At 60.3% G+C, this 56,489-nt stretch carries 56 protein-coding genes and 1 tRNA gene (2 of these 57 cut by a window edge); 25 read left to right on the forward strand and 32 right to left on the reverse strand.

Going from position 1 to position 56,489, the window contains the following annotated elements:
• From arcA to QLG12_RS00865, 11 genes are all read left to right on the forward strand, one after another.
• A protein-coding gene (arcA, locus tag QLG12_RS00815; protein ID WP_197870405.1) for an arginine deiminase crosses the window boundary here: on the forward strand, positions 1-788 show its 3' portion. 469 nt of this gene lie to the left of the window's left edge; only the last 788 of its 1,257 coding nucleotides appear in the window; its start codon lies beyond the left edge, outside the window; its stop codon occupies positions 786-788.
• Positions 789-857: 69 nt separating this feature from the next.
• Entirely contained in the window at positions 858-1,868 is a 1,011-nt protein-coding gene (locus tag QLG12_RS00820) for an ornithine carbamoyltransferase (RefSeq protein ID WP_282473726.1), read from the forward strand.
• A 73-nt stretch (positions 1,869-1,941) separates the two neighbouring features.
• A complete protein-coding gene (gene arcC / locus QLG12_RS00825; protein ID WP_007951187.1) occupies positions 1,942-2,871 on the forward strand; it encodes a carbamate kinase in 930 nt (309 codons plus the stop codon).
• A gap of 62 nt (positions 2,872-2,933) precedes the next feature.
• Positions 2,934-3,296 (forward strand): DUF5064 family protein, encoded by a 363-nt coding sequence (locus tag QLG12_RS00830; protein WP_197870403.1) that lies wholly within the window; start codon positions 2,934-2,936, stop codon positions 3,294-3,296.
• A 273-nt stretch (positions 3,297-3,569) separates the two neighbouring features.
• Entirely contained in the window at positions 3,570-5,078 is a 1,509-nt protein-coding gene (locus QLG12_RS00835) for a sigma-54-dependent transcriptional regulator (protein WP_236196527.1), read from the forward strand.
• Between the two features lie 340 nt (positions 5,079-5,418).
• Positions 5,419-5,802, forward strand: a complete 384-nt coding sequence (gene gcvH, locus QLG12_RS00840; protein WP_011335630.1) for a glycine cleavage system protein GcvH — start codon at positions 5,419-5,421, stop codon at positions 5,800-5,802.
• A 10-nt stretch (positions 5,803-5,812) separates the two neighbouring features.
• Entirely contained in the window at positions 5,813-8,665 is a 2,853-nt protein-coding gene (gcvP, locus tag QLG12_RS00845; protein WP_282473727.1) for an aminomethyl-transferring glycine dehydrogenase, read from the forward strand.
• A gap of 120 nt (positions 8,666-8,785) precedes the next feature.
• Entirely contained in the window at positions 8,786-10,162 is a 1,377-nt protein-coding gene (locus QLG12_RS00850) for an L-serine ammonia-lyase (protein ID WP_282473728.1), read from the forward strand.
• Positions 10,163-10,255: 93 nt separating this feature from the next.
• Positions 10,256-11,380: a glycine cleavage system aminomethyltransferase GcvT gene (gcvT, locus tag QLG12_RS00855; protein WP_282473729.1), complete on the forward strand. Its 1,125-nt coding sequence runs from the start codon at positions 10,256-10,258 to the stop codon at positions 11,378-11,380.
• Between the two features lie 404 nt (positions 11,381-11,784).
• Positions 11,785-11,997, forward strand: coding sequence for a cold-shock protein (locus QLG12_RS00860; protein WP_011335634.1), 213 nt, complete (start codon positions 11,785-11,787; stop codon positions 11,995-11,997).
• A 97-nt stretch (positions 11,998-12,094) separates the two neighbouring features.
• The gene (locus tag QLG12_RS00865) at positions 12,095-12,583 is read left to right on the forward strand and encodes an RDD family protein (protein ID WP_007951195.1); all 489 of its coding nucleotides are present in this window, start codon (positions 12,095-12,097) and stop codon (positions 12,581-12,583) included.
• A 58-nt stretch (positions 12,584-12,641) separates the two neighbouring features.
• Here the strand turns inward: QLG12_RS00865 and nadA are convergent, their stop codons facing one another.
• The 19 genes from nadA to QLG12_RS00960 all read right to left on the reverse strand — a co-directional run bounded on the left by nadA (position 12,642) and on the right by QLG12_RS00960 (position 27,754).
• On the reverse strand, positions 12,642-13,700 hold the full coding sequence (nadA, locus tag QLG12_RS00870; protein WP_282473730.1) for a quinolinate synthase NadA: 1,059 nt from the start codon (positions 13,698-13,700) through the stop codon (positions 12,642-12,644).
• Between the two features lie 271 nt (positions 13,701-13,971).
• Positions 13,972-14,047: transfer RNA gene (locus tag QLG12_RS00875), tRNA-Lys, on the reverse strand.
• A gap of 63 nt (positions 14,048-14,110) precedes the next feature.
• The gene (gene queC, locus QLG12_RS00880) at positions 14,111-14,803 is read right to left on the reverse strand and encodes a 7-cyano-7-deazaguanine synthase QueC (protein ID WP_007951197.1); all 693 of its coding nucleotides are present in this window, start codon (positions 14,801-14,803) and stop codon (positions 14,111-14,113) included.
• Between the two features lies 1 nt (position 14,804).
• Entirely contained in the window at positions 14,805-15,452 is a 648-nt protein-coding gene (gene queE / locus QLG12_RS00885) for a 7-carboxy-7-deazaguanine synthase QueE (RefSeq protein WP_007951198.1), read from the reverse strand.
• A 165-nt stretch (positions 15,453-15,617) separates the two neighbouring features.
• The gene (gene ybgF, locus QLG12_RS00890) at positions 15,618-16,457 is read right to left on the reverse strand and encodes a tol-pal system protein YbgF (RefSeq protein ID WP_197870395.1); all 840 of its coding nucleotides are present in this window, start codon (positions 16,455-16,457) and stop codon (positions 15,618-15,620) included.
• A 6-nt stretch (positions 16,458-16,463) separates the two neighbouring features.
• The gene (pal, locus tag QLG12_RS00895; protein ID WP_003178634.1) at positions 16,464-16,961 is read right to left on the reverse strand and encodes a peptidoglycan-associated lipoprotein Pal; all 498 of its coding nucleotides are present in this window, start codon (positions 16,959-16,961) and stop codon (positions 16,464-16,466) included.
• Positions 16,962-17,013: 52 nt separating this feature from the next.
• Positions 17,014-18,294 (reverse strand): Tol-Pal system beta propeller repeat protein TolB, encoded by a 1,281-nt coding sequence (gene tolB / locus QLG12_RS00900; RefSeq protein ID WP_166742344.1) that lies wholly within the window; start codon positions 18,292-18,294, stop codon positions 17,014-17,016.
• 17 nt (positions 18,295-18,311) lie between these two features.
• Positions 18,312-19,391, reverse strand: coding sequence for a cell envelope integrity protein TolA (gene tolA, locus QLG12_RS00905; protein ID WP_064383749.1), 1,080 nt, complete (start codon positions 19,389-19,391; stop codon positions 18,312-18,314).
• On the reverse strand, positions 19,391-19,843 hold the full coding sequence (gene tolR, locus QLG12_RS00910) for a protein TolR (protein ID WP_162130475.1): 453 nt from the start codon (positions 19,841-19,843) through the stop codon (positions 19,391-19,393). Before tolR ends, tolA begins: the two co-directional genes overlap by 1 nt.
• A gap of 23 nt (positions 19,844-19,866) precedes the next feature.
• Entirely contained in the window at positions 19,867-20,562 is a 696-nt protein-coding gene (gene tolQ / locus QLG12_RS00915) for a protein TolQ (protein WP_039766018.1), read from the reverse strand.
• Entirely contained in the window at positions 20,552-21,019 is a 468-nt protein-coding gene (gene ybgC / locus QLG12_RS00920; RefSeq protein WP_007951203.1) for a tol-pal system-associated acyl-CoA thioesterase, read from the reverse strand. Before ybgC ends, tolQ begins: the two co-directional genes overlap by 11 nt.
• 127 nt (positions 21,020-21,146) lie before the next feature.
• On the reverse strand, positions 21,147-22,208 hold the full coding sequence (gene ruvB, locus QLG12_RS00925; protein WP_011335643.1) for a Holliday junction branch migration DNA helicase RuvB: 1,062 nt from the start codon (positions 22,206-22,208) through the stop codon (positions 21,147-21,149).
• Complete coding sequence (ruvA, locus tag QLG12_RS00930) at positions 22,209-22,817, reverse strand: Holliday junction branch migration protein RuvA (protein ID WP_007951205.1); 609 nt, start codon at positions 22,815-22,817, stop codon at positions 22,209-22,211. It abuts the gene before it with no gap.
• 114 nt (positions 22,818-22,931) lie between these two features.
• The gene (gene ruvC, locus QLG12_RS00935; RefSeq protein ID WP_007951206.1) at positions 22,932-23,459 is read right to left on the reverse strand and encodes a crossover junction endodeoxyribonuclease RuvC; all 528 of its coding nucleotides are present in this window, start codon (positions 23,457-23,459) and stop codon (positions 22,932-22,934) included.
• Positions 23,460-23,599: 140 nt separating this feature from the next.
• Positions 23,600-24,346, reverse strand: a complete 747-nt coding sequence (locus tag QLG12_RS00940; RefSeq protein ID WP_003227527.1) for a YebC/PmpR family DNA-binding transcriptional regulator — start codon at positions 24,344-24,346, stop codon at positions 23,600-23,602.
• A gap of 125 nt (positions 24,347-24,471) precedes the next feature.
• The gene (aspS, locus tag QLG12_RS00945; protein ID WP_064383752.1) at positions 24,472-26,247 is read right to left on the reverse strand and encodes an aspartate--tRNA ligase; all 1,776 of its coding nucleotides are present in this window, start codon (positions 26,245-26,247) and stop codon (positions 24,472-24,474) included.
• Between the two features lie 108 nt (positions 26,248-26,355).
• Positions 26,356-26,577, reverse strand: a complete 222-nt coding sequence (locus QLG12_RS00950; RefSeq protein WP_007951210.1) for a zinc ribbon domain-containing protein — start codon at positions 26,575-26,577, stop codon at positions 26,356-26,358.
• 113 nt (positions 26,578-26,690) lie between these two features.
• Positions 26,691-27,038 (reverse strand): ribbon-helix-helix domain-containing protein, encoded by a 348-nt coding sequence (locus QLG12_RS00955; RefSeq protein ID WP_064383753.1) that lies wholly within the window; start codon positions 27,036-27,038, stop codon positions 26,691-26,693.
• 245 nt (positions 27,039-27,283) lie between these two features.
• A complete protein-coding gene (locus QLG12_RS00960) occupies positions 27,284-27,754 on the reverse strand; it encodes a Dps family protein (protein WP_064383754.1) in 471 nt (156 codons plus the stop codon).
• Between the two features lie 308 nt (positions 27,755-28,062).
• Between QLG12_RS00960 and QLG12_RS00965 the strand changes: the two genes are divergently transcribed.
• Positions 28,063-28,665, forward strand: a complete 603-nt coding sequence (locus QLG12_RS00965; protein WP_197870391.1) for a cold-shock protein — start codon at positions 28,063-28,065, stop codon at positions 28,663-28,665.
• 84 nt (positions 28,666-28,749) lie between these two features.
• On the opposite strand, the gene QLG12_RS00970 is transcribed toward QLG12_RS00965, so the two are convergent.
• From QLG12_RS00970 to QLG12_RS00980, 3 genes are all read right to left on the reverse strand, one after another.
• A complete protein-coding gene (locus QLG12_RS00970; RefSeq protein ID WP_039766003.1) occupies positions 28,750-28,956 on the reverse strand; it encodes a SlyX family protein in 207 nt (68 codons plus the stop codon).
• Between the two features lie 3 nt (positions 28,957-28,959).
• Entirely contained in the window at positions 28,960-29,385 is a 426-nt protein-coding gene (locus QLG12_RS00975; protein ID WP_041475414.1) for an HIT domain-containing protein, read from the reverse strand.
• Between the two features lie 468 nt (positions 29,386-29,853).
• Positions 29,854-30,207: a hypothetical protein gene (locus QLG12_RS00980; RefSeq protein WP_282473731.1), complete on the reverse strand. Its 354-nt coding sequence runs from the start codon at positions 30,205-30,207 to the stop codon at positions 29,854-29,856.
• 75 nt (positions 30,208-30,282) lie between these two features.
• Between QLG12_RS00980 and QLG12_RS00985 the strand changes: the two genes are divergently transcribed.
• Positions 30,283-31,638, forward strand: coding sequence for an OprD family porin (locus tag QLG12_RS00985; protein ID WP_197870387.1), 1,356 nt, complete (start codon positions 30,283-30,285; stop codon positions 31,636-31,638).
• A 120-nt stretch (positions 31,639-31,758) separates the two neighbouring features.
• Here QLG12_RS00985 and QLG12_RS00990 read toward each other — a convergent pair whose 3' ends face one another.
• Together QLG12_RS00990 and QLG12_RS00995 are read right to left on the reverse strand one after the other, a co-directional pair.
• Complete coding sequence (locus QLG12_RS00990; RefSeq protein WP_007951217.1) at positions 31,759-32,598, reverse strand: mechanosensitive ion channel domain-containing protein; 840 nt, start codon at positions 32,596-32,598, stop codon at positions 31,759-31,761.
• Between the two features lie 138 nt (positions 32,599-32,736).
• Positions 32,737-33,222: a YajQ family cyclic di-GMP-binding protein gene (locus QLG12_RS00995; RefSeq protein WP_011335651.1), complete on the reverse strand. Its 486-nt coding sequence runs from the start codon at positions 33,220-33,222 to the stop codon at positions 32,737-32,739.
• Between the two features lie 140 nt (positions 33,223-33,362).
• Between QLG12_RS00995 and QLG12_RS01000 the strand changes: the two genes are divergently transcribed.
• The 3 genes from QLG12_RS01000 to QLG12_RS01010 are packed head-to-tail and all read left to right on the forward strand — an operon-like array spanning position 33,363 to position 36,950.
• A complete protein-coding gene (locus QLG12_RS01000) occupies positions 33,363-34,280 on the forward strand; it encodes a putative 2-dehydropantoate 2-reductase (protein ID WP_197870383.1) in 918 nt (305 codons plus the stop codon).
• A gap of 45 nt (positions 34,281-34,325) precedes the next feature.
• Positions 34,326-36,362, forward strand: coding sequence for a HAMP domain-containing sensor histidine kinase (locus QLG12_RS01005; protein ID WP_064383758.1), 2,037 nt, complete (start codon positions 34,326-34,328; stop codon positions 36,360-36,362).
• Between the two features lie 3 nt (positions 36,363-36,365).
• On the forward strand, positions 36,366-36,950 hold the full coding sequence (locus tag QLG12_RS01010; protein ID WP_282473732.1) for a cob(I)yrinic acid a,c-diamide adenosyltransferase: 585 nt from the start codon (positions 36,366-36,368) through the stop codon (positions 36,948-36,950).
• A gap of 128 nt (positions 36,951-37,078) precedes the next feature.
• On the opposite strand, the gene QLG12_RS01015 is transcribed toward QLG12_RS01010, so the two are convergent.
• From QLG12_RS01015 to secA, 4 genes are all read right to left on the reverse strand, one after another.
• Positions 37,079-38,023 (reverse strand): Nudix family hydrolase, encoded by a 945-nt coding sequence (locus tag QLG12_RS01015; protein WP_197870379.1) that lies wholly within the window; start codon positions 38,021-38,023, stop codon positions 37,079-37,081.
• The gene (locus QLG12_RS01020) at positions 38,020-38,652 is read right to left on the reverse strand and encodes a glutathione S-transferase family protein (RefSeq protein ID WP_282473733.1); all 633 of its coding nucleotides are present in this window, start codon (positions 38,650-38,652) and stop codon (positions 38,020-38,022) included. Before QLG12_RS01020 ends, QLG12_RS01015 begins: the two co-directional genes overlap by 4 nt.
• A gap of 62 nt (positions 38,653-38,714) precedes the next feature.
• Positions 38,715-39,932 carry a bifunctional glutamate N-acetyltransferase/amino-acid acetyltransferase ArgJ gene (gene argJ, locus QLG12_RS01025; RefSeq protein ID WP_179693960.1) on the reverse strand — a complete coding sequence of 406 codons (1,218 nt, stop codon included), beginning with the start codon at positions 39,930-39,932 and terminating at the stop codon, positions 38,715-38,717.
• A 122-nt stretch (positions 39,933-40,054) separates the two neighbouring features.
• Positions 40,055-42,793: a preprotein translocase subunit SecA gene (secA, locus tag QLG12_RS01030; RefSeq protein ID WP_197870375.1), complete on the reverse strand. Its 2,739-nt coding sequence runs from the start codon at positions 42,791-42,793 to the stop codon at positions 40,055-40,057.
• A 307-nt stretch (positions 42,794-43,100) separates the two neighbouring features.
• Here secA and QLG12_RS01035 point away from each other — a divergent pair, with 307 nt between their 5' ends.
• Positions 43,101-43,556 carry a DciA family protein gene (locus tag QLG12_RS01035; RefSeq protein WP_197870373.1) on the forward strand — a complete coding sequence of 152 codons (456 nt, stop codon included), beginning with the start codon at positions 43,101-43,103 and terminating at the stop codon, positions 43,554-43,556.
• 10 nt (positions 43,557-43,566) lie between these two features.
• On the opposite strand, the gene QLG12_RS01040 is transcribed toward QLG12_RS01035, so the two are convergent.
• Entirely contained in the window at positions 43,567-45,054 is a 1,488-nt protein-coding gene (locus QLG12_RS01040; RefSeq protein ID WP_282473734.1) for a helicase HerA-like domain-containing protein, read from the reverse strand.
• A 187-nt stretch (positions 45,055-45,241) separates the two neighbouring features.
• Here QLG12_RS01040 and QLG12_RS01045 point away from each other — a divergent pair, with 187 nt between their 5' ends.
• The 4 genes from QLG12_RS01045 (at position 45,242) to QLG12_RS01060 (ending at position 50,165) form a co-directional block, all read left to right on the forward strand.
• On the forward strand, positions 45,242-47,131 hold the full coding sequence (locus QLG12_RS01045) for a methyl-accepting chemotaxis protein (protein ID WP_282473735.1): 1,890 nt from the start codon (positions 45,242-45,244) through the stop codon (positions 47,129-47,131).
• A gap of 157 nt (positions 47,132-47,288) precedes the next feature.
• Positions 47,289-48,401, forward strand: coding sequence for a glycosyltransferase family 1 protein (locus QLG12_RS01050; RefSeq protein ID WP_282473736.1), 1,113 nt, complete (start codon positions 47,289-47,291; stop codon positions 48,399-48,401).
• Positions 48,394-49,170 (forward strand): polysaccharide deacetylase family protein, encoded by a 777-nt coding sequence (locus tag QLG12_RS01055; protein WP_197870365.1) that lies wholly within the window; start codon positions 48,394-48,396, stop codon positions 49,168-49,170. The genes QLG12_RS01050 and QLG12_RS01055 overlap by 8 nt, the downstream gene beginning before the upstream one ends.
• Positions 49,167-50,165, forward strand: coding sequence for a lysylphosphatidylglycerol synthase transmembrane domain-containing protein (locus QLG12_RS01060; RefSeq protein ID WP_282473737.1), 999 nt, complete (start codon positions 49,167-49,169; stop codon positions 50,163-50,165). The genes QLG12_RS01055 and QLG12_RS01060 overlap by 4 nt, the downstream gene beginning before the upstream one ends.
• Here QLG12_RS01060 and QLG12_RS01065 read toward each other — a convergent pair.
• Both QLG12_RS01065 and purU read right to left on the reverse strand, forming a co-directional pair.
• A complete protein-coding gene (locus tag QLG12_RS01065) occupies positions 50,149-50,325 on the reverse strand; it encodes a hypothetical protein (protein WP_007951232.1) in 177 nt (58 codons plus the stop codon). The genes QLG12_RS01060 and QLG12_RS01065 overlap by 17 nt on opposite strands.
• A 93-nt stretch (positions 50,326-50,418) precedes the next feature.
• Positions 50,419-51,267, reverse strand: coding sequence for a formyltetrahydrofolate deformylase (purU, locus tag QLG12_RS01070; RefSeq protein WP_011335666.1), 849 nt, complete (start codon positions 51,265-51,267; stop codon positions 50,419-50,421).
• 339 nt (positions 51,268-51,606) lie between these two features.
• Between purU and mvaT the strand changes: the two genes are divergently transcribed.
• Positions 51,607-51,984, forward strand: a complete 378-nt coding sequence (mvaT, locus tag QLG12_RS01075; RefSeq protein WP_007951234.1) for a histone-like nucleoid-structuring protein MvaT — start codon at positions 51,607-51,609, stop codon at positions 51,982-51,984.
• Positions 51,985-52,084: 100 nt separating this feature from the next.
• On the opposite strand, the gene sbcB is transcribed toward mvaT, so the two are convergent.
• Positions 52,085-53,515 (reverse strand): exodeoxyribonuclease I, encoded by a 1,431-nt coding sequence (gene sbcB, locus QLG12_RS01080; RefSeq protein ID WP_236193625.1) that lies wholly within the window; start codon positions 53,513-53,515, stop codon positions 52,085-52,087.
• Positions 53,516-53,695: 180 nt separating this feature from the next.
• Between sbcB and QLG12_RS01085 the strand changes: the two genes are divergently transcribed.
• The 3 genes in view from QLG12_RS01085 to QLG12_RS01095 are tightly spaced (each overlapping or abutting the next) and all read left to right on the forward strand, a layout consistent with a single transcriptional unit that may run on beyond the window.
• Positions 53,696-54,421: an RDD family protein gene (locus tag QLG12_RS01085; protein WP_282473738.1), complete on the forward strand. Its 726-nt coding sequence runs from the start codon at positions 53,696-53,698 to the stop codon at positions 54,419-54,421.
• Positions 54,418-55,395: a stage II sporulation protein M gene (locus QLG12_RS01090; protein WP_282473739.1), complete on the forward strand. Its 978-nt coding sequence runs from the start codon at positions 54,418-54,420 to the stop codon at positions 55,393-55,395. Before QLG12_RS01085 ends, QLG12_RS01090 begins: the two co-directional genes overlap by 4 nt.
• A protein-coding gene (locus QLG12_RS01095; RefSeq protein ID WP_282473740.1) for a DUF4129 domain-containing protein crosses the window boundary here: on the forward strand, positions 55,382-56,489 show its 5' portion. The gene runs 437 nt beyond the window's last position; only the first 1,108 of its 1,545 coding nucleotides appear in the window; its start codon is at positions 55,382-55,384; its stop codon lies off the right edge, out of view. The genes QLG12_RS01090 and QLG12_RS01095 overlap by 14 nt, the downstream gene beginning before the upstream one ends.

The following is a 56,489-nucleotide window of genomic DNA, read 5'->3' on the forward strand; positions in this document are numbered from 1 at the left end:
CGCTGCCCAACACCCAGTTCACCCGCGATACCACTTGCTGGATTTACGGCGGCGTAACCCTCAATCCGATGTATTGGCCGGCCCGTCGTCAGGAAACCCTGCTGACCACCGCCATCTACAAATTTCACCCGGACTTCACCAACGCCGACTTCGAAGTCTGGTACGGCGACCCGGACAAGGATCACGGCCAGGCTACCCTCGAGGGCGGTGACGTCATGCCGATCGGCAACGGTGTGGTGCTGATCGGTATGGGCGAGCGCACTTCGCGTCAGGCCATCGGCCAACTGGCGCAATCGCTGTTCGCCAAAGGCGCAGTGGAAAAGGTCGTGGTCGCCGGCCTGCCGAAATCCCGCGCGGCAATGCACCTGGACACCGTGTTCAGCTTCTGCGACCGCGACCTGGTCACGGTCTTCCCGGAAGTGGTCAAGGAAATCGTGCCGTTCATCATTCGTCCTGACGAAAGCAAACCTTACGGTCTGGACGTACGACGGGAGAACAAAACGTTCCTTGAAGTCGTGGCCAACTCGCTAAACCTGCCGAACCTGCGCGTCGTCGAAACCGGCGGCAACAGCTTCGCCGCCGAACGCGAGCAATGGGATGACGGCAACAACGTGGTGGCCGTGGAGCCGGGCGTGGTCATCGGCTACGACCGCAACACCTACACCAACACCCTGCTGCGCAAGGCCGGGGTCGAGGTCATCACCATCAGCGCCGGCGAACTCGGTCGCGGCCGTGGCGGCGGCCACTGCATGACCTGCCCGATCATCCGCGACCCTATCGATTACTAAACGACCATCTCCCCGGCCGCACCTATCCCGTAGCGGCCGGGCCGATTACCGAATCCAAGGAGAATCATCATGGCGTTCAACATCCATAACCGTAACCTGCTCAGCCTGGAACACCACACCCCACGTGAGCTGCGCTACCTGCTCGACCTGTCCCGCGACCTCAAGCGCGCCAAGTACACCGGCACCGAGCAGCAACACCTGAAGGGCAACAACATCGCCCTGATCTTCGAAAAAACCTCGACCCGCACCCGTTGCGCGTTCGAAGTCGCCGCCTATGACCAGGGCGCCAACGTTACCTACATCGACCCGAATTCCTCGCAGATCGGCCACAAGGAAAGCATGAAGGACACCGCCCGCGTTCTGGGGCGCATGTACGACGCCATCGAGTACCGTGGCTTCAAGCAGGAAATCGTCGAAGAGCTGGCCAAGTTCGCCGGCGTGCCGGTGTTCAACGGCCTGACCGATGAATATCACCCGACCCAGATGATCGCCGACGTGCTGACCATGCGTGAGCACGCCGACAAGCCGATCCACGAGATCAGCTACGCCTACCTGGGCGACGCCCGCAACAACATGGGCAACTCGCTGCTGCTGGTCGGCGCCAAACTCGGCATGGACGTACGCATCTGCGCGCCGAAAGCCCTGTGGCCGAACGACGATCTGGTCGATCGCTGCAAGAAATACGCAGAGGAAAGCGGTGCTCGCATCACCCTGACCGAAGACCCGAAAGCCGCGGTCAAGGGCGTGGATTTCATCCACACCGACGTCTGGGTATCGATGGGCGAGCCGGTGGAAGCCTGGGCCGAGCGTATTCAGCAACTGCTGCCGTATCAGGTCAACGCCGAGCTGATGAAAGCCACCGGCAACCCGCGCACCAAGTTCATGCACTGCCTGCCGGCGTTCCACAACAGCGATACCAAGGTCGGCAAACAGATCGCCGAACAGTATCCGCACCTGAAAAACGGCATCGAAGTGACCGACGACGTGTTCGAGTCCCCGGCCTGCATCGCCTTCGAGCAAGCGGAAAACCGCATGCACACCATCAAGGCGATTCTGGTGTCGACCCTGGCTGATCTGTAAGCGTTGACCCTGACCTGCGGGCGTCGCCGAAGGCTGCCCCCGCAGGCTCACCGAATTCTGAAAGGACTGCATTATGCGTATCGTCGTAGCTCTGGGCGGTAACGCCCTGCTCCGCCGTGGTGAGCCGATGACCGCTGACAACCAGCGCGCCAACATCCGCATCGCCACCGAGCAAATCGCCAAGATCCACCCCGGCAATCAACTGGTCATCGCCCACGGCAATGGCCCGCAAGTCGGCCTGCTGTCGTTGCAGGCAGCCGCCTACACCTCCGTCACCCCTTACCCGCTGGACGTACTCGGTGCCGAAACCGAAGGCATGATCGGCTACATCATCGAACAGGAACTGGGCAACCTGCTGGACTTCGAAGTCCCGTTCGCCACCCTGCTCACCCAGGTCGAAGTCGACGCCAACGACCCGGCCTTCAAAAACCCGACCAAACCGATCGGCCCGGTCTACGAGAAAGCCGAAGCGGAAAAACTCGCCGCCGAAAAAGGCTGGGCCATCGCCCCGGACGGCGACAAGTTCCGCCGTGTGGTGGCCAGCCCGCGACCGAAACGCATTTTCGAAATCCGTCCGATCAAGTGGCTGCTGGACAAGGGCAGCATCGTGATCTGCGCCGGCGGTGGCGGCATCCCGACCATGTATGGCGCACACGGCAAGCTGCAAGGCATCGAAGCGGTGATCGACAAGGACCTGTGCTCGGCGCTGCTTGCCGAGCAGCTGGAAGCGGATTTGCTGGTGATCGCCACCGACGTCAACGCGGCGTACATCGACTTCAAGAAACCCACCGAGAAAGCCATCGCCCAGGCCCACCCGGACGAACTCGAACGCCTGGGCTTCGCCGCCGGCTCCATGGGGCCGAAGGTGCAGGCAGCCTGTGAATTTGCGCGCCATACTGGCAAGGTCGCGGTGATCGGCTCGCTCTCGGACATCGAAGCCATCGTCCAGGGCACCGCCGGTACGCGAGTCAGCACGGCGGCGCCGGGCATCACCTACCGATAAAAAGAAACTCCGGGGGCAGACCTCAGGTCTGCCCTTCTCCCATGCCTTGAAAGGAGAAAACCATGGCCCAGTTCGAACCCGGCCGCTTGCACATCGAGCGCCACGCGTTGACTGACGACGACGTCAATTACAACGTGTGCCTCGACTATGAAGTGTTCACCGATCCCCAGAAAGGCAAAGGGATACAGTTCACCCTGCATGGCAGCATGCAGGGCAAAGAGGTCAACGAACCGTTCTTTCTGCCCAAGGAGGAAGCCTACAACTTCGCTCGCAACGTGACGCAGATTGCCGAAAAGTACGGCATTCCCAAGAGCCACAGCCAGATCGGCTCGGTGCACAAGCATTACGACCTGATGTTTGAAGACATCCGCATGAAGTTGAATATGAAATCCGGGGATCCGGTCAATCCCGAGCATTTCGAGTAATTCCCAAAAGGGCCCTCACCCTAGCCCTCTCCCAGAGGGAGAGGGAACTGATTGCGGGATGCTTCAGAGTTACGCCGACCTGAACCTGCTTTACCGAATCCATAATCGACTCGATTCTTCAGGTCGATGTATCACGCGATACACCTCGGTCAGCTCCCTCTCCCTCCGGGAGAGGGCTGGATTTCAAGCACGGCGCCGATCTCAAGATTTCACCCCAGTCCCCCATCAAGGCATACTTGCCCCCCTCCGCACTCCAGAACCCAGAACCGCCCCATGCGTATCCACGTCAGCTTCATCGACCGCGTCGGCATCACCCAGGAAGTCCTGGCTATCCTCGGCGGGCGCAATCTCAATCTGGATGCGGTGGAAATGATCCCGCCCAACGTCTACATCGACGCCCCGACCTTGAGCCCGCAAGTGCTCGAAGAACTGAAAGATGCGCTGTTTCGCGTGCGTGGCGTAGAAGCAGTGACCGTGGTCGACATTCTCCCCGGCCAGCGCCGACACTTGCAGCTCGACGCGTTGCTCGCGGCGATGACCGACCCGGTGCTGGCGCTGGACAGCGCCGGCAAGGTGCTGCTGGCCAACCCGGCGCTGATCGCCCTGTACGGCCGCGAACCGGCGGGCGAAAGCGTCTCGGAACTGTTCAACGATCCGGGCCTGCTCGAAACCTTGCTCGAACAAGGCTTCCGCCTCCCGCTGCGGGAAATCACCGTCAACGGCCAGACCCTGTTGCTGGACGCCACGCCGATCACCGACGCCGGCGCCCTGCTGACCCTGTATCAACCCAACCGCATCGGCGAACAACTCTCGGCGTTGCACCACGACCATGCCGAAGGCTTTGATGCGCTGCTCGGTGAATCGCCGCCAATCCGCACCCTCAAGGCTCGCGCCCAACGCGTCGCGGCCCTCGACGCACCACTGCTGATCCAGGGCGAAACCGGTACCGGCAAGGAACTGGTGGCCCGTGCCTGCCACGCCATCAGCGCCCGGCACAGTGCGCCCTTTCTCGCACTGAACTGCGCGGCCCTGCCGGAGAACCTCGCCGAAAGCGAACTGTTCGGCTACGCCCCCGGCGCCTTCACTGGCGCACAACGCGGCGGCAAACCGGGGCTGATGGAGCTGGCCAACCAGGGCACGGTGTTCCTCGACGAAATCGGCGAGATGTCGCCGTACTTGCAGGCCAAGTTGCTGCGCTTTCTCAACGACGGCAGCTTCCGTCGGGTTGGCGGTGACCGAGAGGTAAAGGTCAACGTGCGGATCCTCAGCGCCACCCACCGCGACCTGGAAAAAATGGTCAGCGAAGGCCTGTTCCGCGAAGACCTGTTCTACCGCCTCAACGTGCTCAACGTCGAAGTGCCGCCGCTGCGCGAACGCGGTCAGGACATTCTGTTGCTGGCGCGCTATTTCATGCAGCAGGCCTGCGCGCAGATCCAGCGCCCGGTCTGCCGCCTCGCCCCGGGCACTTACCCGGCGCTGCTCGGCAACCGCTGGCCGGGCAACGTGCGGCAATTGCAGAACGTGATCTTTCGCGCCGCCGCGATCTGCGAAAGCAGCCTGGTGGACATCGGCGACCTCGACATCGCCGGCACCTCCGTGGCACGCCAGACCGACACCGACGTCGACAGCCTGGAAGAAGCGGTCGAAGCCTTCGAAAAATCGCTGCTGGAAAAGCTCTACGTCAGCTACCCCTCGACCCGCCAATTGGCCAGCCGTCTGCAGACCTCGCACACCGCAATCGCGCATCGGCTGCGCAAGTACGGCATCCCCAACAAGTCTTAGCAACGACACAAAAACCTGTGGGAGCTGGCTCTAGATCTACGCTAAAAACGACCTCCATCTGTACTGAAAGCGCTACAGCGGAACGATATCGCTACACCCTCCTCCGATCACCGCTGTGCAAGGCTTTGATCCGGTTCAGCTTTTTTCTTCGCCTCACGCTGTAGCGATTTCGCTACAGCCAAGGTAATCGCGCCCGCCCGCAAATCAATCAAACCATTGATTTATAAAGATATTTTTACGTTGGCCGCGATCTTGCTAAGTAACCGTTCATAAAATCAGGGCATTGCCGCCCGAGTATTCCACCGCGTCCACCAGACGAGTCTGGCCCCTAGGAGATTCCATGAGCGAGTTGCGTTTTACTGAAGATCACGAATGGCTGCGCGCCGAAGCCGATGGTTCTGTCACCGTTGGCATCACCGCTTTCGCGCAGAACGCCCTGGGCGACGTGGTGTTCGTGCAACTGCCTGAATTGCAGGCGTACGAGAAAGGCGCCGAAGCCGCCACCGTGGAATCGGTAAAAGCCGCCAGCGGCGTTTACATGCCACTGGACGGTGAAGTCCTGGCCACCAACCCGGCCCTGGAAGACAGCCCTGAACTGGTCAACGAAGATCCGCTGGGTGAAGGCTGGTTCTTCCGCTTCAAGCCAGCCGACGCGACCGCCGTCGCCAAGCTGTTGGATCAGGACGCCTACGACCGCCTGATCAAAGCCCAAGCCGAAGCCTGAGGAACCTGACATGACCCAAGTAAATCTCGGCACCGCCAACGAATTCATCGCCCGTCACATCGGCCCGCGCGCCGGTGACGAGCAAGCCATGCTCAACAGCCTCGGCTTCGACTCGCTCGAAGCCCTGAGCGCCAGCGTCATCCCGGAAAGCATCAAGGGCACCAGCGTGCTCGGCCTCGACGACGGCCTGAGCGAAGCCGATGCCCTGGCAATGATCAAAGGCATCGCCGGCAAGAACCAGCTGTTCAAGACCTACATCGGCCAGGGCTACTACAACTGCCACACGCCGTCGCCGATCCTGCGCAACCTGCTGGAAAACCCGGCCTGGTACACCGCTTACACCCCGTACCAGCCGGAGATTTCCCAGGGCCGCCTCGAAGCGCTGCTGAACTTCCAGACCCTGATCAGCGACCTCACCGGCCTGCCGATCGCCAACGCCTCCCTGCTCGACGAAGCCACCGCCGCTGCCGAAGCCATGACCTTCTGCAAACGCCTGAGCAAGAACAAGGGCAGCCACCAGTTCTTCGCCTCGATCCACAGCCATCCGCAAACCCTCGACGTGCTGCGCACCCGTGCCGAGCCGCTGGGCATTGAGGTTGTTGTGGGCGATGAGCGTGAGCTGACCGACGTGACGCCATTCTTCGGCGCGCTGCTGCAATACCCGGCCAGCAACGGTGATGTGTTCGACTACCGCGAACTGACCGAACGCTTCCACGCTGCCAACGCACTGGTGGCCGTGGCCGCTGATCTGCTGGCTCTGACCCTGCTGACTCCGCCGGGCGAATTCGGCGCCGACGTGGCCATCGGCAGCGCGCAACGCTTCGGCGTGCCGCTGGGCTTCGGTGGCCCGCACGCGGCTTACTTCTCCACCAAAGATGCGTTCAAGCGCGACATGCCGGGCCGTCTGGTCGGTGTCTCGGTTGACCGTTTCGGCAAACCGGCCCTGCGTCTGGCGATGCAGACCCGCGAGCAACACATCCGCCGCGAGAAAGCCACGTCGAACATCTGCACCGCACAAGTGCTGCTGGCCAACATCGCCAGCATGTACGCCGTGTACCACGGCCCTAAAGGCCTGACCCGGATTGCCAACCGCGTGCATCACCTGACCGCGATTCTGGCCAAGGGCCTGAGCTCGCTGGGCGTGACCGTCGAACAAACCAGCTTCTTCGACACCTTGACCCTGGCCACCGGTGCGCAAACCGCCGCGCTGCATGACAAGGCTCGCGCCCAACAGATCAACCTGCGCGTGATCGACGCTCAGCGTCTGGGCCTGTCGGTCGACGAAACCACCACCCAGGCCGACATCGAAACCCTGTGGGGCCTGTTCGCCGACGGCAAGACTCTGCCGGATTTCGCTGCGCTGGCCGCTGCCGCGCAAAGCACGATTCCGGCTTCGCTGGTGCGTCAGTCGCCGATCCTCAGCCACCCGGTGTTCAACCGTTATCACTCGGAAACCGAGCTGATGCGCTACCTGCGCAAACTGGCGGACAAGGACCTGGCACTGGATCGCACCATGATCCCGCTGGGCTCGTGCACCATGAAACTCAACGCCGCCAGCGAAATGATCCCGGTGACCTGGGCCGAATTCGGCGCCCTGCACCCGTTCGCCCCGGCCGAACAAAGCGCCGGTTACCAGCAACTGACCGACGAACTGGAAGCGATGCTTTGCGCCGCCACCGGTTACGACTCGATCTCGCTGCAGCCTAACGCTGGTTCCCAGGGTGAGTACGCAGGTCTCTTGGCGATCCGCGCCTATCACCAGAGCCGTGGCGAAGACCGTCGCGACATCTGCCTGATCCCGTCGTCCGCCCACGGCACCAACCCGGCGACCGCCAACATGGCCGGCATGCGCGTGGTCGTGACCGCGTGCGACGCCCGTGGCAACGTGGACATCGAAGACCTGCGCGCCAAGGCCATCGAGCACCGCGAACACCTCGCGGCGCTGATGATCACTTACCCTTCGACCCACGGCGTGTTCGAAGAAGGCATCCGCGAAATCTGCGGCATCATTCATGACAACGGCGGCCAGGTGTACATCGACGGCGCCAACATGAACGCGATGGTCGGCCTCTGCGCACCGGGCAAGTTCGGCGGCGACGTGTCGCACCTGAACCTGCACAAGACCTTCTGCATCCCCCACGGCGGTGGCGGCCCGGGCGTCGGCCCGATCGGCGTGAAATCGCACCTGACTCCGTTCCTGCCGGGCCACGGCCAGATGGAGCGCAAGGAAGGCGCGGTCTGCGCAGCTCCGTTCGGCAGCGCGAGCATTCTGCCGATCACCTGGATGTACATTCGCATGATGGGTGGCGCCGGTCTCAAGCGCGCTTCGCAACTGGCGATCCTCAATGCCAACTACATTTCCCGTCGCCTGGAAGAGCACTACCCGGTGCTGTACACCGGCAGCAACGGTCTGGTAGCGCACGAGTGCATCCTCGACCTGCGCCCGCTGAAAGACAGCAGCGGCATCAGCGTCGATGACGTCGCCAAGCGTCTGATCGACTTCGGCTTCCACGCCCCGACCATGTCGTTCCCGGTGGCCGGCACGCTGATGATCGAGCCGACCGAAAGTGAATCCAAGGAAGAACTGGACCGTTTCTGCGACGCCATGATCCGCATCCGCGAAGAAATCCGCGCGGTGGAAAACGGCACGCTGGACAAGGACGACAACCCGCTGAAGAACGCTCCGCACACCGCAGCGGAACTGGTCGGCGAGTGGACTCACCCTTACAGCCGCGAACAAGCGGTGTACCCGGTGGCGTCGTTGATCGAAGGCAAGTACTGGCCGCCGGTCGGTCGCGTCGACAACGTGTTCGGCGACCGCAACCTGGTCTGCGCCTGCCCGTCGATCGAAAGCTACGCTTAAAAAGAAGCAGCTATAAGCTTCAAGCCTCAAGTTGCAAGCTTCAAGCAACAAGTCAAAAGCCGACCGCTCTTGCTTGCAGCTTGAAGCTTGCCGCTTACAACTGCTCCGCAGGAGCCTCTCATGTCGTTAAGCGTGTTCGACCTGTTCAAGATTGGCATCGGCCCCTCCAGCTCCCACACCGTCGGCCCGATGCGCGCAGCTGCGCGCTTCGTCGAAGGCCTGCGCCGGGAAACCCTGTTGTCGGCCACCACCAGCGTCAGGGTCGAGTTGTATGGATCTCTCGGCGCCACCGGAAAGGGCCACGGCAGCGACAAGGCCGTGCTGCTTGGCCTGGAAGGTGAACACCCGGACACCGTGGATACTGAAACCGTCGCCGCCCGTCTCTCGGAGATTCGTGGCAACGGGCGTTTGAACCTGCTCGGTGAACACAGCATCGCGTTCAACGAGAAAGAACACCTGGCAATGATCCGCAAGCCGTTGGCTTATCACCCCAACGGCATGATCTTCCGTGCCTTCGATGCGGCGGGATTGCAGATCCGCAGCCGCGAGTACTACTCGGTCGGCGGTGGGTTCGTGGTCGACGAAGACGCGGCCGGCGCCGACCGCATCGTCGAAGACGCCACCCCGCTGACCTTCCCGTTCAAGAGTGCCAAGGACTTGCTCGGTCACTGCGCCACCTATGGTCTGTCAATCAGCCAGGTGATGCTGACCAACGAAAGCGCCTGGCGCCCGGAAGCGGAAACCCGTGCCGGCCTGCTGAAAATCTGGCAAGTGATGCAGGACTGCGTGGCCGCCGGCTGTCGCAACGAAGGCATCCTGCCAGGTGGCCTGAAGGTCAAGCGGCGGGCGGCGGCGTTGCACCGGCAACTGTGCAAGAACCCGGAATCGTCGCTGCGCGATCCGCTGTCGGTGCTGGACTGGGTCAACCTCTACGCGCTGGCCGTCAACGAAGAAAACGCCAACGGCGGGCGCGTCGTCACGGCACCGACCAACGGCGCGGCGGGGATCATTCCTGCGGTGCTGCATTACTACATGCGCTTCATTCCCGGCGCGAACGATGACGGCGTGGTGCGTTTCCTGCTCACCGCCGCGGCCATCGGCATTCTGTACAAGGAAAACGCCTCGATTTCCGGCGCCGAAGTCGGCTGTCAGGGCGAGGTCGGCGTGGCCTGTTCAATGGCGGCCGGGGCGTTGTGCGAAGTCCTCGGCGGCAGCGTGCAACAAGTGGAAAACGCCGCTGAAATCGGCATGGAACACAACCTCGGCCTGACCTGCGACCCGATTGGCGGACTGGTGCAAGTGCCGTGCATCGAACGCAACGCCATGGGCTCGGTCAAGGCGATCAACGCCGTGCGCATGGCCATGCGCGGCGACGGGCAGCACTTCGTCTCCCTCGACAAGGTCATCCGCACCATGCGCCAGACCGGCGCCGACATGAAAAGCAAATACAAAGAGACCGCCCGTGGCGGTCTGGCGGTCAACATTATCGAGTGCTGATCGCGCCATAAACTCGCTCTCCCTTTGGGAGAGAACACAAAACTGGCCCCCTCTCCCTCCGGGAGAGGGTTGGTGTGAATCAAGGAGTCACGCATGTCCACCGAACAACTGTCGAAAACCCCGCTGCACGCTCTGCACCTCGAACTCGGCGCCCGCATGGTGCCGTTCGCCGGCTACGACATGCCGGTGCAATACCCGCTGGGCGTGATGAAGGAACACCAGCACACCCGTGAACAGGCGGGGCTGTTCGATGTCTCGCACATGGGCCAGATCCGCCTGACCGGCGCCAATGCCGCCAAAGCCCTGGAAACCCTGGTGCCGGTGGACATCATCGATCTGCCGGTGGGCATGCAGCGCTACGCGATGTTCACCAACGAAACCGGGGGTATTCTCGATGATCTGATGGTCGCCAACCTCGGCAACGACGAACTGTTCCTGGTAGTCAACGCCGCGTGCAAGGACCAGGACCTGGCCCATCTGCAAAAACACATCGGCGACCAGTGCAAGATCGAGCAACTGTTCGAAGAACGCGCCCTGCTCGCCCTGCAAGGCCCCGCCGCCGTGACGGTGCTGGCACGCCTGGCACCGGAAGTGGCGAAAATGACTTTCATGCAATTCACCCGCGTGAAGCTGCTGGGCGTTGACTGCTTTGTCAGCCGTTCGGGCTACACCGGTGAAGACGGTTTCGAAATCTCGGTTCCGGCAGCCGACGCGGAAAAACTCGCCCGCGCCCTGCTGGCCGAACCGGAAGTGGCCGCCATCGGCCTCGGCGCCCGTGACTCGCTGCGCCTGGAAGCCGGCCTGTGCCTGTACGGCCACGACATGAACACCGAGACCACCCCGATCGAAGCCAGCCTGCTGTGGGCAATCTCCAAACCTCGGCGTGCCGATGGTACGCGCGCCGGTGGTTTCCCAGGTGCAGAACAGGTCTTCGCTCAACAGCAGAACGGCGTTCAGCGCAAACGCGTCGGCCTGCTGCCACAAGAGCGTACGCCGGTCCGTGAAGGTGCAGAAATCGTCAACGAAGCGGGCGAGATCATCGGCAGCGTGTGCAGTGGCGGTTTCGGCCCGACCCTGGGCGGTCCGTTGGCCATGGGTTACCTGGACAGCGCCTACGTCGCACTCGATACGCCTGTTTGGGCGATTGTTCGTGGGAAAAAGGTGCCATTGCTTGTAAGCAAAATGCCATTTGTTCCACAACGCTACTATCGCGGTTGATTGACTGTTTCTATAAGTAACGCGATTGCGTTATGCGTGCACTAATGTGTAACGCAATCGCCATAAAACAGTGCACTCTTTTTACATTCGATTCGAATATGAACTTGGCTTATAACGTTCGAAAACAATTGAACAAGCTAATCGTATAAGCCCGACTAGTGAATCGACTAAGTGCCAGCAAGGGCAGGAAAACCGGGGCCTTCGCGGGGCTTGTTTTTCCTCCCGTAGTTGGCGTAGAGTTTGTCCACTGTGTTTGCATGGGTCAGCTTGGAATCGTGACCTGGGCAGTAGCCTACAAGTTAGCTACATCCCGTTCGACGTCTTCTTACTCTCCTGCAACCAGCCCCAGTACTCTTTCATGAGAAGGAGACTGTCATCAATTTTTGCGTCAAAGGAAATAAGAAATGTCCCAACGTCAGAGCGGTACCGTCAAGTGGTTTAACGACGAGAAAGGTTTTGGTTTTATCACTCCAGAAAGCGGTCCGGATCTGTTCGTGCATTTCCGCGCCATTCAGGGCAACGGCTTCAAGAGCCTGAAAGAAGGCCAGAAAGTGACCTTCGTTGCAGTGCAAGGCCAGAAAGGCATGCAAGCTGACGAAGTCATCGCAGAAGCCTGATTTTCTGTAACGAAAAAGCCCCTGATATTGATATCAGGGGCTTTTTTGTGGGCGCAAATCCGTAAAATGGCGCTTCATTTTGCGTCGAGAGGCTGCCATGTCGAAACACCTGCTCACTCCCCAAGGCGATTTCCCCGCCGTCGGCCTGGGCCGTCGTCTGGCAGCGATGTTTTATGACTTTCTGCTGTGTACCGCCCTGCTGATCGTGACCGGTGGCGTCTACAAGATGATCCAGGCCGCGATCATCGGTGAGGAGCGTCTGCGGGTTCTGACCGACGCCGGGCAGCTGGATGGCGATCCTCTCTACTCCACGGTGCTGCTGTTGGTGCTGTTCGGTTTCTTCGCCAAGTTCTGGACTCACGCCGGGCAGACCCTGGGCATGCAGGTCTGGGGCATTCGCGTGCAGAACGCTGATGGCACTGCAATCAGCCTGTGGCAGGCGTTGCTGCGGTTCATGGTGTCGATTGCATCGTGGCTCTGCCTGGGCCTGGGGTTCTTCTGGTCACTGTTCGACAAACAGAAACGCGCCTGGCATGACATCTACTCCGACACGCAGCTCGTGCGAATTCCGAAGAAAGCAAAATAAATCCGCAGATGCAAAAACGCCCCGATCCAATCGGGGCGTTTTTGTTTGCGTCGCAAGGTCAGGCGTTGCCGGCCAGCTTCATCCGCGCGGCCTGAGTGAAATCGAGCATGCGCTTGAGCGGACGAATCGCCTGCGGGATCAGGGCCGGGTCGACAAAGATCTCGTTCGAACCTTCCTTCAGGCACTTGAGCGTGCGCTCAAGGGTGTTCATGGCCATCCACGGGCAATGTGCGCAACTGCGGCATGCTGCGCCGTTACCGGCGGTTGGTGCCTCGATGAAGACCTTGTCCGGGCACAACTGCTGCATCTTGTAGAAAATGCCGCGGTCAGTAGCCACGATCAGCGTCTTGTTAGGCAGCGATTGCGCGGCGGCAATCAGTTGACTGGTGGAGCCGACGGCGTCCGCCAGTTCGATCACCGAGGTCGGCGACTCCGGGTGCACCAGAATGGCGGCGTCCGGGTACAGCGCTTTCATGTCTTCCAGCTGCTTGGACTTGAACTCTTCGTGGACGATGCATGCACCATCCCATAGCAGCATGTCGGCGCCGGTCTGACGCTGGATGTAGGTGCCCAGATGCTTGTCCGGCCCCCAAATGATGGTTTCGCCGTTGTCCATCAGACTCTCGACGATTTCCAGTGCGCAGCTGGAGGTCACCACCCAGTCGGCCCGGGCTTTGACGGCGGCCGAGGTGTTGGCATACACCACCACGGTGCGTTCCGGATGCTGATCACAGAACGCCGAGAACTCGTCCACCGGGCAACCCAGATCCAGCGAGCAGGTCGCTTCCAGGGTCGGCATAAGCACACGTTTTTCAGGGTTGAGAATCTTCGCGGTCTCGCCCATGAATTTCACGCCGGCGACCACCACGGTCTTGGCCGGATGGGCGTTGCCGAAGCGGGCCATTTCCAGGGAATCGGAAACGCAGCCGCCGGTTTCTTCGGCGAGGGCCTGAATGACCGGATCGCAATAAAAGTGGGCAACCAGCACCGCGTCCTGAGCCTTGAGCTCGGCGGCGATGGCGGAACGGTAGTAAGCCTCTTCCTCGGCCGTCAGCGGCTTGGGCTGCTTGGCGTCGAGGTGGGCTTGTACCAGAAGGCGTTCGGAAATCTGCGTCATGTTCGCAAGACCTGCAGGCGCGTTCGCGCGAAAGTCGAGTATACACCCGGCTCCGGACCGCTTGAGGGTACCGCCGGGAGAGTGAGTATTATCAGGCACGGACAGCATTGAAGCTGCGCAAGGCTACAGAATATCCCGTTGATACAAAAGATGATTCTGACCTGCGTCACGGCGGGAGGAAACGAAGAGAGGGATGCCCGAATCGCAGGCAAAAAAAAACCCGGAAATCCTCACTTTCGTGGGCCTTCCGGATTTTCTAAACCGCCAAATATGGTGGGTCGTGTGGGATTCGAACCTACGACCAATTGGTTAAAAGCCAACTGCTCTACCAACTGAGCTAACGACCCGCTGTGTGGTGGCGCGTATAATACTGATTTTTAAGGACTATTCAACACCTAATTTGAAAAAAATCAAAAATAAGGTGTCGGGTCGCTGATTCCGGCCGCCGCGAAGCCTTCCGCACGCAGTCGGCAGCTGTCGCATTTACCGCAAGCACGGCCATCGTCGTCCGCTTGATAGCAGGAAACGGTCAGTCCGTAATCAACACCCAGCTTCACGCCCGCCTGGACAATCTGCGCCTTGCTGAGGTTCTGCAGCGGTGCCTGGATGCGGAAACCATTGCCTTCGACGCCAGCCTTGGTGGCCAGATTGGCCATGCGCTCGAACGACTCGATGAACTCGGGACGGCAATCCGGGTAACCGGAGTAATCCACTGCGTTGACGCCGATAAAGATGTCACGGGCGCCAAGCACTTCAGCCCAGCCGAGAGCCAGCGACAGGAAAACCGTGTTGCGTGCCGGCACGTAAGTCACCGGGATGCCTTCGCCGAGCTCTTCCGGGATGTCGATGCTGGTGTCGGTCAGGGCCGAACCACCCATGCCGTTCAGGTTCAGGCCGATCACTTTATGCTCGACCACGCCCAGGTCACGGGCAACGCGAGCAGCGGCATGCAGTTCGGCGTGGGAACGCTGACCGTAATCGAAACTCATCGTGTAGCAGGCGTAACCTTCAGCACGGGCCATGGCCACGACCGTAGCCGAGTCCAGACCACCGGACAGCAGGATTACCGCACGTTTTTGGCTAGTGTTCAGTTGTTCAGTCATCTCAGCGCCCCGGCTCATCATTCCATAGATATTTATGCAGCTGCAGTTGCAGGCGCACTGGCAGGTTATCCGCCACCACCCAGTCCGCCAGATCCCGAGCGTTCAGGTCGTGGTGACTTGGGGAAAACAGCACTTCACCTGCACGTCGCTCAAGACCGTACTGGATCAGCTTCGATACCGCCCAGTCATAGTCCTCCCGCGAGCAGATGACAAACTTCACCTGATCGTTGGGCGTCAGCAGTTCGATGTTCTCGTAACGGTTGCGATGGGCTTCTTTGGAATCTGGCGTTTTCAGGTCGACCACCCGACTGACCCGCGGATCGACCGCCGAGATGTCGAGGGCGCCGCTGGTTTCCAGCGAGACTTCGTAGCCGGCATCGCACAGCTGCTTGAGCAAAGGGATGGCATTGGGCTGTGCCAGCGGCTCACCGCCAGTGACGCAGACGTAGCGCGGGCGAAAGCCGGCCACTTGCTCGAGGATGTCGTCGAGGGTACGGATCGTGCCACCGCTGAACGCGTAGGCGCTGTCGCAGTATTGGCAACGCAACGGGCAACCGGTCAGGCGCACAAAAACCGTGGGCAGCCCGGCAGTCCGCGTTTCCCCCTGCAACGAGTAGAAAACTTCGGTAATTCTCAATGTGTCTTGCATAGTCGCCACGGGCGTAACAGCTAAACAGGCTGTCCGCCTCCGTCAGGCACCTCTGGCCACCCCGCCAACGCGTAGATCACCAGAAGCGTGTTTCATAAAAGGGCGTGAATTCTAACGAAAAAACCCGCGACAAGCGCGGGTTTCTTCCAAACGGGTCAAACGGTGTTACATGCGTTGCAGATCGCGCTGGGCCAACTGCGCGGCGGACGTGCCCGGATATTGGGCCACCACCTGCTGCAGAATGCCCTTGACCTTGTCGGTATGACCGAGGCGGCGCTCTACGTCAGCCAGCTTGTACAGCGAATCCGGCACCTTGGCGTGCTTGGGATACAGCTGCGACACCTTGGCAAAAGCCTGACCTGCACCTTGCAGATCGCCTTTGGCCAGGTTCACTTCACCCAGCCAGTACTGGGCGTTGCCCGCGTATTGGCTGTTCGGGTATTTACGCAGGAAAGCGGCAAACGCCTGGCTGGCCTTGTCGAAATCCTTGGCCTTGATCAGGTCAAAAGCTGCATCGTAATACAGCTTTTCCTTGGCCGGATCAGCCGGTTCGCCACCCGCGGCGGGTGCCTGGGCGGCCGCAGCGGCACCGGCTCCAGCGGCGGCACCGGCAGCAGCATTTGCATCGCCACCGGCAGAAGAATTCTCGGGAGTCGCGGCAGGTGCAACGCCGGACCCTATGCGCCGATCAAGATCCTGGTATCGCTCCAGGGATTCCTGTTTCATGCGCGCAACTTGATTCTGCAGTTCTTCGATCACGCCTTGCTGGCGCGATATCTGATCCTGCATTTGTTGCAGTTGGTTGAACAGCATGCCTTGTGCCGAGGCAGGGGCCGAAGCCGCTCCCCCGGCATAGGCGCCGTTCGTACCGTAACCTGCAGGCGGATAACTGCTCCCGCTATTGTTATAACCGGAGTTGTCATCGACCACAGGAACCGCAGCCCACACCGCAAGCGGCGCGAGGCTGAGAGCCAGAACAGTTACAGCACGACGGCACGTTCGCATATCGAATTACTTACGCAGTTCGACGCGACGGTTTTGAGCCCAGGACTGCTCGTCGTTGCCGGTGGCAACTGGACGCTCTTCGCCGTAGGAAACCAGTTCCAGTTGAGCTGGGGAAACACCTTGCAGTACCAGGTAGCGCTGAACGGCTTTCGCACGACGCTCGCCCAGTGCCATGTTGTACTCACGAGTACCACGTTCGTCGGTGTTGCCTTCCAGAACAACGCGAGCGCCGTTTGCTTTCAGGTCTTTGGCGTGAACGTCCAGAGCGCGCATGGCTTCTGGCTTCAGGTCCGAGCTGTCGTATTCGAAGTAGAAGGTGGTGATTGCGCGCAGAGCAGCTTCTTCGCTCAGGGAACCGTCAACTGCACCAGTGTTTGCGCCGTAACCAGCGTTTGGATCAACAGCGCCTTCACCGGCGTTGTCGCCGCCTTTGGACGAGCAACCTACAGCTACAGCCATGGCCAGAGCCAGCGCAGCAAATTTACCAAACTTCAGCATTTCCATCGTGAAACTCCTAATGAACCCCAGTGTGTTAAGTAAAACGTAAAGCGCCGCGTCAGTTCAGGTAAGGGGACCAGGACGGTTCTCTGACTTCGCCTTGAGCGGTAGGAAGCGGGAGCCTCACGCGTCCATTAATGGACACGAGCATCAAGACTCCCCGGCCCTGCTGGCGGGTGGCGTAGATTACCATGGTGCCGTTGGGCGCAACAGTAGGCGACTCGTCCAGAGTGCTATCAGTGAGGATTTTTACACTTCCGCGCTGCAAATCCTGAGCCGCCACTTTGAAATTGGTGAAACCGTCCTGACGATGGATCATCACCAGGGTCTTTTCATCCGCCGAAAGCTTCGGGTTGGCGTTGTAGTTGCCCACGAACGTCACACGCTCGGCACCGCCGCCACCAGCGCTGGTCTTGTAGATCTGCGGTTTGCCGCCACGGTCGGAGGTGAAGTAGATGGTCGAACCATCCTTGCCCCAGTACGGTTCGGTGTTGATGCCAGGACCTGCAGTCACACGGGTGATCTGACGCGAACCGAGGTTCATCACGTAGATGTCCGGGTTACCGTCTTTCGACAGTACGAACGCCAGGCGATTGCCGTCCGGCGACCAGGCTGGCGCGCCGTTCAGGCCTTCGAAGTTGGTGATCTGCTCGCGGCGACCGGTGTCGATGTTCTGCATGAAGATGCGCGGACGCTTCTGTTCGAACGACACGTAGGCGATACGCTTGCCGTCCGGTGCAAAACGCGGCGACAGGATCGGCTCGCGCGATTGCAGCAGGGTCACGGCGCGGGCGCCGTCATAGTCCGAACGCTGCAGGGTGTAACGGGTGTTCTTTTCGGAGAAACGCTCGGCCGTGACGTACAGCAGGCGAGTCGAGAATGCACCTTTAATACCGGTCAGTTTTTCGAACGACTGGTCGGAGATGTAGTGCGCCATGTCGCGCAGCTGTTCGGTGGTACCGGACACGCTGCCGTCAGCCACTTTCTGTTCGGTGGCGACGTTGAATAGAGCCCACTGCACCTGCAGACGGCCACCGGCCGGCACGATGCTGCCGACCATCATGTATTGCGCGCCCACCGCCTTCCAGTCACGGAAGATGATTTCGCTCGGCTGGCTTGGCTGGCTGATCATGTTTTGCTTTGGAATCGGCGAGTAATAGCCCGAGTTGCGCAAATCGTTACCAATGATTTCAGCCATGTCATCCGGCAGGACGGCACCGCCCTGGAAACCGAACGGTACGACGGCGATCGGCGTTGCCCGATCGCTGCCGCTGGTGACCAGAATGTTCTTTTCATCCGCCATCGCGATCCCTGCCATGCAGCAGATCACGACCAGCATTCCTCGAAGAAGGTTTCTCACAAGGCTAGATCCTCAGGTGTGAATGTCATCTTGAATGAACGATACGGAGCGAAATCGCTCGGCTTCATTCCCTGCATTTCCGTCAAACGTCCAATATTCTTGACCGCTGCCACTGCCGACGCATCGAACGGACCGTCGCCACTGGACTTGGCCACGCTGACCGAAGTCACCGTACCGTCCGGCAACATGCCGATCTGCAGCACAACCGTCATGCCTTTGCGTGCCGAAGGTGGACGTGCCCAGCCTTCCGCTGCCCGCGCACGAATCAGGTCATCGAAACTGCCCGCGACTTCATCGCCCTGCTCATCGGCCAAGGCCTGCTGGCGCTGCGGCGTGTCGGAAAGCAAATCTGCCAGGGCCTGAGCCTTTTTGTCTTCGGCGGATTTACGTGCCGCTTCCTGCGCTTTCTTCTTCGCAGCATCGGCAGCAGCTTTCTTCTTCGCGTCTTCGGCGACTTTCTTCTTCGCCTCTTCAGCTTCAGCTTTCTTCTTGGCGTCTTCGGCGGCTTTCTTCTTCGCGTCTTCGACGATCTTCTTCTTGGCTTCTTCAGCGGCCGCTTTCTTGGCCTCTTCTTCAGCAGCCTTCTTGGCTTCTTCTTCGGCTTTCTTCTTGGCTATATCAGCCAATTGTTTCTCTTCTGCCTTCTTGGCTTCGGCGGCTTTCTTGGCGTCGTCGGCTTTTTTGGCTTCATCAGCCTTCTTCGCCTCGTCCGCTTTTTTCGCCTCATCGGCCTTCTTGGCTTCCTCGGCCTTTTGAGCCGCTTCTTCTTTCTTTTGTTCCGCAGCCTTCACCGCTTCCTGCTCGACCTTTTTCTGCTCCATCTGCTCGACTTCGGTCTGGCGCGCGGCGGATTTCTTCGCCTCACCCGCAATCTTCTGATTGGTCTGGGTGGTTGCCTGACTTTTCGATTTCAGCTGGTACAGGGTTGCCTGGACAATCGGCTTGGCCGGCGGCAGCTCCGGAGTCAGGGCGAAACTGACGAACAGCATGCCGAACACCAGCACGTGCAAGCCAATCGCCCAGACACTGGGCCAGAAGTAGCTTTCCGAGGCGGACGGCTCTCGCTGTTGCTGCATCAGGGCGCCTCGGTGATCAAGCCAACGTTACCGACCCCGGCTTTCTGCAACCCGCCCATGGCGCCCATGACGGAGCCATAATCGACGGACTTGTCGCCACGGATGAACACTTGGGTACGCTTGCCGCCTTCAGTACCGGCGCGAATGATCTTGGTCACCGCGTCGGTCATCTGTGGCAGGGTCATGGCCCGGTCCTGCTGCTTCTCGGTGTCGACTTCGCTGCCAAGGTTCCAGTAGTAGGTCTTGTCCGACTTGATCGAAATGGTCAGCACCTGGGTGTTGTTGTCCTGCGGCAAGGCTTCGCTGGAAACCTTGGGCAGATCCACTTTCACGCCCTGATTGAGCATCGGCGCAGTCACCATGAAGATGACCAGCAGCACCAGCATCACGTCGATGTAAGGCACTACGTTCATCTCGGCGACCGGCTTGCGCTTGTGTCGGGCTCGAGTGATTAAAGCCATCGGGAAATACCTGCTTATTCTTCGCTGGTGTGCACTTTGCGGTGCAGGATCGCCTGGAACTCATCGGCGAAGGTGTAGTAGCGGCTCAGCAAGGTTTCGCTGCGGGCAGAGAAACGGTTGTAAGCAATAACGGCCGGGATCGCGGCGAACAGACCGATCGCGGTGGCGATCAGGGCTTCGGCGATGCCGGGTGCGACGGTGGCCAGAGTGGCCTGCTGGGCGCTGGCCAGACCACGGAAGGAGTTCATGATCCCCCAGACGGTACCGAACAGACCAATGTACGGGCTGACGGAACCGACGGTGGCGAGGAACGGCAGGCTCTGCTCGAGTTTCTCTTCCTCACGGGAGATGGCGACACGCATGGCACGAGCCACACCTTCCATCACCGCTTCAGGGTCGACGCCTGGCTGCTGACGCAGACGGGAGAATTCCTTGAAGCCCGCGCGGAAAATCTGCTCGACGCCGGAATCCGGATCCGGGTTGCTGCCGGCCTGACGGTAGAGTTTGGACAGGTCGATACCCGACCAGAATCGCTCCTCGAAGCTCTCGAGGGCACGTCGACCGGCGCGTATCAGATTGCTGCGCTGAAAGATCATGATCCATGAGGTCACCGATGCGGCCACCAGAGTCAACATTACCAACTGCACCACGATGCTGGCATTGCTGACCAGGCTCCACATGGAGGAATGGTCGACGACGTTAGCTTCCACGCTTTATCTCCTGCTTTGAGTGTGTACCCGTGCCGACCGCGTCGGCAAAGGCCGCACGCAGGTCTTCGGGAAGGGCCCGGGGTTTCAAACTGTTAGTGCGCACACAGGCCACCAGAAACTGCCCTTCGCAGAGCAGCACATTATCCGTTGCCCGCCTGACCTGCTGTCGAAAGCGCAGGCTGGCACGGTTCAATTCGATTACATCAGCGCTTACCAGAAGTTCGTCATCCAGTCGCGCCGGCGCGTGATAACGCGCTTCGCTGGAATGCACGACGAACAACAGGTCCTCCCCTGCCAGCGCCGACTGGGCAAAGCCCAGCTCCCGGAGCCGCTCGGTTCGAGCCCGTTCCATAAACTTGAGGTAATTAACGTAATACACGATGCCGCCCGCATCGGTGTCCTCGTAATAAACGCGACAACGATGTGCGAACGGCTCAAGCCCGTTTTGCGCGCGCATACTCTAGTGCTTACTCCTCGGGTTGCCAATCCGGCCAGGCAACTGTTTTTCATTGTTGGAAGGCTTTACCGCAAAAGTACCGTCCTGTGACAGTACAAACGCTGAATAAATCGACAATAAATGTGTATCAATCGTCCACGGCATCGAGAAACTCGTCTACCACGGGCATCTCGCCCATTCGTGTCGGAATGTTTAAACCAAAATGCAGGTACGCGTGACGGGTAACCACCCTGCCCCGCGGCGTACGCATGATGTAGCCCTGCTGAATCAGGTACGGCTCGAGCACGTCTTCAATGGTGTGGCGCTCTTCGCTGATCGCCGCCGCCAGACTGTCAATGCCTACCGGGCCGCCGTCAAACTTCTCGATCATGGTCAACAGCAGACGCCGGTCCTGATGATCGAAACCATGCTCGTCGACATCCAGCAGGTTCAACGCCAGATCTGCGACGGATTTGGTGATGTGGCCCTTGGCCCGGACTTCGGCGAAATCCCGCACCCGACGCAGCAGTCGGTTGGCGATCCGCGGCGTGCCACGGGCGCGGCGGGCAATCTCGAAAGATCCTTCCGGATCCAGCGGCAAACCGAGGATATTCGCCGAACGGCTGACAATCGTCGCCAGGTCAGCGGTGCTGTAGAACTCGAGACGCTGGACGATGCCGAAACGGTCGCGCAACGGGTTAGTCAGCATGCCCGCCCGCGTGGTCGCACCAACCAGGGTGAACGGCGGCAGATCGAGCTTGATCGAACGCGCCGCCGGCCCTTCACCGATCATGATGTCGAGCTGGAAATCCTCCATGGCCGGGTACAGCACTTCTTCGACGATCGGCGACAGACGATGGATTTCATCGATGAACAGCACGTCGTGCGGTTCAAGGTTGGTCAACAGCGCCGCCAGATCACCTGGACGTTCCAGCACCGGACCGGAAGTGCTCTTGATCGACACGCCCATTTCCTGAGCAATGATGTTCGCCAAGGTGGTTTTACCCAGCCCCGGCGGACCGAAGATCAGCGTGTGGTCGAGGGATTCGCTACGGCCACGGGCGGCCTGGATAAACAATTCCATCTGCTCGCGAACGGTCGGCTGGCCGATGTATTCGGCCAGGCTGACGGGACGTATCGCCCGATCCTGGACTTCTTCGCGCTCACGCGGGCTGTGCGTGGCGGCGATCAGACGATCAGCTTCAATCACTTAAATCATTCCCTTCAGGGCGCGTCGAATCATGTCTTCGCTGCTCAGGCCTTTCTCTTTGATCGCGGAAATCGCCTTGCTCGCTTCCTGAGGCTTGTAGCCCAGGGAAATCAGCGCGCTGACCGCATCGTTCTCGGCCGTATTGACCGGCGCCGGGCCGTCCGGCTGGTTCGGCACCAGCGCGAACATGGCCGGCGAGGTTTCCCAGGCCTTGAAGCGATCCTTGAGCTCGACCAGCAGGCGTTCGGCGGTTTTCTTGCCCACACCCGGCACCTTGGTCAGCGCCGAGGTGTCCTGGGATTGCACGCAGCGGATCAGTTCGTCGACTTCAAGACTCGACATCAAGGCCAGGGCCAGTTTCGGCCCTACACCGTTGAGACGGATCAACTCGCGAAAAAAGTCTCGCTCACGCTTGCCGGCAAAGCCATAGAGTAACTGCGCGTCTTCGCGTACGACCAAATGGGTGTGCAAGGTCAGCGGTTCACCGACCGACGGCAGGCGATAAAGGGTGGTCATGGGCACTTCCAGCTCATACCCGAGGCCGTTTACATCCAGAATCAGGTGCGGCGGCTGTTTCTCAGCCAGAGTGCCGCGCAAGCGTCCAATCACGTTTCAGATCCTTGAGCGTTGGCCAGCCGTGGGCTGGCGACCGACAGAGCATGGATTCACGGCCGACAACCCAGGCACGAAATCCACATTCCGTGAAATTGACTGCTGATGCTATCAGAGACGCAGACGCCCGCCACGACTGCGTGCAGTTCCCAAGCCGTGCGGCAACAGACTGGAGCGGGTGTGAGCGTGACAAATGGCGATGGCCAGGGCATCCGATGCGTCGATTTGCGGTTTGCTGGTCAGCTTGAGCATGTGCATGACCATCATCTGCACCTGCTCTTTATTGGCAGCACCGGTTCCCACCACAGCCTGCTTGACCTGAGTGGCCGTGTACTCGGCGATCTCCAGGCTTTCTTCGGCGCCGGCAACGATAGCGGCCCCACGGGCCTGCCCGAGCTTGAGCGCCGAGTCGGCGTTTTTTGCCATGAACACCTTTTCGATGCCCATGGTGACCGGGCCGTAGGTCTGGATGATTTCCCGCACGCCGCGGTAGACAATCTGCAACCGCTCATGCAGCTCGCCGGCACCGGTGCGGATACAACCCGAGGCGACGTAGATGCAACCGCCGCGTCCGGTATCGCGAACAATGCCGTAACCGGTAATGCGCGAACCGGGGTCGATACCAAGAATTAAAGTCATAAGCCTGCTGGTTCGAAAAAACACAAAAAACAAATGTGGGAGCTGGTTTGCCAGCGATGACGGTGTGTCAGGCACCATCATTGGCTGATGTGCCGACGCCATCGCTGGCAAGCCAGCTCCCACATTGAGCCTAGTCGCTCTTAACCGAGCTGAGCGGCCACGTCTTCCGGAATGTCCGCGTTGGAGTAGACGTTCTGCACGTCGTCCAGGTCTTCCAGCATGTCGATCAGCTTGAGCACCTTCTCGGCGCCCTCCAGATCCAGTTCGGCGCTGGTGGTCGGCTGCATGACGATTTCCGCGTCATCCCCCTTGAAACCGGCGGCTTCCAGGGCATTGCGTACCGCGTAGAAGCTGGTGAACGAGGTGAACACGTCGATCGAGCCATCTTCGTGACTGACCACGTCGTCGGCATCGGCTTCCAGCGCGGCCTCTGTCAGCGCGTCTTCGTCAACGCCCGGGGCAAAGCTGATCTGGCCCTTGCGTTCGAACAGATAGGCTACCGAACCGTCGGTACCGAGGTTGCCGCCACACTTGCTGAACGCGTGGCGCACGGCCGCTGCGGTACGGTTGCGGTTGTCGGTCATGCACTCGACCATCACCGCCACGCCGCCCGGGCCGTAACCTTCGTAGGTCAGTTCTTCAACGTTGTCGGCTTCGGTCGCACCGGCGCCACGGGCCACGGCACGGTCGATGATGTCGCGACTCATGTTGGCGCCCAGCGCCTTGTCCAGCGCCAGACGCAGACGCGGGTTGGAGCCCGGATCACCGCCGCCCTGACGGGCCGCCACGGTCAGTTCGCGGATCCACTTGGTGAAGATCTTGCCTCTCTTGGCATCCTGGCGTTCTTTGCGGTGCTTGATGTTCGCCCACTTGGAATGACCTGCCATAACTCGCTCCGAATTCTCTTGAACAATGCCCGCCATGCAGGTGCATCGGCCAGCAAAAAAAATCTTGTTTTCAATCACTGCAGAAAGAAAAAAGGCGCATCCGAAGATGCGCCTTCAGGCCCGTCTTACTCAGCCTTCGGCGTTTCGCGCAAACGAATGTGCAGTTCGCGCAATGCCTTCGCGTCCACGACACCCGGTGCCTGCGTCATCACGTCGGCAGCACTCTGGGTTTTCGGGAAGGCGATCACTTCACGGATCGACTGGGCACCGGTCATCAGCATCACCAGACGGTCCAGACCGAAGGCCAGACCACCGTGTGGCGGCGCGCCGTATTTCAGGGCGTCGAGCAGGAAGCCGAACTTCTCTTCCTGTTCCGCTTCGTTGATGCCCAGCAGACGGAACACCGCCTGTTGCATCTCTTTGCGGTGGATACGGATCGAACCGCCACCCAGCTCGGTGCCGTTCAGCACCATGTCGTAGGCACGGGACAGAGCGCCAGCGGGGTTGGCTTCGAGCTCTTCCGGAGTGCACTTCGGCGCGGTGAACGGATGGTGCAAGGCGGAGAAACTGCCGTCGTCGTTCTCTTCGAACATCGGGAAGTCGACGACCCACATCGGAGCCCATTCGCAGGTCAGCAACTTCAGGTCATGACCGAGCTTGATACGCAGCGCGCCCAGGGCTTCGCTGACGATCTTGGCCTTGTCGGCGCCGAAGAACACGATGTCGCCGTCGACTGCGCCCACGCGATCGAGGATCACGTTCAGATTGGCTTCCGGGATGTTTTTAACGATCGGCGATTGCAGACCGTCAACACCGGCCGCACGCTCGTTGACCTTGATGTACGCCAGGCCCTTGGCACCGTAGATGCCGACGAACTTGGTGTAGTCGTCGATCTGCTTGCGCGGCATGCTCGCCCCGCCTGGAACGCGCAGCGCGGCGATACGGCATTTCGGGTCGTTGGCAGGGCCGCTGAAGACCTTGAAATCCACTTCTTTCAGTTGGTCGGCCACGTCTACCAGTTCCAGCGGGTTACGCAGGTCTGGTTTGTCGGAACCGTAACGGCGCATGGCTTCTTCGAAGGTCATGTGCGGGAACTCGCCGAATTCCAGATCCAGCACTTCCTTGAACAGGTTGCGGATCATGCCTTCGGTCAGGCCCATGATGTCTTTTTCGTCGAGGAAGCTGGTCTCGATGTCGATCTGAGTGAACTCAGGCTGACGGTCGGCACGCAGGTCTTCGTCGCGGAAGCACTTGGCGATCTGGTAGTAGCGGTCGAAACCGGCAACCATCAGCAGTTGCTTGAACAGCTGTGGCGATTGCGGCAGCGCGAAGAACGAACCGGCGTGGGTACGGCTCGGCACGAGGTAGTCGCGCGCGCCTTCCGGAGTGGCACGGGTCAGGATCGGGGTTTCGACGTCGAGGAAGCCGTTCTCGTCCAGGTAGCGACGGATGCTGGTGGTCATGCGCGAACGCAGACGCAGCTTCTCGGCCATTTCCGGACGACGCAGGTCCAGGAAGCGATAACGCAGACGGGTTTCTTCGCCGACGTCGGAGAATTCGTTCAGCGGGAACGGCGGGGTTTCCGACTCGTTCAACACTTCCAGTTCGTAGCCCAGCACTTCGATCATGCCCGACGCCATGTTGGCGTTGGTGGCACCGGCCGGACGCAGACGCACCTTGCCGGTGATCTTCACGACGTATTCGCTGCGCACGCGATCGGCGGCGGCGAAGCTCTCGGCGCGATCCGGATCGAACACTACCTGGGCCAGACCGTCACGATCACGGATATCGAGGAAAATCACCCCGCCGTGGTCGCGACGACGGTGAACCCATCCGCAAAGGGTAATTTCCTGGCCTTCCAGGCTTTCGTTCAGTTGGCCGCAATAATGGCTGCGCATCATGGTAGTGGTTCGCTTCTCGTAATTCGAAATTCGGTGGAGATCCCGCTGCACTCAAGCACTGTGCAACGTGTGGAAACTCGCGCGTGTCGTTCGACCTGGGTTTGAACCCTAGTCAGATTTGTCGCCACCGGCCAGATTCTTCTTCGCGCCGGTCTTGAAATCGGTTTCGTACCAGCCACTGCCACTGAGGCGAAAGCCCGGCATCGACAGTTGCTTCTTGAGTTCAGGCGCCTGGCAGGCAGGGCAATCGACCAGTGGTGCGTCGCTGATCTTTTGAATGGCTTCCAACTGATGACCACAGGAAGCACATTGGTAATCGTACATCGGCATGGGGTTGTCTCGGCAATCAGATTGCCAGCACACGCGGGGCTGTGCGGCGAAAGAGCGGGATTATATCCATTAAATGCGGCCTGTGCAGCCGTAAGACTGCACAGGCCGTATCGTCAGTGACAACCCGCGTCGTGCATCCCCGGAGAATCCCGCAGGCCATGCACCACGCACACTACCCGTACCAGACCACTGAAGTTTTTCACCCCGCCATGGCGCAGGTGTACTTCACGGTCGAGACGGGACAACAGCGTGCCGACCGAACAGCAATTATCCTCGGCCATCCGGCCCAGGATATTCCAGTAAACCTGTTCGAGCCGCATGCAGGTCGCAAACCCGTTCAAGCGGACCGACCGGGACAGCGGACGGATCAACGCCATGTCGAACCCGCCGAGAAACGGTTCCACAAACCTGTCCTGTTGCGAGCCGACAGCAATGCCGCCTCGCCTGTCTGCACATTCCATATCGTTGACACTCCTTTGTCATTCCTGCACTTGTTATCAAGGCAACATCCTGTGACCTCATTAAAAGCGCAGGCGCAAAGGCAGATCCAGATGACTTTTGGACCCTTCACGTAGGATAAGCCAACGCGACACGGAGGATCATGGAGCGGTGGGTCTCGTTCCTCGTTTCCTACTGTCGTGAATGATTTTTCCAGGGGAGAAAGACAACAGCGCACGAACCCGGGGTGTCCGTGCGCTTCCCGCCATCAGGCCTCAAGCAGTGCGCGCAACATCCACGCGGTTTTCTCATGAACCTGCATGCGTTGAGTCAGCAGGTCGGCGGTCGGCTCATCGCTGACTTTATCCAGCAGAGGGAATATCCCCCGCGCCGTGCGAGTGACGGCCTCCTGACCCTCGACCAATTGCTTGATCATGTCCTCGGCACTCGGCACCCCTTCCTCCTCTTTTATAGAAGACAGACGGGCGTAGGTTGCATATGCGCCTGGCGCCGGAAACCCCAACGCCCGGATGCGTTCGGCGATCAAGTCCACCGCCAGGGCCAGTTCGTTGTATTGCTCCTCGAACATCAGATGCAGGGTCCGGAACATCGGCCCGGTGACGTTCCAGTGGAAGTTGTGGGTCTTCAGATACAGCACGTAGGTGTCCGACAGCAGGCGCGAGAGCCCTTCGACGATGGATTTGCGGTCTGCTTCACTGATACCGATATCGATTGCCATGCTTACCCCCTAACGGCGATTGAGTTCATCCAGCAGGTGTCGTTCCACTGTAGCAAGGCCACCCCCGCCCCGCAGCCCCCGGATGACACCGATAGAGGCGACAAATCGTCCGACGCCTGCCGCCGGCCGGCGTAATTTGAGTACCCGCAGGCTTTGCTGTTAAATAGGCAGTGTGTCGCTACGCCCCGTTTTCCGGGCCTGCGCATAGGCTGATGCCGGGTACGTGTCCAACGCCTCTTTATTGTTCCGAAGCGAACCGTGCGCCTTCAGCTCTTCCTTGTGAGCCGTCATAACGTGAGTCAATAAAAATGTTGAAAATCGTCCACCTGCTAATGGGCGCAGCAGCCTTGCTGCTGTCCTTCATACCTAGCCTGAAGTCCGAAGCGGTACCTTACCTGCAACAACCCGATGCACTTTACCTGGCCTTCTTCGGCCTGCTGAACCTGATCCTTGCGCCAGTCATGCCTAACTGGAACAAAGGTCCGCGCCAGCATCTGCAAAACCTGGTCAGCGCCCTGCTGGTGCTGACCGTTGTCCTGCAAACCCTGACCCTGATCGCGCCGATGCCTGTCATCGCCGGCCAGCCAGCCGTGCTGTTCAGCCTGGTGATCGCTCTGGTCGCCGTGGTTCTGCACCTGGCCGTCAGCTTCTACAAGTCCTCACCGGCCGCCGCGACGCAAAGCTACGACATGAGCAACCGCGATACCGGCACCGTCAAGTGGTTCAACACCTCCAAGGGCTTCGGTTTTATCTCCCGGGATTCCGGCGATGATATTTTCGTGCACTTTCGCGCCATCCGTGGCGAAGGCCACCGCGTCCTGGTCGAAGGCCAGCGCGTGGAGTTCTCGGTGATGAACCGTGACAAGGGCCTGCAGGCCGAAGACGTGATCGCCGCCCTGCCGCGTCGCTGATTCACGCTTCCCGGCAATAAAAAAACCGCGAACAGCCTGGCTGTTCGCGTTTTTTTTATTCACGGGAGCCCGCCCACAGACCTCTCAATAGTGCGGCGGTGGCGCGTCTTCTTCAAAAGACCCGATCTGGCCGACCATCTCTTCCTGACGCTTGAGCACGGCAGCCATCTGCAACTGCAAACGCTCAACCACTCGCTGCTGCTCCACCAGCACATCATTCAATGCCTGAATGGTGTCGTCCTGAAACGCCAGGCGGCTTTCCAGCTCGGTAACACGTTGTTCGAGGCTCATGACTCAGCCCTCCAGAAAGGTGAAATCTTCGTCCAGCACCAGACGCAGGCGCTCGCGGATCGCGGCCACTTGCTCGGCACTGTAAGGTTTGGCGGGGTGCTTGCCCCAGACCGGCGCCGGCCAGGCGGCATCGTCCCGCTTACGCACGATCACATGCATATGCAGTTGGCTGACCACATTACCCAGGGTCGCGACATTCATCTTGTCGGCGTCGAAGGAATCCTTGAGCACCTCGGCCAGCGCCGTGGTTTCCTGCCACAGGCGCTGCTGGTCGGCGACATCCAACTGAAACAACTCGCTGATATCGTCGCGGCGTGGCACCAGGATGAACCACGGGTAGTTGGCATCGTTGGACAACAGCAGTCGGCAGAGCGGGAAGTCGCCGATGGTCAGGGTGTCCTGTTGAAGTCGTGAATCTAAAGCAAACACTGCGCGCACTCCTGGCGAAATGACCTGTTTTCAGCTTAGCGCCCCACCCTGAAAGCAGCGCGCCAAGCGACTGGAGGGCAGCATACCTGCGATTGACGTGCCCTTCACTGCGAATGCGCCACGGCAAGGAATCTTACGCGCCCTGCAAAGTGACATTTGTGGCACGAGCGCACCAGAACAGAACCAGCACTGTATTCGAACGCGGGAAACGACCGGCTCAGAAAGCAACGTTTACGAACCATCGACGGCTCAACTGTATGAATTCAGTACAGCCAATAAAATTTTTTGCACCAAAACCGCACAGTGCGTCTACGCTCAGTGCGTCGGGCATCCGCCGAATACTCACCGACGGGGTGAACCGGTAACGTTTTTGGTTGTCGCGCCGCGACTTTCAGGGAGCAACACCATGCGAAGGATGGCGTCAAGCCTGTTCGAAAGCCCCTCGAAGCCCCCGGTTTTATGAGGTTTTTACAGCACCTGACGAGCATCTTGAAAAAAACCGGAACAATTCAGCGGTTTGTGCACGCTTGTTGCATTCATACCCATATGGACTATAAGCGCACCACAAGAAGTGGATGCCTTGAGCCCCATAAAAACAGTGGCAGGGTTGCCCGATGGAGATTCAAGCGTTTTGCCAAGGGACTCTTTTTTACCGATGCTCAAGCTCTGTAAAACAGCGCTGAAGTTGTCAGTCCCATTGCATTTGGACTGTAAATTTGCGACATCTACCAAGCCGTTTGCGACACGCTCGTAAAGAAGCTGAAAGGTTGGATTCGCAAGTATCGCCAACATGGTCGGCGTGATATAAGTTTGCGCCGACACAAAAAGAAAGAGCCGCCCAGATAATAAAACAGGTGGGACGGCAGTACTCTTCTAAAACCAAAGGAGCAAATCACGATGCGCGTGATGAAGTGGAGCATGATCGCACTGGCAGTTGCTGCAGCAGCCAGTACTCAAGTGGCTACGGCCGCACCGTTTGTAAGTGACCAGGCTGAAGCCAAAGGTTTTGTTGAAGACGCGAAACTCACCGAGACGTTGAAGAACTACTACTTCAACCGCGACAACAAGAACGGCAGCCGCGACCAGAAAGACTGGACCCAGGGCTTCCTCACCAACTTCAACTCCGGTTACACCCAAGGTACTGTCGGCGTAGGTATCGACGCATTCGGTTACCTGGCTGTCAAACTGGATGGCGGTGACGGCACTTCCGGTTCGGGCAACATGAGCCGTAGCGACACCCCGAATGCCAAAGGCGTTCGTGAAGCGGACAATAGCCAAGGCAAAGCCGGCGCGGCCATCAAGTTCCGAATCTCCAAAACCGAACTGAAAATTGGTGATCAACAGCCAAGCACTGCTCCAGTGTTCGCTGTCGGCGGTTCCCGTATCCTTCCTCAAACTGCCAGCGGCTTCCAGCTGCAGAGCAGCGAAGTCAAAGATCTTGACCTCGAAGCCGGTCACTTCTACTCGGCGACAAGCCAGGACAAGAACGCCCGTGACGGCGAGCTATGGGCAACCTACGCCAACGTCAAGGCTGACTCGATCGACTACTTCGGCGGCAAATACGGCATCACCGACAACCTGTCGGCTTCGCTGTACGGCGCCAAGCTGGAAGACATCTGGAACCAGTACTACGCCAACGTGAACCTCACTACCCCATTCGGTGGTGACACTTCGCTGAACACTGACTTCAACATTTACCGCACCACCGACACCGGCAGCGCCAAAGCGGGCGAGATCAGCAACACTGCGTTCTCCCTGGCAACCGCCTTGTCGTTCCTGAAGGCACACACCTTCACCCTGGCCTTCCAGAAGGTCAATGGCGATACTCCGTTTGACTACATCGGTGTCGGCGGCCACGGTCCTTCGAACCGCGGTGGCGACTCGATCTTCCTCGCCAACTCCATCCAGTACTCTGACTTCAACGGCCCAGGCGAGAAATCCCTGCAAGCCCGTTACGACCTGAAAATGGCTGAGTATGGCGTTCCTGGCCTGAGCTTCATGGTTCGTTACGTCAAAGGTTGGGACATCGACGGTACCCACACTCCAGCGGGCAGCCTTTACACCGGTGCTTACGGTGAAGACGGCAAACACCACGAAACCAACTTTGAAGCCAAATATGTGGTTCAAAGCGGTCCGGCAAAAGACCTGTCCTTCCGTATTCGTCAAGCGTGGCACGTTGCTAACGCTGATGAAGGCGAAGGCGACGTTAAAGAGTTCCGTCTGATCACCGAGTACCCACTGAACATCTTGTAATCGTCAGTGGTTAGTTTGGTAGCATAAAAAAAGGCCCATCTTCGGATGGGCCTTTTTGTTATCTGTCACTTGTAATAAATGCCTGACCAACAAGTCAGGCAATTAATTAGCAACCTATCATTACACCGCCGATTCCTGAACCACACGAATCACTCGTTGTGGAAACGGGATATCAATTCCGGCAGTCTTTAAACGATCACGGGACTGTTCGTTAAACATGAACATCACATCCCAATAGTCTGCGGTTTTAACCCAGACGCGCAGGGAAACAGTGATCGAACTGTCACCCAGTGTCGAAATAACGGCCTGAGGCGCCGGATCCTGCAACACGCGATCATCCTTGGCCAGATCCAGCAGCACCTGACGGGCCTTTTGCAGATCGGCTTCGTAATCCACACCCACGTCAAACACAACCTTGCGGGTCGGCTGACGGTTGGTATTGGTGATGATGCCATTCGACAGGTTGCCGTTCGGCACGATGATGGTCTTGTTGTCGCCGGTACGCAGCACAGTGTGGAAGATCTGGATGCTGTCGACGGTACCCGCCACACCCTGGGCTTCGATCCAGTCACCGATACGGAACGGACGGAACAGCAGAATCAGCACGCCACCGGCGAAGTTCGCCAGACTGCCCTGCAACGCCAGACCGATGGCCAGGCCAGCCGCACCGATCGCCGCGACGAACGAGGTGGTCTCGACACCGATCATCGACGCCACGCTGACGATCAGCAGCACCTTGAGAATGATGTTGGCCAGGCTGCTGATGAAACCTTGCAGCGCCAGGTCGGCATTGCGCAGGGCCAGCAGGCCGCCGAGCTTTTGCGTGACCTTGTTGATCAGCCACCAGCCGATGGCCAAGGTGATCACCGCCAGCAGCACACGACTGCCGTATTCCATGATCATCGGAATCCACGCCTGGGACGCCTTGACCAGGTTGTCCACCTCAGCATTCAAATCCATCTTTTATCTCCTGATTGCCGGCTTCCCGGGCTGTAAAAAACCAGCGGCAGAAAGACCGGGCCGTAAGGGGCTCAATCGTTTCTGCCGTTGCTTGGGCCTCGGACGCCTTAAACGCCGAGAGGTTCCCGACCGAAAAGCTTAGTCGCGGAAGTTGTTGAACTGCAGTGGCATGCCGAATTCCTTGGCGCGCAGGGCTGCGATGGCCTCCTGCAAATCGTCACGCTTTTTGCCGGTCACACGCACCTGCTCGCCCTGAATGGCGGCCTGCACCTTGAGCTTGGCTTCCTTGATGTGGCCAACGATTTTCTTCGCCAGTTCCTTGTCGATGCCTTCCTTGAGGACGGCGTCCTGTTTCATCAGCTTGCCCGAAGCGAAGGAGTCTTTGACTTCAAGGCACTGCACATCGATCTTGCGCTTGACCAGGGCCAGCTTGAGGATCTCGATCATCGCTTCCAGCTGGAAATCGGCTTCAGCGGTCAGGTGGACGGTCAGGTCCTTTTCCTTGTATTCGAAGCTGCCCTTGCCTTTCAGGTCATAACGACGATCGAGTTCCTTCACGGCGTTCTCGACCGCGTTGGTGAGTTCGTGTTTGTCCAGTTCGGATACCACGTCGAACGACGGCATGTAAGTTCTCCAATAAAAAGGCGCGCTCGTGCGGGACGCGGCGCGCTTGGCTTGCGGTTAAAATCGGGCTCATTATAACGGGTCTTTTCCCACCGACACGGCGAGCCTTGCATGCCTGTACCTTACCGAGTGAAAAACTGATGTCCACCCCCTGGCATGTCCTCGGCGCCGGAAGTCTCGGCACGCTCTGGGCCACGCGCCTGGCCCGGGCCGGCCTGCCGGTTCGGTTGATCCTGCGCGACATGGACCGCTTGCACGACTATGCAACGGCGGGCGGCCTGACCCTCGTCGAACAAGGCGTGGCCAGCAGTTACGCCATCCCCGGCGAAACCCCGGACAGCCCCGAACCGATCCGCCGCCTGCTCGTGGCCTGTAAGGCCTACGACGCCGAAGCGGCTGTGGCCGGACTTGCCCATCGCCTGGCACCGGACGCCGAACTGATTCTTTTACAGAACGGCCTCGGCAGCCAGGAAGCGGTCGCCGCGCGAGTGCCGCAGGCCCGCTGCATCAGCGCCTCCAGCACCGAAGGCGCCTTTCGCGATGGTGACTGGCGCGTGGTGTTCGCTGGCCATGGCTACACCTGGCTGGGGGATGCCGGTCATCCGGTAGCACCGATCTGGCTGGACGATCTTGAGGCGGCGAAAATCCCCCATGAATGGAGCGCCGATATCCTCACCCGTCTGTGGCGCAAACTGGCACTCAACTGTGCAATCAATCCGCTGACGGTGCTGCACGACTGCCGCAACGGCGGCTTGCAGCAACATCACTGCGAAGTCGCCACCCTGTGCGGCGAACTGACCGAACTGCTCGAACGCTGCGGTCAACCGGCTGCAGCGGACAATTTGCAGCTGGAAGTCGAGCGGGTGATCCAGGCCACGGCGGCGAATTTCTCGTCGATGTATCAGGATGTGGCCAGTAAACGCCGCACCGAGATCAGCTATCTGCTCGGCCATGCCTGCAAGGTTGCCCAGCGTCACCAGTTGAACCTGCCGCATCTCAAGCAATTGCAGGAGCGCCTGACCGCTCATCTGCACAGTCTCGGATTGCCCGTCGACTGAGCAGCGGCTACGCTGGCCACTTGTTCCTTTGCTGCGATTAACCTGATGCCATTGCGCCAGCGTCTTGAAAACCTGCCGGTCGGCCAGAAACTGCTGGCCGCCCTGCTGGTGCTGTTGACCACCGTGTTGCTGGTCGCCAACCTGACCTTTATCAGCGCCGCCTATTACATTTCCCAGGAAAGCATGGCGCCCCAGGCCTTGCAGACCATCGGCCGGCTGGTGTCGAACCCGAGTCTGGTGGCCGAGGCCTTGCAGTCGCCGCAAAGCGCTGAACGCCTGCTCAAAGAGCTCGACAGCTATTCGCCGTTGCGCGCCGCCGCTCTATATGACGGCAAGGGCGAACGTCTGGCGCAATTGCAACGCGGCGACAAACTCAACCTGCCGGAACGCTATCGGCACATCGAAGCCTGGCAACTGACCGAATTTCGCAGCAACCAACTGATCACCCTGCCCCGTCCAGGCACCGCACCGGGCCACCTGTTACTGGTCGCCAGCAGCGAACTGCCGGTGGCGTTCTACACCGGCACGCTCACCGCCAGTCTGGGGATTCTGATTTTCAGTGTGCTGCTGTGGCTGGTCATTGCCCGGCAGATCAAACGCCTGATTACCCGGCCGATCCATCAGCTTGAAGAGCTGTCCCGCCAGGTGACCCGCGAGGAAAATTACGCCCTGCGCGCCTCTCGGGGTAACCGTGACGAAATCGGCAGTCTGGCCGAGGCGTTCAACACTATGCTTTCGCGCATCGAGGCGAGGGAGCAGCAACTCAAGCGAGCCCGCGACGACTCCCAGGCGGCCTACGATCAGGCCCAGGGGCTGGCCGAAGAAACCCGCCACACCAACCGCAAGCTGGAACTGGAAGTCCAGGTGCGCAGCAAGATCGAGAAGAAGCTCACCGGGTTCCAGAACTACCTCAACAGCATCATCGACTCCATGCCTTCGGCGCTGATCGCCCTCGACGAACAGCTCTACGTCACGCAATGGAACCAGGAAGCCAGCGCCCTTTCCGGTACACGACTGGACGAAGCGCTTAACCAGCCGATCTTCCTCGCCTTTGAGCCGCTCAAGCCGTTTCTGCCGCAACTCAAGCAGACCGTCGAGCAACACACGGTGGCGAAAATCGAGCGGGTGACGTGGTTCAAGGACGATGAACCCAAGCACTACGCGCTCACTTTCTATCCGTTGATGGGCGGCGCCGGGCGCGGTGTGGTGATCCGGATCGACGACATCACCCAGCGCCTGTCGCTGGAAGAAATGATGGTGCAGTCGGAGAAAATGCTGTCGGTCGGTGGCCTCGCCGCCGGCATGGCCCACGAGATCAATAACCCGCTGGGGGCGATCCTGCACAACGTGCAGAACATTCGCCGACGCCTGTCGCCGGACCTGCCGAAGAACCTTGAACAGGCCGAGCAACTGGGCATCGAACTCGATACCGTGAACCGTTACCTGCAAGGCCGTGAAGTCCCGCAACTGCTCGACGGCATCCAACAGGCCGGCGCGCGGGCGGCGAAAATCGTTACCCACATGCTCAGTTTCAGCCGCCGCAGCAACCGCCAGATGGCGCCGTGCGACCTGCCGGCGCTGATCGATCAAGCCGTGGAAATCGCCGGCAACGACTTCGACCTGGCCATCGGGTTCGACTTCAAGGGTCAGGCGATCATTCGCCAGTTCGACCCGGCGCTGGGCCCGGTGCCCGGCACTGCCAACGAATTGGAACAGGTCCTGCTGAACCTGCTGAAAAACGCCGCGCAGGCGATCCACCAGCGCGAAGATGACAGCGAGCCAGGGCGAATCACCTTGCGCACCCGGCTCAATCCGCCGTGGGCCGAGATTCAGGTCGAGGATAACGGCATCGGCATGAGCGAGAACGTGCGCAAGCGCACCTTCGAGCCGTTCTTCACCACCAAGGAAATCGGCCAGGGCACGGGCCTCGGGCTGTCGGTGTCGTACTTCATCATCACCAACAACCACAAAGGCCAGATGGAAGTGCAGTCGGCGCCGGGGCAAGGCACCTGCTTCACCCTGCGCCTGCCACTGGCGCAACCGGCGCCCATCGCCGCCGAAACCAATCAACTACCGAGGTAAACCATGGGCTTTCGCCTGTCGAAGATCTACACCCGCACCGGCGACAAGGGCGAAACCGGACTCGGCGACGGCCGCCGGGTGCCCAAGGATCACCCGCGCATCGAAGCCATTGGCGAGGTCGATACGCTGAACAGTCAGGTCGGTGTACTGCTGGCCGGATTGATCGCCGAGCGCGAAACCTGCCCCGGGCTGAATGAGCTGATCGATGTGTTGGGGCCCTGCCAGCACCGATTGTTCGATCTCGGTGGCGAGCTGGCGATGCCGGAGTACCAGGCGCTGAACACAGCGGAAATCGAACGGCTGGAAGCCGCTATCGATGTCTGGAACGAGGACTTGGGGCCGCTGGAGAATTTCATTCTGCCGGGCGGTTCGATGCTGATTGCCCAGGCCCATGTCTGCCGCAGTCTGGCGCGCAGTGCCGAGCGGCGTTGTCAGCATTTGAATGCGATCGAACCGTTGGCCGGGGTTGGCCTGGCGTATATCAACCGCTTGTCGGATCTGTTGTTTGTGGCGGCCAGGCTGATCGCCCGGCGTCAGGGTATTGCCGAGATTCTGTGGCAACCGGCGGCGAAACCTTCAGAGGTGTAGCGCCTGGAAGTCAGTCATCGCTGGCAAGCCAGCTCCCACAAGGTTCTTGATCGTTCACAAGTATTCTATGAAGCCTTAAACCTGTGGGAGCTGGCTTGCGCGATGAGGCCACCGGCCTCACCGCAAACTCAGGCCTGTGGCCAGAACGCCCGAATCCCCGCCACACCCTGCGCTCCGGCATCCCAGGCTTTTTCGCGCTCCGCCGGGCCGACTCCACCCAACAGGAACACCGGTTTGCTGAAGCCTTCGATCAGCGTCGCCGCCTGCTCCCAGCCTAACGGCTGTGCATCCGGATGAGTCAGAGTCGGTTGCACCGGCGACAGGGTGACAAAATCCACACCCATCTGCTCGGCCAGTGCCAGTTCTTCAGCGTTGTGGCAGGACGCTGCCAACCAGCGCTCCGCCGGCAGCGGGCGCCCCGCCGCCGCGTACTTGCGCAGCTGCGCAGAAGTGATGTGCCAGCCGGCCGCCGGGAAATCCCCCAGCCACTCGAACGGGCCCTTGATCATCAACTGCGCCTTGCCGGCGCACAGGCCGACCGCGTCCACCGCCAGATCGCGGTACTTCGGGTCGTAACCATTGGGCGCGCGCAGCTGGATCAGCTTGATGCCACCGGCAATCGCCTTCTGGATACCACGCAGCAACGCCGGAGCTTCCAGATCTTCCGGGGTAATCAGGTATTCGACGGGCAAGCGCGCCGCCGCAACGATAGGCTGGTTGGCTGCCGGGAATTCGTAGTCGCCCAACTCGCGCGCCGTCACCCACGCCAAGGGCTGGCCCTCGGCGCCATGAGGCTCGCCGGTAAAACTCGAAACTTCCCAGACATCCAGCAACACCTGCTTGTCCGGGTAATCATGGCGAACCTTGATCAGCGGCCGCGCGGCGCCGACGACAATGCCCAACTCTTCCTGCAGCTCCCGAGCCAGCGCGGTTTGCACCGACTCATCGGCTTCGACCTTGCCACCGGGAAATTCCCATAGACCGCCCTGGTGCTGGGTGTCAGCACGGCGGGCGATCAGGATTTTGCCGCTGTCGTCACGAATGACGGCAGCAGCGACGTGTACGCGTTTCACGACTGCAACTCCTCCAGTCCTGCCTTTTGCCAGGCCTTGAAGGCAGGCCATTGGTAAACGGTTTCAACATAGGCTTCATCTTCGGCCGGCAACTGCACCTGATAGGTACGCAGACGCACAGCAATCGGCGCAAAAAACGCATCGGCCAGCGACACTCGACCAAACAGATAAGGCCCAGGCTCGGTCGCGACAGCGCGGCATTCGGCCCACAGCGCGAGCATGCGCTCGATGTCGACCTTCACCTCCGGCGGCACCGGGTTGAGCGGCGCATCGTGGCTCAGGTTGAACGGCATGTGATTGCGCATGGCGAAAAAGCCGCTGTGCATCTGCGCGCAGGCGGACCGGGCCTGGGCACGGGCGGCGATATCGGCAGGCCAGAGTTGTTCGGAAGGAAACTGTTCGGCCAGGTATTCGGCAATCGCCAGAGAATCAGCGACGGTGCCACGGGCGGTTTTCAGCAGCGGCACCTTGCCGGTGGGCGAATGCTTGAGCAGTCGCTCGCGGGTGTCAGGCTTGCCGAGCTTGACCAGTTCTTCGGTGTAGGGCGCACCGGTCAGTTCCAGCGCCAGTGCCGCGCGCAGGGACCAGGAGGAAAGCAGTTTGTCGCCGATGATCAGGTGAAGGCTCATGGTCGGGTCCTTTCATGGGACAGAAGAAAAGGAGGTCCGCAGACCTCCTTCTTCGGCAGGGATCAGGTGCGGTATTCGGCGTTGATCTTCACGTACTCGTGGGACAGGTCGGTGGTCCAGATGGTTTCACTGCAATCGCCGCGACCCAGTTCGATACGGATGGTGATTTCTTCCTGCTGCATCACTGCCGAGCCCTGGGCTTCGGTGTAGGTCGCGGCGCGGGCACCACGGCTGGCGATGCACACCTCGCCGAGGAACACGTCGATCTTGCTCACATCCAGGTCCGGCACGCCGGCACGGCCGACGGCGGCGAGGATGCGGCCCCAGTTCGGGTCCGAGGCGAACAGCGCGGTCTTGATCAGCGGCGAGTGGGCCACGGTGTAGCCGACGTCCAGGCATTCCTGGTGATTGCCGCCGCCGTTGACTTCAACGGTCACGAACTTGGTCGCGCCTTCGCCGTCACGCACGATGGCCTGGGCCACGTCCATGCACACTTCAAACACGGCCTGCTTCAGCTTGGCGAACAGCTCGCCTTCGGCGCGGGTGATTTCCGGCAGTGCGGCCTTGCCGGTAGCGATCAGCATGCAGCAGTCGTTGGTCGAGGTGTCGCCGTCGATGGTGATGCGGTTGAACGACTTGTTGGCGCCGTCCAGCATCAGGTTGTGCAGCACATCGCGAGAGACTTTGGCGTCGGTCGCGATGTAGCCGAGCATGGTCGCCATGTTCGGACGAATCATGCCTGCGCCCTTGCTGATGCCGGTGACGGTGATGGTCACGCCGTCATGCTGGAACTGACGGCTGGCGCCTTTTGGCAGCGTGTCGGTGGTCATGATGCCGGTGGCGGCAGCTTCCCAGTTGTTTTCCGACAGATCGTCGAGCGCGGCCTGCAGAGCGCCTTCGATCTTCTCGACCGGCAGCGGCTCGCCGATCACGCCGGTGGAGTACGGCAGGATCTGGCTGGCATCCACGCCCGTCAGCTCGGCCAGTTTGGCGGTGGTGCGCTCGGCAGCGGCAAGCCCCGGTTCGCCGGTACCGGCGTTGGCATTGCCGGTGTTGGTCAGCAGGTAACGCACCGGGTTCTGCACGCGCTTCTTGGCCAGGATCACCGGCGCTGCGCAGAAAGCGTTCAACGTAAACACGCCCGCCACGGTAGAACCTTCGGCGCAACGCATCACGACGACATCCTTGCGCCCCGGGCGCTTGATGCCGGCCGAAGCGATACCGAGTTCAAAACCGGCAACCGGGTGCAACGTTGGCAAAGGACCAAGACCAACAGCCATGAATGCGCTCCTTACTCAATGATGTCAGCACCGCCAAGCGTAGTGACGGTGGTGTAAATGGCAAAACGCCGCGACGGCTGGTGCCGGTCGCGGCGCGGGTATTTCAGCGATTGAAACGGGGTTTACTGGATCTGCCCGTGGCAATGCTTGAATTTCTTGCCCGAACCGCAGTAGCACAGTTCGTTGCGGCCCAGCTTCTGCTCGTTGCGAACCGGCGCGGCAGCGAGGGCCACGTCGACCTCTTCACCGACCAGTTCCGGTTGCGCTTCCAGGCCAGGAGCCTCGGCGTGTTCGAACTGCATGCGCGCGGCCAGCGCTTCGGCTTCCTGACGCAGGCGTTGCTCTTCTTCGGCCGGATCTTCGCGGCGAACCTGAACGTGCGACAGCACACGGATCGAGTCGCGCTTGATCGAATCCAGCAGTTCGGAGAACAGCGTGAAGGACTCGCGCTTGTATTCCTGCTTCGGGTTCTTCTGCGCATAACCACGCAGGTGGATGCCGTGACGCAGATGATCCATGGTCGACAGGTGGTCTTTCCACAGGTCGTCCAGAACGCGCAGCACGATCTGCTTCTCGAACGAGCGCAGGGCTTCGGCGCCAGCCTGGTCTTCTTTTTCGTTGTACGCGGCGATCAGCTCGTTCATCAGCTTCTCGCGCAGGGTTTCTTCGTACAGGTGATCGTCTTCGTCGAGCCATTGCTGGATCGGCAGCTTCACGCCGAAGTCGCTGGCGATCGACGCTTCCAGACCGGCCACGTCCCACTGCTCTGGCAGCGATTGCGGCGGAATGTGCGCGCTGACGGTGGCGTTCAGGACGTCCTGACGGAAATCAGCGATGGTTTCGCCGATGTTGTCCGCGGCCAGCAACGTGTTGCGCATGTGATAGATCACTTTACGCTGTTCGTTGTTGACGTCGTCGAACTCGAGCAGTTGCTTGCGAATGTCGAAGTTGCGGCCTTCAACCTTGCGCTGTGCCTTCTCGATGGCGTTGGTCACCATGCGGTGCTCGATCGCTTCGCCAGGCTGCATGCCCAGGGCTTTCATGAAGTTCTTCACCCGGTCGGAGGCGAAGATGCGCATCAGGCTGTCTTCCAGCGACAGGTAGAAGCGGCTGGAACCGGCGTCACCCTGACGGCCGGCACGGCCACGCAGCTGGTTGTCGATACGACGGGATTCGTGACGCTCGGACGCGATCACCTGCAAGCCGCCGGACTCCAGCACTTGCTGGTGACGCTTCTGCCAGTCGGCCTTGATCTGAGCGATCTGCTCAGGGGTCGGGTTTTCCAGCGACGCGACTTCAACTTCCCAGTTGCCGCCCAACAGGATGTCGGTACCACGACCGGCCATGTTGGTGGCGATGGTCAGGGCGCCGGGACGACCGGCCTGCGCAATGATTTCAGCTTCTTTTTCGTGGAACTTGGCGTTCAGAACCTTGTGTTCGATGCCTTCCTTTTCGAGCAATGCGGACATGTGCTCGGAGGTTTCGATGGTCGCAGTACCCACCAGCACCGGCCGGCCGGCGGCCATGCTTTCCTTGATGTCATTGACGATCGCCGCGTATTTCTCTTCGGCGGTCAGGAACACCAGGTCGTTGTAGTCCTTACGGGCCAACGGCTTGTTGGTCGGGATCACGACGACTTGCAGGTCATAGATCTGATGGAATTCGAACGCTTCGGTGTCCGCGGTACCGGTCATGCCGGACAACTTGTTGTACAGACGGAAGTAGTTCTGGAACGTGGTCGATGCCAGCGTCTGGCTCTCGGCCTGGATGTTCAGGTTTTCCTTGGCCTCGATGGCCTGGTGCAGGCCTTCGGACAGACGACGGCCGGGCATGGTACGACCGGTGTGTTCGTCGACCAGTACGACCTGACCGTCCTGCACGATGTATTCAACGTTGCGATGGAACAGCTTGTGCGCACGCAGACCGGCGTAGACGTGTGTCAGCAGGCTCAGGTTGTGCGCCGAGTACAGGCTCTCGCCTTCGGCCAGCAGGCCGATGCTGGTCAGTTGGTCTTCGATGAACTGGTGACCGGCTTCGTTGAGTTCGACCTGACGGGTCTTCTCGTCAACGGTGAAATGGCCTTCCTGGGTGACTTCGCCTTCGACTTCTTCGACGTGCAGCTTGAGTTTCGGGATCAGCTTGTTGATCTCGATGTACAGCCTGGAGCTGTCCTCGGCCTGACCGGAAATGATCAGCGGGGTACGCGCTTCGTCGATGAGGATGGAGTCGACTTCGTCGATCACGGCAAAATTGAGTTCGCGCTGGAATTTCTCTTCCATGCTGAACGCCATGTTGTCGCGCAGGTAGTCGAAACCGAATTCGTTGTTGGTGCCGTAGGTGATGTCGGCGGCGTAGGCGGCGCGTTTCTCTTCCGGCGGCTGGAAAGGCGTCACGATGCCGACGCTCAGGCCGAGGAATTCATACAGCGGACGCATCCAGTTGGCGTCGCGGCGGGCCAGGTAATCGTTCACGGTCACAACGTGCACGCCCTTGCCGGACAGCGCGTTGAGGTAAACGCCCAGGGTACCCACCAGGGTCTTGCCTTCACCGGTGCGCATTTCGGCAATCTTGCCTTCGTGCAAGGTCATGCCGCCAATCAGCTGGACGTCGAAGTGGCGCATGCCCATGACCCGCTTGCCGGCTTCGCGGGCAACCGCAAAGGCTTCCGGCAACAGCTGATCAAGGGTCTCCCCCTTGGCAATGCGGTCTTTGAACTCTGCGGTCTTGGCGCGCAGTTGATCGTCCGAGAGGGCGACCATCTTCTCTTCGAAGGCATTGACGAGCTGCACCGTCTTGAGCATGCGTTTGACTTCACGCTCGTTCTTGCTTCCAAAAAGTTTCTTTAACAAAGGCGCAAACATATCGGCAGGATCTTCCACACTAAAGGGATGGAGGGCGGCCCCGTGAGTCGCCCGTGCAGCCCTCATGGCCGCATGCGAACGAGCATTCTACCCGGAAACGGTGGTGAGGAAAGTGGGGATATTCCACGATGCTGGCACTGCGCTTTGACGGGGCTCACTTAAAATAGGGGCGTTTTGCTCAACTTCAAGCCGTACAGGAAAGAAGTTAGTCGTTGATTTAATGGGCAAAGCAGGGACAAAAGCAATGGGCGAGTGAAATGGGTGCTATCTGCTACCATGGCGCCTCTGCAACTTCAGGTTCTAGATCATGGCATTTCGCCCTCTTACAGCCAGAGCGCCCGCCGTTCTGCTACGCGAAGCCAGGCCGTTGAAAGCCATCCTCGGTCACGCCCAGCGCCTGGCTCATCTGCAACGTCTGCTCGAAAGCCAACTGCAACCCGCCGCCCGTGCACACTGCCACGTCGCCAAGTGGCGCGAAGGCGAACTATTGCTGATCGTCACCGACGGTCATTGGGCCACGCGTCTGCGCTATCAGCAGAAACGTCTGCAACGGCAACTGCAGATGTTCGACGAGTTCGCCAATCTGACGCGGATCAAGTTCGCCGTGCGGCCACCGACCCTCCAGCGCGAGGCGAACGGGCCGACGATCGACCTGTCGACGGATGCGGCGGCGACCATCCAGGCCACCGCCGACGGGATCAGCGACCCAAACCTGCGGGCGGCACTCGAACGACTGGCCGCCCACGCCAAACCCAAGGCCTGAGCCTTGTTGATCAGCGGCGCTTGCTGCCGCCGAGCAATGACCCCATCAGGCCGCGCACCAGTTGTTTACCCAGCGAATTCGCTGCCTGGCGCATGGCCGACTTGAGCGCCTGTCCCGCCGCCGTGCCGAGGAATTCTCCGGCCCTGTCCGCCAGGCTTGGCTCTTCAGCGACCGGTTTGCCAGGCGCCACTTCAGCCTCCGGCGCCAGCCCCTTGCGGCCCATCAGGATTTCATAGGCCGACTCGCGATCGATCGGTTTGTCATAACGGCCCTTGAACGGCGAACCGGCGATCAGCATTGTGCGCTCAGTCTCGGTCAACGGCCCGATGCGCGATTGCGGCGGCGCTACCAACACTCGCTGCACCATTTCCGGCGTGCCCTTTTCTTGCAAGGTGCCGACCAGGGCCTCGCCAATCCCGAGTTCGGTGAGCACCGACAATGTGTCGAACGCCGGATTCGGCCGGAAGCCATCCGCCACCGCCCGCAGGGATTTCTGCTCCTTGGCGGTAAATGCGCGCAGGCCGTGCTGGACCCGCAGCCCCAGTTGCGCCAGCACATCGTCCGGCAGATCGCCCGGCGACTGGGTGACGAAATACACGCCCACACCTTTCGAGCGAATCAGCCGCACCACTTGCTCAAGCCGCTCCTGCAATGCCTTGGGCGTGTCACCGAACAACAAATGCGCCTCATCGAAAAACAGCGCCAGCAACGGTTTGTCGGCATCGCCACGCTCAGGCAGTTGCTCGAACAGCTCGGCCAGCAGCCACAGCAGGAACGTTGCATAGACTTTCGGCGCCTCATGCACCAGACGACTGGCATCCAGCAGATGAATGCGTCCGCGACCGTCAGCGGTCGGCTGCAGAATGTCTTCCAGTTGCAACGCCGGCTCGCCGAACAACGCCTCGGCGCCCTGCTGCTCCAGCGTGGCCAGACGCCGCAACAGCGCCTGACTGGAGCCGGTGGTGAACAGCGCCGCGTCTTCGCCCAGCAGCTGCGGATTGTCCTTGAGATGATTGAGCAGTGCCTTCAGATCCTTGAGATCCAGCAACAACAGGCCTTCGCGATCCGCCACCTTGAACGCTGCGTACAGCGCCGACTGCTGGCTGTCGCTCAGTTCCAGCAAGGCGCCGATCAGCAGCGGGCCCATTTCACTCAACGTAGTGCGCAGCGGATGACCGGACTGACCGTGGATGTCCCACAAGGTCACGGGATACGCCTGAGGCTTGTGATTGAGCCACGGCATGCCGGCGATGCGCTCGGCGATCTTGCCCTGAGGGTTGCCGGCAGCACCAAGGCCGCACAGGTCGCCCTTGACGTCGGCGGCGAACACCGCGACCCCGGCGTCGCTGAACGCCTCGGCCAGGCGCTGCAAGGTGACGGTCTTGCCGGTACCGGTAGCCCCGGCCACCAGTCCGTGACGGTTGGCCAGGCGCATGGCCTGGGCGATCGGTTGCCCGGCGAGGTCGGCGCCGATTACGAGTTGCGAGGAGTCAGGCATTTGGTCACCCAATGGTTAATCTTTGTCGAGCATGGCCGATAGAGAGAGTGAGAGACCCGATCAAAAGTCAGGTCTGAGATTTCCCTAAGGAGAGACGGAAATATCAGTGCGCTTTCACCCCTGCCCATTTTGCGTGCCTTTATAAAAGCACGCCCTGGACATTAAGACCTTAGCGGAACCCCAAGCCATGAACAAAAATCTGCGTTTCAGCCATAAAATTTTGCTTGCCGCCGCCCTCATCGTCATTGCCGCCTTCGCCTCGTTCACGCTGTACAACGACTGGTTGCAGCGCAATGCGATCCGCGAGGACCTGGACAATTACCTCAACGAGATGGGCGAGGTCACCGCCGACAACATTCAGACCTGGCTCGGCGGGCGCATCCTGCTGATCGAGAACGCGGCCCAGAATATCGCCATCAATCCCGAGCCCGCCGCCGTCGCCAGTCTGCTTGAACAGAAAGCCCTGACCTCGACCTTCATGGCGTCCTACCTCGGCGACGCTACCGGGCACTTCACCATCCGCCCGGATGCGAAGATGCCGGACGGTTTCGATCCGCGTGTTCGCCCTTGGTATAAAGGTGCCGAAAGCAGCAGCACCTCGACCCTGACCGAACCGTACATCGACGCGGCCACCGGCCAGACCATCATTTCCATCGCCACCGCCGCGAAAAAGGCTGGCCAGAGTGTCGGCGTGGTGGGCGGCGACCTGAGCCTGCAAACCCTGATCAACACCCTCAGCGCCCGGGATTTCTCCGGCATGGGCTACGCGTTTCTGGTCAGCGCCGACGGCAAGATTCTGGTGCACCCGGACAAGGCGCTGGTGATGAAATCACTGAAGGAAGCCTATCCGCAGGACACCCCGCGCATCAGTAGCGATTTCAGTGAAGTCACCGTCGATGGCAAGACCCGCATCGTCAACTTCACACCGATCAAGGGTCTGCCGTCGGTGAACTGGTATATCGGCTTGTCGGTGGACAAGGACAAAGCCTTCTCGATGCTCAGCGAATTCCGCACTTCGGCCGTGATCGCGACCGCGATTGCCGTGGCGATCATCATCGCCCTGCTCGGCATGCTGATCCGCATTCTGATCCAGCCGCTGCACGTGATGACCCGCGCCATGGAAGACATTGCGGATGGCGAAGGCGACCTGACCAAACGCCTGACCATCCAGAACCAGGACGAGTTCGGCGTGCTCGGCACGGCGTTCAACCGTTTCGTCGAACGTATCCACGGCTCGATCCGCGAAGTGTCGTCGGCCACCGGCCAGGTCAACGAAGTCGCCCTGCGAGTGGTCGCAGCGTCCAACTCGTCGATGTACAACTCCGACCAGCAAGCCTCGCGCACCAACAGCGTGGCCGCCGCCATCAACCAACTCGGCGCCGCCGCCCAGGAAATCGCCCGCAACGCCGCACAAGCCTCGACCCAGGCCAGCGACGCCCGTGGCCTGGCCGAAGACGGTCAGCAAGTGGTGGAGCGCAGCATCAAGGCCATGAACCAACTGTCGAGCATGCTCAGCGCTTCGAGCAGCAATATCGAATCGCTGAACAGCAAGACCGTGAACATCGGCCAGATCCTGGAAGTGATCACCAGCATTTCCCAGCAAACCAACCTGCTGGCGCTCAACGCCGCCATCGAAGCGGCCCGTGCCGGTGAAGCCGGTCGTGGTTTTGCGGTGGTGGCGGACGAAGTGCGCAACCTCGCCCACCGCACCCAGGAATCGGCGCAACAGGTGCAGACCATGATCGAGGAGCTGCAAGTCGGCGCCCGCGAGTCCGTCAGCACCATGAGCGACAGCCAGCGCCACAGCCAGGACAGCGTAGAGATTGCCAACCTCGCCGGCGAGCGCCTGAACAGCGTGACCCAGCGCATCGGTGAAATCGACGGGATGAACCAGTCGGTGGCCACCGCGACCGAGGAACAGACTGCCGTGGTCGAGTCGATCAACGTGGATATCACCGAGATCAATACGCTGAACCAGGAAGGTGTCGAAAACTTGCAGGCGACATTGCGTGCTTGCTCGGATCTGGAACAGCAGGCTTCGCGCTTGAAGCAACTGGTTGGCAGCTTCCGGATTTAAAGCCGTTCTGCCGGTCGTCTTCGTCGTTCACATCTGTCCGACGAAGACGACCAACATCCCTCCGAAACCGGCCTTGCACCCCACCGCGAAACCCCGACCGAACATCTATTCTTGATAAAGGTCAACCAAGGGAGATCAACGCGGAGGGACGTTCACCGTGCATATCGCTGACATCACCATGTTCTACGCCCCGGCCAGCGGCGGCGTGCGCACCTATCTGGATGCCAAGCACCGGCGCCTGGGTGTGAAGCCCGGGATCCGCCACAGCCTGCTGATACCCGGCGCGCATTTCGGTGAAGATGATGGCGTCTACACGGTCCCCGCCCCCGCCCTGCCTTTCGGCAAAGGCTATCGGTTCCCCTTGCGACTGGCCCCTTGGCGAAACGTACTGCAGGATCTGCAACCCGATCTGATCGAAGTCGGCGACCCTTACCTCACCGCCTGGGCCGCGCTTGATGCACGGCGACAACTGGATGTGCCGGTGATCGGTTTCTATCACTCGGACCTGCCGCTGCTGGTGGGCAACCGCATGGGCCACTGGGTCACGCCGAATGTCGATGCGTATGTGCGCAAGTTGTACGGCAATTTCGACCGGGTGCTGGCGCCCAGCCAGGTCATGGCCGACAAGCTCAGCGGGCTGGGCGTGCGTAATGTCTTCGTGCAACCGTTGGGCGTTGACCTTCAGACCTTCCACCCCGATGCCCGCGACGCCGCGCTGCGTAGCGAACTGGGGATCGCCGAGGACTCGCGCCTGTTGATCTTCGCCGGTCGGGGCTCCAAGGAGAAAAACCTGCCGGTGCTGCTCGACTGCATGAAGCGCCTGGGCTCGCGTTATCACTTGCTGCTGGTCGGTTCATCGATGCCGGCGTCCGTCCCGGACAACGTCAGCGTGATCGACCGGTTCTGCCCGGCCCCACAGGTCGCGCGGCTGATGGCCAGTGCCGACGCGCTCATTCATGCCGGCGATCAGGAAACCTTCGGCCTGGTGATCCTGGAGGCCATGGCCTGCGGCATTCCGGTGGTGGCGGTGGCGGCCGGGGCGTTCGAGGAAATCGTCAGCGAATCCTGTGGCCTGCTCTGCGCGCCGAACAATGCGCAAGCCATGGCCAATGCCGTGCGTGAGCTGTTCAGTCGCGGGGCTGGCGTACTTGGTCAACAGGCACGCCAGCACGTGGAGCGGCATTACGCCTGGGACACGGTGGTCGACAGCCTGCTGGGCCACTACCACGCCGTACTCGGCGATTCGGTTCCTCGGGTGGCCAATGGCTGAATCTCACGAGCGCCCGACGTTAATGCTGGTGCTGCATGACGTGGCACCCTCCACGTGGGCCGATTATCGAGAATTTGTCGAAGCCGTTGACCGGTTGGGCAACGTCCCGATGACGTGGCTGGTGGTCCCGGATTTCCATCGACACGATGCCCTCGAGGCCCACCCGGAGTTCTGTCGAATGCTCGACGAGCGCGTCGCCCGCGGCGATGAACTGGCGCTGCACGGCCATTTCCATGAAGACACCGAGCCTGGTCCGCGCACTGCACGCGACTGGTTCATGCGCCGGGTCTACACCCATGAAGGCGAGTTTTATCAACTGTCCCGTGAAGCCGCCCTCGCCCGCCTGAGCCTCGGCATCGATCTGTTCCGACGCCATCGCTGGCCACTGCATGGTTTCGTTGCCCCGGCCTGGCTGATGAGCGCCGGCACACGCCAGGCATTGCGCGAATTGCCACTGCGCTACACCAGCGATCCGCAACATCTTTATCACCTGCCGGATTTCACTGCGGTCGAGGCCCCGGGACTGGTCTGGAGTGCTCGCAGCGCCTGGCGTCGCGGGATATCGAGGATCGTCAGCGAACAGCGTGAGCAGCGCTGGCGTCAGGCGCCGGTGATTCGTCTAGGCTTGCACCCGGTGGACATGCGCCACCGTTTTTCCCGGGATTACTGGTGGCGCACCCTTGAACGACTGCTGGCGGACGGGCGCATCCCAATGACCAAAATCGACTGGCTGACACGCCAGCGCACGCAAGCCGAGCGTGCCGCTTGAGTCGCGGCATTCTGCTGCTGATCGGCCTGCTGGTGGCCGTGGCGGTTCCTGTCCTGCTTGGCGGCGGCGAGACCTGGGAGCGCCTGCAGGCTTTCCCGCTGAATTGGCTGTTGATCATGTTCGCCATGGTGCTGCTGTGCTGGGGCATCAACACCTTGCGCTTGCGGCTGTTGCTCGGCGATCAGCGTGATCGGGTCACACCGGTCAAAAGCCTTGGGGTGGTGATGGCGGCCGAATTCGCCTGGTGCGCCACGCCCGGCGGCAGCGGAGGGCCGTTGACGATCATGGCGCTGCTGGCCCGCAGCGGCGTGCGCCCGGCCCGGGGCAGTGCAGTGTTTGCGATGGATCAGTTGAGTGATCTGCTGTTCTTCCTCTGCGCCCTCAGCGGGATCCTGATCTACGCGCTGTTCCAGCATCTCAGCGACCGTATGGAATGGCTGCTGATTGTCAGCGCCGTGTCATTGTCCGGGGGCTTGCTCAGCTGCATATTGGTCGCGCGCTATCACCGTCGTTTGATCCGCCTGAGCGGACGCCTGTTGGCCGGGATGAACGTCGAACCCCGCACCCGACGGCGCTGGGCGCGGCAGTTGCTGCACTTTCTGGCCGCGTTCACCGATGCGCTGAAGTTGCCGTGGCAGACATTGATCAAAGTTTTCGTCCTGACCTGCGTGCATTGGTCATTGCGATATAGCGTGCTGTATCTGGCGTTGCGCGGGCTGGGGGCGGATGTGCAGTGGGCCTGGACGTTTCTGATCCAGATGCTTTCGCTGGGGGCGGGGCAATTCAGCCTGCTGCCGGGCGGGGCCGGTGCAGCGGAATTGACCTCGGCGGCGCTGCTGGCGCCGATGGTCGGCAAATCGACCGCGGCGGCGGCAATCCTGATCTGGCGGGTGGTGACGTATTACTTCTATCTGCTGGTCGGTGGCCCGGTGTTTCTACTGATGCTGGGCCGGCCATTGCTGAAAAAGCTGCTGAGCGTCAGACAGGCTTCTTGAGGTCATCCTCTTCGTCCTTGAGTTGTTCCCACAGTTCGGCAGCGCCGGGAAACTCCGTGCCGTCCTCCGGACTCAGGTCATCCGGGTCATAGCGGCTCAGGCAGCCTTCGCCGAGGGTGGCAGGGGCTTTGGAAGTGGCTTTGTCCAGTGGATCGCTCATGAACGCTTCCTTACAGGGCTGCAACAAGTCATAAAAAAAGGGCCTGAGGCGATTGAACGCCCAGGCCCTTTGTTTTTCAACCGAAAGGTCTGATCAGAACACCACGGTCTTGTTGCCGTGCACCAGCACGCGGTCTTCCAGGTGATAGCGCAGGCCACGGGCCAGCACCATCTTCTCGACGTCACGGCCGAAACGCACCATGTCTTCAATGCTGTCGCTGTGGCTGACACGTACCACGTCCTGCTCGATGATCGGGCCGGCATCCAGCTCTTCGGTCACGTAATGGCAAGTCGCACCGATCAGCTTCACGCCACGCATCGAGGCCTGGTGGTACGGTTTGGCACCGACGAACGACGGCAAGAAGCTGTGGTGAATGTTGATGACCTTGTGCGCGTATTCGCGGCACATGTCCGGCGGCAGGATCTGCATGTAGCGCGCCAGCACCACGACTTCGGCGTCGTGCTGTTTGACCAGACGCGATACCTCATCAAAGGCCGGTTGCTTGTCCTGCGGATTGACTGGCACGTGGTAATAAGGAATGCCGTGCCACTCGACCATGCTGCGCAGGTCGTCGTGGTTGGAAATCACGCAGGAGATCTCGCAATCGAGTTCATCGCTGTGCCAGCGATGCAGCAGGTCGGCCAGGCAGTGGGATTCACGGCTGGCCATCAGCACCACGCGTTTTTTCTGCTCGGTGTCGGTGATGCGCCAGTCCATCGAGAACTCTTCGGCGATCGGTGCAAACTTTTCGCGCAATACCTCGATACCGAAAGGCAGGGAATCGGCACGGATTTCGTGACGCATGAAGAACCAGCCAACCTGATTATCCGAGTGGTGGCTCGCTTCGGTGATCCAGCCATTGTGGGCCGCCAGAAAGTTACTGACTTTGGCAACGATGCCAACGCGGTCCGGGCAAGAAATCACCAACCGAAAAGTGCGCATGAGGGGGAAACTCCAGAACTTCGCAAAGGCCGCCATTCTAGCGACTGCGCGGGAAAACTGCAGTAATGATGACCCTCGGAGGCTTACGGCACCCCGTCGCAGCTTTTTTGACGCTCGCGAACGCCAGAATGATGGCGCTGCAATAGCCATGCTTGAACAGCCCTGTGTGAATATCTGTGAAGACTCCATCACAATATTTAACTGAACATTCAATTCAGGGCTTTTCAACGTAACTAATTCAAATAAAAACCCCGGTTAAATGTTTACTTGATGAAACAGCCTGACTATTATTGCAGCACTGTCCCCTGCCATCGCGCACTCCCACATAAGGTAGTAATCATGTCCTTGATCAACGAATATCGTGCCACCGAAGAAGCTATCAAAGAGCTGCAAGCCCGTTTGAAGAACCTGTCGCAAGACGACAAACTGCAAGCCGAGCTGGAATTCGAAGGCAAACTGCGCACACTGATGGGCGAATATTCCAAATCCCTGCGCGACATCATCGCGCTGCTGGATCCAGAGTCCAAAACCAAAGCACCACGTGGCGGCGCAGCCAAAACTACCGGCACCAAGCGTGCTCGCAAAGTTAAACAATACAAAAACCCGCACAACGGCGAAGTCATCGAAACCAAAGGTGGCAACCACAAAACTCTGAAAGAGTGGAAAGCCAAGTGGGGCGGTGACGTGGTTGAAGGCTGGGCTACCCTGCTGGGCTAAGCCACAACCCGTGTCGCAGAGCGCTTCTGTGACATAAAAAAACGCCAGCGAATGCTGGCGTTTTTTATGCCCGGCATTCAAGCGCCGGACATGTTCGATTTCAAAGATCCAAACGTTTGCGCAATGCCTGGACATAGTTCTGCCATTCAACCAGCACCTCGGCCTGCATCGGCGTAGCACTAAGCAGCCATTGCTCCATGGCCTCGGCAAAAGATTTCAAGGTATTAGGCGCGCCCCACTCCGGCTCGGACAAGCGCTGCCGGCAAAAGATTCTCCAGCGCTCTTGCTCTTCGAAATTCAACGTATCGGGAAAGTTACGTGCTCGATATCGAAACAACAATTCAGGCAAACGTTCGTCATCGAACGGCCATTGCTCTCGCGCCAATTGGCCAGGATCGGTCGCCCTCACTTGCTCACATAAACGACGATCACGATCACCGATAAATCCGTCGTACAACTGTTGTTCGGGATCTTCACTCGAGGTGAAATCTTCGCTGGCATAAATCGCCGAGACTTTATCTTTCCAAACTTGTTGTGCGTCACTTAGTCGCAAGGCGCGCGCCTGATACAACGCCATGTCCAGACCCAGGCGCTGCTGATCGTCAGCACGCAACACCGACAATGGCGCCACTACCGGGCACTTGTTGATGTGAATAAGCTTGAGCGGCACCGGTAACTCGTCTTCGGCCAGTTGGTCACGCCGGGTATACAGGCGCTGACGCAATGTTTCGGCATCCAGGTCGAGTAGCCCCTGTGGATCAAGGTGCAGATCACACACGATCAACGCGTTCTTGTTGCGCGGATGCCAGGCCAGCGGCAGCACCACGCCGACATAACTGCGCGCAGCCGAGAAGCGACCGGAAATGTGCACCATCGGCTGCAACAGGCGAATCTGGTCCATCACCTTCTGTTTGCTGCGCAGCTGGAACAGCCAGTCATACAGCTTCGGCTGTTTCTCGCGGATCAATCGGGCCAGGGCAATGGTGGCCCGCACGTCCGACAAGGCTTCGTGCGCGTTGCCGTGATCAATGCCATTGGCAGCGGTCAGGCGTTCGAGCTTGAGCGTCACCCGGCCTTCATCATCGGTCGGCCAGACCAGACCATCGGGGCGCAATGCGTAGGCAGCGCGCACTACATCAATCAGATCCCAGCGACTGTTGCCGCCCTGCCATTCACGGGCATAGGGATCGAAAAAATTGCGGTACAGGCTGTAGCGGGTCATCTCGTCGTCGAAGCGCAGGGTGTTGTATCCCGCGCCGCAGGTGCCGGGGGCGGCGAGCTGAGTATGAACCCGGGTCATGAACTCGGCTTCGCTCAAGCCTTGTTCGGCGAGACGACTCGGCGTGATGCCGGTGATCGCACACGCCGCCGGGTGCGGCACGATGTCTTCGCTGGGCTGGCAGTAGAGATTGACCGGCGCGTCGATTTCGTTGAGTTCGTGGTCGGTGCGGATCCCGGCCACCTGCAACGGGCGGTCGCATCGGGGATTGATGCCGGTGGTTTCGTAGTCGTACCAGAAGATGGAAGTCACGGGCGGTTCCTGAACTGAAGATCGGCAAAGTCTAGGCGTTCAAGCGCCGTCGCGGCCAGCACCGCATCATTCAGTCACCTTTGGTTGAAGGATGTGTATGACATAGTTATGTCGTTTCCCCCCGAGAGACTGCTAGCATCGGACGCACTTGCATCCCGATCCGGCAACATCAGGTAGCCCATGCTCGAGACCACAGCACCGCCAAGGAAAGCATCGCTGGCCCCGCCACTGGACACGCGGCACCAGGTCGAAACGCCGGAGGGCATCGACCTGCCGCTGCGCCCCGCCGGCCTGATGGTGCGCGCCGTGGCATTCACTATCGATCTGGGGTTGCGCGGGCTGCTTCTGGGCCTGCTGCTCATGGTGCTGGCGCTGCTCGGCAAGCTCGGCATCGGCCTGGGCTCACTGTTGCTGTTCGTGGTGAGCTGGTGGTACATGGTGCTGTTCGAAGTACTGCGTCAGGGCCGCTCGCCGGGGAAACAATGGATGGGCCTGCGGGTGGTGCACGACGATGGCACGCCGGTCGGCTGGCCGGCCTCCCTGTTGCGCAACCTGCTGCGCTTTGTCGACCTGATGCCGTTCGGCTATTTCCTCGGTGCGATCAGTTGCCTGCAACACCCGACCTTCAAACGCCTCGGCGACATCGCGGCCGGCACGCTGGTGATCTACAGCGAACGCCCGCTCAAACGTCCGCAATTACCCGATGCCGACCCCCGCCGCTCACCGATCCCGCTGACTCTGACTGAACAACGTGCCCTGCTCGCTTTCGCCGAGCGCCAGAGCGAGCTTTCGACGGCGCGGGTCAATGAACTCGCTGCATTGCTCGCTCAGCCGCTGCACATCAGCGCGCCGAAAGCCGTCGGTGAGCTCAACGGCATCGCTCGCGGCCTGCTGGGGCCGACATGAAGCAAAGCCTTTTCGAATCCCGCCACAAGGCCGAATGGGAGCGTTTCACGCTTGCTCTCGAACGCCTGGAACGCGGCAAGGGCACCTCGCAGGTGGCGGAATTTCCCAAGGCTTATCGGCGCCTCTGCCAGCATCTGGCCCTGGCGCAGGAACGCGGCTACAGCAGTTTTCTGGTCGACTCCCTGCAACAGCAAGTGCTGCGCGGTCATCAACAGCTTTACCGGCATCGCAGCCGGATCGGCGCGAACGTGCCGGGTTTCATCCTGGCCGGGTTTCCACAACTGGTGCGCGCCGAATGGCGCTTCGTGCTGGCCGCCGCCCTGCTGTTCTTCGGCAGCCTGATCGGTTTCGGGGTGCTGGTGTATCTGAGTCCCGAATTGATCTACAGCCTGATCCCGGCCGAGCAGGTCCGCGAGATGCAAAGCATGTACGACCCGGTCGCCGGCCACCTCGGGCGTTCGGCCGAACGCGCGGCGAGCGAAGACTGGGTGATGTTCGGCTACTACATCATGCACAACATCGGCATTGCCTTTCAGACCTTCGCCAGTGGTTTGCTGCTGGGAGTGGGCAGCGCGTTTTTCCTGTTCTACAACGGCCTGATCATCGGCGCGGTGGCCGGGCACCTGAGTGAAATCGGCTTCGGCCAGACCTTCTGGTCATTCGTGATCGGGCACGGGGCATTTGAACTCAGCGCGATTGTTCTGGCCGGCGCGGGGGGGCTGAAACTGGGCTGGGCGTTGATTGCGCCGGGACGCCTTACACGAATCGAGGCGCTGCAGATTGCGGCGCGCCGGAGCATCCTGCTGATCTGTGGCGTGATGCTGTTCCTGTTGATCGCCGCATTTATCGAAGCCTACTGGTCGTCGCGCACCGGGGTTTCGCCGCAGACCAAATACCTGGTCGGCGCCGGGCTCTGGCTCTGCGTGGTGCTCTATCTGCTGTTCGTCGGAAGGTCCCGCCATGCGCCTGAGTGACGCTACCGTGGCAATCCGTCCGCGCACCACCTGGGAAGCCATGGACCTGGGCGTGCTCATGAGCCAGCAACATCGGCGCCTGCTGATGACCAGTTGGGCCATCGTCACCCTGCCGCTGTTCGCGGTGCTCAGCCTGTTGTTGTGGGATTCGCCGTCACTCGCCGTGTTCATCTTCTGGTGGCTGAAACCGGCCTACGAACGCTTGCCGCTGTACATCCTGTCCAAGGCGCTGTTCGGCGAAACACCCACCTTGAAACAGGCCTTGCGCCAATGGCCGCGCCTGCTCAAGCCGCAACTCATCGCCAGCCTGACCTGGCGCCGGTTCAGCCTGAGCCGCAGCTTCCTGCTACCGGTGCTGCAACTCGAAGGCCTCGACGGCACGGCGCGCCAGCAGCGCTTGCAAGTACTGCTGCAACGCAATGCCGGCGCCGCGCAGTGGCTGACGATCATCGGCGTGCATCTGGAAACGGCGCTGTGGATCGGCCTGATGGTGTTGTTCTACCTGCTTCTGCCGCAACAGGTCGAAACCGATTGGGACTGGCAAAGCCTGATCTTCGCGGCCGACCACGAATGGCGCTGGCTGGAGCATCTGACCAATACGTTCTATGCGCTGATCCTGGTGATCTGGGAACCGGTGTATGTCGCCTGCGGGTTCAGCCTGTATCTGAACCGCCGCACCGTCCTCGAAGCCTGGGACATCGAACTGGTGTTCCGCCGCTTGCGCCAGCGTTTGAACAGCAGCGCAATCGGCTTGCTGCTGGTGGTATGTCTGCTGTTGCCGGGGTTGCCCTCAGCCTGGGCTGCCGAACCTGCCACTGCGCCTGATGCACCGCGTCTGTTGAACCAGCCGCTGACCAGCGTGGCGGCCCGCAACAGCATCAAGGCCTTGCTCGAACAACCACCATTTAAGAACAAGGAAACCGTCACCCGTTATCGCTTCGGCGAAGATCCAGCTGCCGCCGAAAAAGCCAGGGAAGGCGAAGCACCGCAATGGTTGAAAACACTGCTCGACTGGCTGAACGGGCGACACCTCGACGGCCTGGCCAAGGCGATCGAAGTCGTGCTGTGGGGCGCGGCGATCGCCGGGGCTGGCT

The organism is Pseudomonas sp. V88_4 (assembly GCF_029967985.1).
Lineage (GTDB): Bacteria > Pseudomonadota > Gammaproteobacteria > Pseudomonadales > Pseudomonadaceae > Aquipseudomonas > Aquipseudomonas glycinae.

What these genes read in the sequence shown, in the direction of transcription:
- QLG12_RS00965 (WP_197870391.1), top strand. Translation starts at nt 28,063, where the DNA reads ATGTTGAAAATCGTCCACCTGCTAATGGGCGCAGCAGCCTTGCTGCTG.
- purU (WP_011335666.1), bottom strand. Translation starts at nt 51,267, where the DNA reads ATGCGCACTTTTCGGTTGGTGATTTCTTGCCCGGACCGCGTTGGCATC.
- secA (WP_197870375.1), bottom strand. Translation starts at nt 42,793, where the DNA reads ATGTTTGCGCCTTTGTTAAAGAAACTTTTTGGAAGCAAGAACGAGCGT.
- ruvC (WP_007951206.1), bottom strand. Translation starts at nt 23,459, where the DNA reads ATGACTTTAATTCTTGGTATCGACCCCGGTTCGCGCATTACCGGTTAC.
- QLG12_RS00820 (WP_282473726.1), top strand. Translation starts at nt 858, where the DNA reads ATGGCGTTCAACATCCATAACCGTAACCTGCTCAGCCTGGAACACCAC.
- QLG12_RS01055 (WP_197870365.1), top strand. Translation starts at nt 48,394, where the DNA reads ATGGCTGAATCTCACGAGCGCCCGACGTTAATGCTGGTGCTGCATGAC.
- QLG12_RS01005 (WP_064383758.1), top strand. Translation starts at nt 34,326, where the DNA reads ATGCCATTGCGCCAGCGTCTTGAAAACCTGCCGGTCGGCCAGAAACTG.
- ybgF (WP_197870395.1), bottom strand. Translation starts at nt 16,457, where the DNA reads ATGCGAACGTGCCGTCGTGCTGTAACTGTTCTGGCTCTCAGCCTCGCG.
- QLG12_RS01020 (WP_282473733.1), bottom strand. Translation starts at nt 38,652, where the DNA reads ATGAGCCTTCACCTGATCATCGGCGACAAACTGCTTTCCTCCTGGTCC.
- QLG12_RS00995 (WP_011335651.1), bottom strand. Translation starts at nt 33,222, where the DNA reads ATGCCGTCGTTCGACGTGGTATCCGAACTGGACAAACACGAACTCACC.
- QLG12_RS01045 (WP_282473735.1), top strand. Translation starts at nt 45,242, where the DNA reads ATGAACAAAAATCTGCGTTTCAGCCATAAAATTTTGCTTGCCGCCGCC.
- QLG12_RS01065 (WP_007951232.1), bottom strand. Translation starts at nt 50,325, where the DNA reads ATGAGCGATCCACTGGACAAAGCCACTTCCAAAGCCCCTGCCACCCTC.
- QLG12_RS01035 (WP_197870373.1), top strand. Translation starts at nt 43,101, where the DNA reads ATGGCATTTCGCCCTCTTACAGCCAGAGCGCCCGCCGTTCTGCTACGC.
- QLG12_RS01040 (WP_282473734.1), bottom strand. Translation starts at nt 45,054, where the DNA reads ATGCCTGACTCCTCGCAACTCGTAATCGGCGCCGACCTCGCCGGGCAA.
- QLG12_RS00985 (WP_197870387.1), top strand. Translation starts at nt 30,283, where the DNA reads ATGCGCGTGATGAAGTGGAGCATGATCGCACTGGCAGTTGCTGCAGCA.
- mvaT (WP_007951234.1), top strand. Translation starts at nt 51,607, where the DNA reads ATGTCCTTGATCAACGAATATCGTGCCACCGAAGAAGCTATCAAAGAG.
- aspS (WP_064383752.1), bottom strand. Translation starts at nt 26,247, where the DNA reads ATGATGCGCAGCCATTATTGCGGCCAACTGAACGAAAGCCTGGAAGGC.
- QLG12_RS01000 (WP_197870383.1), top strand. Translation starts at nt 33,363, where the DNA reads ATGTCCACCCCCTGGCATGTCCTCGGCGCCGGAAGTCTCGGCACGCTC.
- gcvP (WP_282473727.1), top strand. Translation starts at nt 5,813, where the DNA reads ATGACCCAAGTAAATCTCGGCACCGCCAACGAATTCATCGCCCGTCAC.
- QLG12_RS00970 (WP_039766003.1), bottom strand. Translation starts at nt 28,956, where the DNA reads ATGAGCCTCGAACAACGTGTTACCGAGCTGGAAAGCCGCCTGGCGTTT.
- QLG12_RS01090 (WP_282473739.1), top strand. Translation starts at nt 54,418, where the DNA reads ATGAAGCAAAGCCTTTTCGAATCCCGCCACAAGGCCGAATGGGAGCGT.
- QLG12_RS00835 (WP_236196527.1), top strand. Translation starts at nt 3,570, where the DNA reads ATGCGTATCCACGTCAGCTTCATCGACCGCGTCGGCATCACCCAGGAA.
- pal (WP_003178634.1), bottom strand. Translation starts at nt 16,961, where the DNA reads ATGGAAATGCTGAAGTTTGGTAAATTTGCTGCGCTGGCTCTGGCCATG.
- queE (WP_007951198.1), bottom strand. Translation starts at nt 15,452, where the DNA reads ATGCAAGACACATTGAGAATTACCGAAGTTTTCTACTCGTTGCAGGGG.
- QLG12_RS00960 (WP_064383754.1), bottom strand. Translation starts at nt 27,754, where the DNA reads ATGGCAATCGATATCGGTATCAGTGAAGCAGACCGCAAATCCATCGTC.
- queC (WP_007951197.1), bottom strand. Translation starts at nt 14,803, where the DNA reads ATGACTGAACAACTGAACACTAGCCAAAAACGTGCGGTAATCCTGCTG.
- arcC (WP_007951187.1), top strand. Translation starts at nt 1,942, where the DNA reads ATGCGTATCGTCGTAGCTCTGGGCGGTAACGCCCTGCTCCGCCGTGGT.
- QLG12_RS00990 (WP_007951217.1), bottom strand. Translation starts at nt 32,598, where the DNA reads ATGGATTTGAATGCTGAGGTGGACAACCTGGTCAAGGCGTCCCAGGCG.
- nadA (WP_282473730.1), bottom strand. Translation starts at nt 13,700, where the DNA reads ATGACGCAGATTTCCGAACGCCTTCTGGTACAAGCCCACCTCGACGCC.
- QLG12_RS01010 (WP_282473732.1), top strand. Translation starts at nt 36,366, where the DNA reads ATGGGCTTTCGCCTGTCGAAGATCTACACCCGCACCGGCGACAAGGGC.
- QLG12_RS00950 (WP_007951210.1), bottom strand. Translation starts at nt 26,577, where the DNA reads ATGCCGATGTACGATTACCAATGTGCTTCCTGTGGTCATCAGTTGGAA.
- QLG12_RS00940 (WP_003227527.1), bottom strand. Translation starts at nt 24,346, where the DNA reads ATGGCAGGTCATTCCAAGTGGGCGAACATCAAGCACCGCAAAGAACGC.
- ybgC (WP_007951203.1), bottom strand. Translation starts at nt 21,019, where the DNA reads ATGCGCGCGCAAAACGGGCTTGAGCCGTTCGCACATCGTTGTCGCGTT.
- QLG12_RS01085 (WP_282473738.1), top strand. Translation starts at nt 53,696, where the DNA reads ATGCTCGAGACCACAGCACCGCCAAGGAAAGCATCGCTGGCCCCGCCA.
- gcvT (WP_282473729.1), top strand. Translation starts at nt 10,256, where the DNA reads ATGTCCACCGAACAACTGTCGAAAACCCCGCTGCACGCTCTGCACCTC.
- QLG12_RS00860 (WP_011335634.1), top strand. Translation starts at nt 11,785, where the DNA reads ATGTCCCAACGTCAGAGCGGTACCGTCAAGTGGTTTAACGACGAGAAA.
- argJ (WP_179693960.1), bottom strand. Translation starts at nt 39,932, where the DNA reads ATGGCTGTTGGTCTTGGTCCTTTGCCAACGTTGCACCCGGTTGCCGGT.
- QLG12_RS00830 (WP_197870403.1), top strand. Translation starts at nt 2,934, where the DNA reads ATGGCCCAGTTCGAACCCGGCCGCTTGCACATCGAGCGCCACGCGTTG.
- tolB (WP_166742344.1), bottom strand. Translation starts at nt 18,294, where the DNA reads ATGCTGGTCGTGATCTGCTGCATGGCAGGGATCGCGATGGCGGATGAA.
- gcvH (WP_011335630.1), top strand. Translation starts at nt 5,419, where the DNA reads ATGAGCGAGTTGCGTTTTACTGAAGATCACGAATGGCTGCGCGCCGAA.
- QLG12_RS00865 (WP_007951195.1), top strand. Translation starts at nt 12,095, where the DNA reads ATGTCGAAACACCTGCTCACTCCCCAAGGCGATTTCCCCGCCGTCGGC.
- QLG12_RS00850 (WP_282473728.1), top strand. Translation starts at nt 8,786, where the DNA reads ATGTCGTTAAGCGTGTTCGACCTGTTCAAGATTGGCATCGGCCCCTCC.
- tolA (WP_064383749.1), bottom strand. Translation starts at nt 19,391, where the DNA reads ATGCAGCAACAGCGAGAGCCGTCCGCCTCGGAAAGCTACTTCTGGCCC.
- QLG12_RS00955 (WP_064383753.1), bottom strand. Translation starts at nt 27,038, where the DNA reads ATGGAATGTGCAGACAGGCGAGGCGGCATTGCTGTCGGCTCGCAACAG.